The organism is Leptospira koniambonensis, assembly GCF_004769555.1.
In the GTDB taxonomy this organism is placed as follows: domain Bacteria; phylum Spirochaetota; class Leptospiria; order Leptospirales; family Leptospiraceae; genus Leptospira_B; species Leptospira_B koniambonensis.
Genome location: NZ_RQFY01000011.1, coordinates 114,976 through 156,702 on the forward strand (window position 1 = coordinate 114,976; position 41,727 = coordinate 156,702).

41 protein-coding genes (1 of these 41 only partly in view) are annotated in these 41,727 nt (G+C 38.4%); 19 read left to right on the forward strand and 22 right to left on the reverse strand.

Annotated elements, in window-relative coordinates; translation table 11 throughout:
• Positions 1–201: the 5' end (the start) of a lipoyl synthase gene (gene lipA, locus EHQ52_RS17680; protein WP_135616509.1), read on the reverse strand. 705 nt of this gene lie to the left of the window's left edge; only the first 201 of its 906 coding nucleotides appear in the window; its start codon is at positions 199–201; the stop codon falls past the left edge of the window.
• Between the two features lie 104 nt (positions 202–305).
• On the opposite strand from lipA, the gene EHQ52_RS17685 reads away from it, so the two are divergent.
• The 3 genes from EHQ52_RS17685 to EHQ52_RS17695 are packed head-to-tail and all read left to right on the forward strand — an operon-like array spanning position 306 to position 3,510.
• Positions 306–1,061: a pseudouridine synthase gene (locus EHQ52_RS17685; protein ID WP_135616601.1), complete on the forward strand. Its 756-nt coding sequence runs from the start codon at positions 306–308 to the stop codon at positions 1,059–1,061.
• Positions 1,058–2,467, forward strand: a complete 1,410-nt coding sequence (locus tag EHQ52_RS17690; protein WP_135616511.1) for an MBOAT family O-acyltransferase — start codon at positions 1,058–1,060, stop codon at positions 2,465–2,467. The genes EHQ52_RS17685 and EHQ52_RS17690 overlap by 4 nt, the downstream gene beginning before the upstream one ends.
• An 8-nt stretch (positions 2,468–2,475) precedes the next feature.
• Complete coding sequence (locus EHQ52_RS17695; protein ID WP_135616512.1) at positions 2,476–3,510, forward strand: DUF1574 domain-containing protein; 1,035 nt, start codon at positions 2,476–2,478, stop codon at positions 3,508–3,510.
• 112 nt (positions 3,511–3,622) lie between these two features.
• Here EHQ52_RS17695 and fsa read toward each other — a convergent pair whose 3' ends face one another.
• The 5 genes from fsa to purN all read right to left on the reverse strand — a co-directional run bounded on the left by fsa (position 3,623) and on the right by purN (position 7,883).
• Positions 3,623–4,267 carry a fructose-6-phosphate aldolase gene (fsa, locus tag EHQ52_RS17700; protein ID WP_100707267.1) on the reverse strand — a complete coding sequence of 215 codons (645 nt, stop codon included), beginning with the start codon at positions 4,265–4,267 and terminating at the stop codon, positions 3,623–3,625.
• Between the two features lie 69 nt (positions 4,268–4,336).
• Positions 4,337–5,047 (reverse strand): hypothetical protein, encoded by a 711-nt coding sequence (locus EHQ52_RS17705; RefSeq protein WP_135616514.1) that lies wholly within the window; start codon positions 5,045–5,047, stop codon positions 4,337–4,339.
• Between the two features lie 32 nt (positions 5,048–5,079).
• Positions 5,080–5,712: a hypothetical protein gene (locus tag EHQ52_RS17710; RefSeq protein WP_135616515.1), complete on the reverse strand. Its 633-nt coding sequence runs from the start codon at positions 5,710–5,712 to the stop codon at positions 5,080–5,082.
• 1 nt (position 5,713) lies between these two features.
• Complete coding sequence (gene purH, locus EHQ52_RS17715) at positions 5,714–7,255, reverse strand: bifunctional phosphoribosylaminoimidazolecarboxamide formyltransferase/IMP cyclohydrolase (RefSeq protein WP_135616517.1); 1,542 nt, start codon at positions 7,253–7,255, stop codon at positions 5,714–5,716.
• Position 7,256: 1 nt separating this feature from the next.
• Positions 7,257–7,883, reverse strand: a complete 627-nt coding sequence (gene purN / locus EHQ52_RS17720) for a phosphoribosylglycinamide formyltransferase (protein WP_135616519.1) — start codon at positions 7,881–7,883, stop codon at positions 7,257–7,259.
• Positions 7,884–7,969: 86 nt separating this feature from the next.
• Here purN and fliS point away from each other — a divergent pair, with 86 nt between their 5' ends.
• Genes fliS through EHQ52_RS17735 form a run of 3 tightly spaced genes read left to right on the forward strand, consistent with a single transcriptional unit; the run spans position 7,970 to position 9,325 of the window.
• Positions 7,970–8,422, forward strand: coding sequence for a flagellar export chaperone FliS (gene fliS, locus EHQ52_RS17725; RefSeq protein ID WP_135616521.1), 453 nt, complete (start codon positions 7,970–7,972; stop codon positions 8,420–8,422).
• 7 nt (positions 8,423–8,429) lie between these two features.
• Positions 8,430–8,864 (forward strand): hypothetical protein, encoded by a 435-nt coding sequence (locus EHQ52_RS17730; protein ID WP_135616523.1) that lies wholly within the window; start codon positions 8,430–8,432, stop codon positions 8,862–8,864.
• Positions 8,843–9,325, forward strand: a complete 483-nt coding sequence (locus EHQ52_RS17735; protein ID WP_135616526.1) for a molecular chaperone DnaJ — start codon at positions 8,843–8,845, stop codon at positions 9,323–9,325. Before EHQ52_RS17730 ends, EHQ52_RS17735 begins: the two co-directional genes overlap by 22 nt.
• On the opposite strand, the gene EHQ52_RS17740 is transcribed toward EHQ52_RS17735, so the two are convergent.
• Genes EHQ52_RS17740 through EHQ52_RS17750 form a run of 3 tightly spaced genes read right to left on the reverse strand, consistent with a single transcriptional unit; the run spans position 9,322 to position 11,066 of the window.
• Entirely contained in the window at positions 9,322–9,837 is a 516-nt protein-coding gene (locus EHQ52_RS17740) for an LIC11661 family lipoprotein (RefSeq protein ID WP_135616528.1), read from the reverse strand. The two genes, EHQ52_RS17735 and EHQ52_RS17740, sit on opposite strands and share 4 nt — an antisense overlap.
• On the reverse strand, positions 9,838–10,389 hold the full coding sequence (locus tag EHQ52_RS17745; RefSeq protein ID WP_135616530.1) for an HNH endonuclease: 552 nt from the start codon (positions 10,387–10,389) through the stop codon (positions 9,838–9,840).
• 47 nt (positions 10,390–10,436) lie between these two features.
• Positions 10,437–11,066: a DedA family protein gene (locus EHQ52_RS17750; protein ID WP_135616532.1), complete on the reverse strand. Its 630-nt coding sequence runs from the start codon at positions 11,064–11,066 to the stop codon at positions 10,437–10,439.
• Positions 11,067–11,186: 120 nt separating this feature from the next.
• Between EHQ52_RS17750 and EHQ52_RS17755 the strand changes: the two genes are divergently transcribed.
• Positions 11,187–12,335: a deoxyguanosinetriphosphate triphosphohydrolase gene (locus EHQ52_RS17755; protein WP_135616534.1), complete on the forward strand. Its 1,149-nt coding sequence runs from the start codon at positions 11,187–11,189 to the stop codon at positions 12,333–12,335.
• Between the two features lie 41 nt (positions 12,336–12,376).
• Here the strand turns inward: EHQ52_RS17755 and EHQ52_RS17760 are convergent, their stop codons facing one another.
• Together EHQ52_RS17760 and EHQ52_RS17765 are read right to left on the reverse strand one after the other, a co-directional pair.
• Positions 12,377–13,489 carry a cysteine desulfurase family protein gene (locus tag EHQ52_RS17760; RefSeq protein WP_135616537.1) on the reverse strand — a complete coding sequence of 371 codons (1,113 nt, stop codon included), beginning with the start codon at positions 13,487–13,489 and terminating at the stop codon, positions 12,377–12,379.
• A complete protein-coding gene (locus EHQ52_RS17765; protein ID WP_135616539.1) occupies positions 13,476–14,924 on the reverse strand; it encodes a hypothetical protein in 1,449 nt (482 codons plus the stop codon). The genes EHQ52_RS17760 and EHQ52_RS17765 overlap by 14 nt, the downstream gene beginning before the upstream one ends.
• Before the next feature lie 115 nt (positions 14,925–15,039).
• Here EHQ52_RS17765 and EHQ52_RS17770 point away from each other — a divergent pair, with 115 nt between their 5' ends.
• Genes EHQ52_RS17770 through EHQ52_RS17780 form a run of 3 tightly spaced genes read left to right on the forward strand, consistent with a single transcriptional unit; the run spans position 15,040 to position 18,664 of the window.
• The gene (locus EHQ52_RS17770) at positions 15,040–17,055 is read left to right on the forward strand and encodes a tetratricopeptide repeat protein (RefSeq protein WP_135616541.1); all 2,016 of its coding nucleotides are present in this window, start codon (positions 15,040–15,042) and stop codon (positions 17,053–17,055) included.
• Positions 17,055–17,882 carry a hypothetical protein gene (locus EHQ52_RS17775; protein ID WP_425269406.1) on the forward strand — a complete coding sequence of 276 codons (828 nt, stop codon included), beginning with the start codon at positions 17,055–17,057 and terminating at the stop codon, positions 17,880–17,882. The genes EHQ52_RS17770 and EHQ52_RS17775 overlap by 1 nt, the downstream gene beginning before the upstream one ends.
• 17 nt (positions 17,883–17,899) lie before the next feature.
• Positions 17,900–18,664, forward strand: a complete 765-nt coding sequence (locus tag EHQ52_RS17780) for an enoyl-CoA hydratase/isomerase family protein (RefSeq protein ID WP_135616545.1) — start codon at positions 17,900–17,902, stop codon at positions 18,662–18,664.
• A 70-nt stretch (positions 18,665–18,734) separates the two neighbouring features.
• Here EHQ52_RS17780 and EHQ52_RS17785 read toward each other — a convergent pair whose 3' ends face one another.
• Together EHQ52_RS17785 and EHQ52_RS17790 are read right to left on the reverse strand one after the other, a co-directional pair.
• A complete protein-coding gene (locus tag EHQ52_RS17785; protein WP_135616546.1) occupies positions 18,735–20,429 on the reverse strand; it encodes an FAD-binding oxidoreductase in 1,695 nt (564 codons plus the stop codon).
• Positions 20,430–20,558: 129 nt separating this feature from the next.
• Positions 20,559–22,568, reverse strand: coding sequence for a SpoIIE family protein phosphatase (locus EHQ52_RS17790; protein WP_135616548.1), 2,010 nt, complete (start codon positions 22,566–22,568; stop codon positions 20,559–20,561).
• Positions 22,569–22,724: 156 nt separating this feature from the next.
• Here EHQ52_RS17790 and EHQ52_RS17795 point away from each other — a divergent pair, with 156 nt between their 5' ends.
• From EHQ52_RS17795 to EHQ52_RS17805, 3 genes are all read left to right on the forward strand, one after another.
• On the forward strand, positions 22,725–24,359 hold the full coding sequence (locus tag EHQ52_RS17795; RefSeq protein ID WP_135616550.1) for a glycerol-3-phosphate dehydrogenase/oxidase: 1,635 nt from the start codon (positions 22,725–22,727) through the stop codon (positions 24,357–24,359).
• A 42-nt stretch (positions 24,360–24,401) separates the two neighbouring features.
• Positions 24,402–25,514 carry a helix-turn-helix domain-containing protein gene (locus EHQ52_RS17800; RefSeq protein WP_135616551.1) on the forward strand — a complete coding sequence of 371 codons (1,113 nt, stop codon included), beginning with the start codon at positions 24,402–24,404 and terminating at the stop codon, positions 25,512–25,514.
• An 80-nt stretch (positions 25,515–25,594) separates the two neighbouring features.
• Entirely contained in the window at positions 25,595–27,508 is a 1,914-nt protein-coding gene (locus EHQ52_RS17805; RefSeq protein ID WP_135616553.1) for an AMP-dependent synthetase/ligase, read from the forward strand.
• Between the two features lie 312 nt (positions 27,509–27,820).
• On the opposite strand, the gene EHQ52_RS17810 is transcribed toward EHQ52_RS17805, so the two are convergent.
• Both EHQ52_RS17810 and EHQ52_RS17815 read right to left on the reverse strand, forming a co-directional pair.
• The gene (locus EHQ52_RS17810) at positions 27,821–28,399 is read right to left on the reverse strand and encodes a TetR/AcrR family transcriptional regulator (protein ID WP_020771550.1); all 579 of its coding nucleotides are present in this window, start codon (positions 28,397–28,399) and stop codon (positions 27,821–27,823) included.
• A 104-nt stretch (positions 28,400–28,503) separates the two neighbouring features.
• Complete coding sequence (locus EHQ52_RS17815) at positions 28,504–29,511, reverse strand: patatin-like phospholipase family protein (RefSeq protein ID WP_135616554.1); 1,008 nt, start codon at positions 29,509–29,511, stop codon at positions 28,504–28,506.
• Between the two features lie 97 nt (positions 29,512–29,608).
• Between EHQ52_RS17815 and EHQ52_RS17820 the strand changes: the two genes are divergently transcribed.
• Positions 29,609–30,070 (forward strand): PaaI family thioesterase, encoded by a 462-nt coding sequence (locus EHQ52_RS17820; protein WP_100707290.1) that lies wholly within the window; start codon positions 29,609–29,611, stop codon positions 30,068–30,070.
• Between the two features lie 4 nt (positions 30,071–30,074).
• On the opposite strand, the gene EHQ52_RS17825 is transcribed toward EHQ52_RS17820, so the two are convergent.
• Positions 30,075–30,923 carry a hypothetical protein gene (locus EHQ52_RS17825; RefSeq protein WP_135616556.1) on the reverse strand — a complete coding sequence of 283 codons (849 nt, stop codon included), beginning with the start codon at positions 30,921–30,923 and terminating at the stop codon, positions 30,075–30,077.
• Between the two features lie 74 nt (positions 30,924–30,997).
• Here EHQ52_RS17825 and EHQ52_RS17830 point away from each other — a divergent pair, with 74 nt between their 5' ends.
• The 3 genes from EHQ52_RS17830 to EHQ52_RS17840 are packed head-to-tail and all read left to right on the forward strand — an operon-like array spanning position 30,998 to position 34,101.
• Positions 30,998–31,489, forward strand: a complete 492-nt coding sequence (locus EHQ52_RS17830) for an NYN domain-containing protein (RefSeq protein ID WP_208653535.1) — start codon at positions 30,998–31,000, stop codon at positions 31,487–31,489.
• A 4-nt stretch (positions 31,490–31,493) separates the two neighbouring features.
• Positions 31,494–32,993: an MBOAT family O-acyltransferase gene (locus EHQ52_RS17835; RefSeq protein ID WP_135616560.1), complete on the forward strand. Its 1,500-nt coding sequence runs from the start codon at positions 31,494–31,496 to the stop codon at positions 32,991–32,993.
• Between the two features lie 13 nt (positions 32,994–33,006).
• The gene (locus EHQ52_RS17840; RefSeq protein ID WP_135616562.1) at positions 33,007–34,101 is read left to right on the forward strand and encodes a DUF1574 domain-containing protein; all 1,095 of its coding nucleotides are present in this window, start codon (positions 33,007–33,009) and stop codon (positions 34,099–34,101) included.
• On the opposite strand, the gene EHQ52_RS17845 is transcribed toward EHQ52_RS17840, so the two are convergent.
• The 3 genes from EHQ52_RS17845 to EHQ52_RS17855 form a co-directional block, all read right to left on the reverse strand.
• Entirely contained in the window at positions 34,089–34,817 is a 729-nt protein-coding gene (locus tag EHQ52_RS17845) for an SIR2 family NAD-dependent protein deacylase (protein ID WP_135616564.1), read from the reverse strand. The genes EHQ52_RS17840 and EHQ52_RS17845 overlap by 13 nt on opposite strands.
• A gap of 1 nt (position 34,818) precedes the next feature.
• Positions 34,819–35,361, reverse strand: coding sequence for a DJ-1 family glyoxalase III (locus EHQ52_RS17850; protein ID WP_135616566.1), 543 nt, complete (start codon positions 35,359–35,361; stop codon positions 34,819–34,821).
• 115 nt (positions 35,362–35,476) lie between these two features.
• Complete coding sequence (locus EHQ52_RS17855) at positions 35,477–36,637, reverse strand: glycosyltransferase (protein ID WP_135616568.1); 1,161 nt, start codon at positions 36,635–36,637, stop codon at positions 35,477–35,479.
• A 358-nt stretch (positions 36,638–36,995) separates the two neighbouring features.
• Here EHQ52_RS17855 and EHQ52_RS17860 point away from each other — a divergent pair, with 358 nt between their 5' ends.
• Entirely contained in the window at positions 36,996–37,484 is a 489-nt protein-coding gene (locus EHQ52_RS17860) for a DoxX family protein (protein WP_135616570.1), read from the forward strand.
• Positions 37,485–37,540: 56 nt separating this feature from the next.
• Complete coding sequence (locus tag EHQ52_RS17865; RefSeq protein WP_135616572.1) at positions 37,541–38,389, forward strand: pectate lyase; 849 nt, start codon at positions 37,541–37,543, stop codon at positions 38,387–38,389.
• 216 nt (positions 38,390–38,605) lie between these two features.
• On the opposite strand, the gene EHQ52_RS17870 is transcribed toward EHQ52_RS17865, so the two are convergent.
• The 3 genes from EHQ52_RS17870 to EHQ52_RS17880 form a co-directional block, all read right to left on the reverse strand.
• Positions 38,606–38,887, reverse strand: coding sequence for a hypothetical protein (locus EHQ52_RS17870; protein ID WP_135616574.1), 282 nt, complete (start codon positions 38,885–38,887; stop codon positions 38,606–38,608).
• A gap of 123 nt (positions 38,888–39,010) precedes the next feature.
• The gene (locus EHQ52_RS17875) at positions 39,011–40,558 is read right to left on the reverse strand and encodes a methyl-accepting chemotaxis protein (protein WP_135616576.1); all 1,548 of its coding nucleotides are present in this window, start codon (positions 40,556–40,558) and stop codon (positions 39,011–39,013) included.
• A 108-nt stretch (positions 40,559–40,666) separates the two neighbouring features.
• Positions 40,667–41,263 (reverse strand): SCO family protein, encoded by a 597-nt coding sequence (locus tag EHQ52_RS17880; RefSeq protein ID WP_135616578.1) that lies wholly within the window; start codon positions 41,261–41,263, stop codon positions 40,667–40,669.
• Positions 41,264–41,727: the final 464 nt, after the last annotated feature.

A 41,727-nucleotide genomic window follows, 5' to 3' on the forward strand; every position in this document is an offset into this window, starting at 1 on the left:
TTTTCTGGACCAACAATGATTCAGATTAGGGCAAGAAGCACTTTCGCAGACTGTATTTAGTTTTCCTCCCTCGACGGAACTACGGACGAAATCGACCGGATTTTCCTTTTCACGGAAAGGAAGCCTAACCTTTAACCAGTCCGGTTTTTCGGGAGCGGGTTGGTAAGCATTGGATCTGGGCTTCTTTTTGAGAGGATTCACCCTTAAAGCCTCCGTCCAAGTCCTAAAAGAGTCAAGTGTTTTGGGTAGCCGGAAATAGGCGGGTGTCCGAATCTGGAGAGGACCTTTCCAAGTCTGAGGGCAAGTTGGGCGAAAAAATCGCAAAAGAAAAATCGGGGGAAGAATCCTCCAAAGAGATCCGAATCAACAGATTCCTGGCAGACTGCGGCCTAGGATCTCGCAGAAAGGTAGAAGAATTGATCCTTTCCGGCAAAGTGAAAGTTAACGGTGCCGTCGAAAAGAATCTAAGCACAAAGATCCGGGTCGGTTCTGATATAGTGCAGGTTGGAAATAAAAAATTAGTTCCTCCTACTGAATCTGTGTTTCTCGCACTAAACAAACCTAAAGGTTTTCTTTGCTCTCATAGCGATCGTTTTCATTCTAATACAGTTTTTGAATTACTCCCTAAAAAGTACGGAAAACTTTTTATCGCAGGAAGATTGGACCTGGATTCCAGGGGTCTTCTTCTTTTATCCGACCAAGGAAACTTAGTCCAAGAGATCACTCATCCATCCGAAGGTTCCGAAAAAGAATACGAAGTAATCTTAGAAGAAGAATTGGATGCCAAAGAAGTAAAGGACAGATTCACTAAGGGATTTATCGACGAGGGAGAATTTTTAAAAGCGGAGAAGGTTACATCCTTAGTAAAAGGGGAAGAATCTTCCAAGTTCAGAGTGATCTTAAAACAAGGAAGAAAACGCCAGATCCGTAGGATGTTCTCTATCCTTGGCGGAAGAGTGATCGATCTACAAAGAATTCGTATCGGAAAACTATCTTTGGAAAAATTGAAAATCGGAGAAGGTAAGTTCGTCTTACTGGATCCTAAAGTTTGGAGACCATGAATTTTACCAGTTTAGAATTTTTATTTTTTTTCTGCCTAGTCTTTCTGGTGTATTGGAATCTTCCAGATCGATGGAAGAAACATTTTTTAATCTTAAGCTCCGCGTTATTTTACGCATTCTCTTCTTGGAAGTTTTTATTCCATCTCATTCTTGTGGTGGCGATTAACTGGGCATTCATTCGGTTTTTCTTAGCTAAAAAATGGTTCTTATATGTTTCTATTGGATTTAATGTTCTTAATTTAGCTTTTTTTAAATATTTCTATTTTTTCGCAGATATAGTCGGAATATTTTTAGGAATTCCTGATTTCCAAAACAAAGTCAGCTTGGATGGAATACTTTCTAAGTCTTTGGACTGGGCCGGATTTGAAGTAGTTCTTCCTCTAACCATCAGTTATTATACATTCCAATTCATTTCACTTTTAGTAGATAAGAGAAAAGGGGTGATCACAGAAGAGATTGGATTTTTTAAATTAGCTTCTTATATTTTCCTTTTTCCTGTAATGATCGCAGGTCCTATCTTAAGATTTAACGATGTAACAACCCAATTCGATTCTCCTAAAATGGAAAAAGAAGATATGGTGGACGGACTATGGCTCGTGGTCATAGGTCTTTTTAAAAAGTCTGTGGTTTCCGTTTTAATGTCTGGATCCATCTTCCAAGTATTTGCAGAAACATCTGCTTTTTCTGGAGCAGCACTTTTAAGTACGATATATTTCTTTGCGATCTATCTATACTTAGATTTTTCAGGGTTAACAGACATCGCAAGAGGAATGGGAAAACTTTTAGGATTTACTCTTCCCCAAAACTTCAGGGCTCCATTCTTCTTTACTGGATTTGGGGATTTTTGGAGAAGATGGCATTTGACCTTCTCTTTTTGGATCCGAGATTACTTGTACATTCCACTTGGCGGTTCCAGAAGTGGGACAATACGTACTTGTTTTAATTATCTAGTCGCATTTGGTCTAGGTGGGCTTTGGCACGGAGCAAATTTAAATTATCTTCTTTGGGGAGTTTTGACAGGTTTATATCTTTCTATCGAAAGAGTATTAACCGATTGGAAGATCAAGATCCTACCTGAGATCCCTTATGTAAAAAGGATAATTACATATTTATTCGTTCTACATATCTACAGTATCTCTTGGATCTTATTCTTCACTCCTGATTTCGGTTCAGCCGTGGCGGCTGTAATGAGAATATTCGTTTGGTCGAATGGAATTGCCTTCCCGAATATGGAGCCTTGTATTTTTGCACTCTTAGTCGCTATCTTATTCCATTCTGCCGAAGAATGGCCTGAAAAATTTAAGGTCGAGTTTAAGTGGAAAGCGCTACTTCTTCCTATCGTATGGATCTTGGTCTTACTCGCCGTACCTAGTGGAAACGCTGATTTCTTTTACGGACAATTCTGAGAAATATAATGAAAAAGAAATATATCTATCTTCCTTTAATCTTTCTAATTGTTTTATTCTTTGCGGATAAAATTTTCCTTTTGGATTTTTTCCAAACTTCTTTTTACCAAGAAGGAAATCCTGTCTATTATACCCAAAGAAAACATCTATTTGAGAGACTCCAAAAAGACGGATCTCTTAAAGACAAAAATTTACTTTTGGCATTCGGAGATTCTAGAGCTTATCCATATTCTATCAAAACACTTCCTACTTCTTTAGCGAATGATTGGACAGTATATAATTTTTCGGGACCACAAGCTGTTCCTGCTTACGGTTTCTACTGGTTCCGTAAAATTATAGAAGCAGGGATTAAACCAAAAGTTGTCTTTTATGTGATTAGTCCCGAAGGTTTTGATGATTCTAAGGGTTTATTATACGAACCTTTTTTAAGACTAGGTGCCGACGAAGAATTTAAGAGCACATATTGGGAGAAGTTTTCTTTTTCAGATAAATTGGAAATCTGGAAGGAGAAAATTTTTAGCATCCGAAAGATCAAACCAGGTTTTAAACTTTTTTGGTCCAGGCTAACTGGCAGAAAACTCAAAGAGTACAGAGCAGATCAAAATCAAGAAAACATGATCCTGGAACTTGGAAATGGGGAACAACTTGCGTATGCAAGTGCGAGTAATAATCCTAAAAAACTAGAAAAGGATGCCCTTCGTTTAAAAAGTATCTATCTTTCCGGATTCACCCTAGGAGAGACTGAATTTTTCATCGTGGAAGAATTCTTAAAACTAGCGGAGAAGGAAGGAGTCAAAGTTTATTTGATCTGGCCTAAAGTGTATCCTGGGTATAGAGAAGGTTATTACGAACTAGGACTCGAAAAATCCTGGTGGCCTAGAGTCAGGGAACTTGCTTTCAAATACGGCGCGTCTGCGGCGGATATGAATACTCTGAGTTCTTGCGATCTATATTATGATGGCTCTCACCAAAGTGTTTTTTGTATATTAGAACAGTCTGAAATTTTAATGAACGACTATACAGGAAAGAAAAAACTTCCCTAAGGGAGGTTAGTTCACGCAAAGACGCCAAGAACGCTAAGGAAAGTTTCGGGACTTTGAAAACCAAGACCTTTTATTCTTAGCGACTTAGCGTGAGAAAGTGATCAGTGAAAGATTACCACTTAAGCTTCTTAGCGTCTTCTAAGAATTTTTCCAAACCGATATCGGTTAATGGATGTTTGAATAACTGCTGGTAAGCAGAGATTGGCATAGTAGCACAATCAGCTCCGCGTAGAGCAGATTCTTTCAAGTGGATTGGTCCTCTGATAGAAGCAGCTAAAATCTTAGTTTCATAACCGTAGTTATCATAGATCTCTCTGATCTCAGAGATCAGTTCCATTCCATCCCAAGAAGTATCGTCTACACGACCAATAAAAGGAGAAATATAAGTTGCTCCTGCTTTTGCTGCAAGAAGAGCCTGAGGAGCGGAAAAACAAAGAGTTACGTTTGTAGGAATTCCTTTCTCAGTAAGTTTTACTACAGTTTTTAATCCTTCTGGAATTAAAGGAACCTTGATGACTACGTTTGGAGCGATCTTTACAAGTTCGTCTGCTTCTTTTAACATGTCCTCATGTTTGGTTGCGAGAACTTCTGCGCTTACAGGGCCAGGTACGATTGCACAGATCTCTTTGATCACTTCTTTAAAACTACGACCTGATTTAGCGATCAAAGAAGGGTTTGTAGTAACTCCGTCCAAAAGACCGTAGGACGCGATCTCTTTGATCTCGTCCACATTGGCTGTATCTAAATATAATTCCACGTAATGCTCCGAAAGATTTTGAATCTCTCTGGATAGTGGCGGCCTTTAGGGCCCTCGGTCAAGGATTTCTTACGGGATCAGATCTCTTAAAGTTTTGATTTCTTCAGCGGAGAAGAACTCTTTGTATTCTTTTTCGATCTGGGCCTTAACCTTGGAGCTGAAATAATCCACTCTTCTGGTAAAAGGTTGTTTTTTATAAGCTTCCTTCCACTGGACAATAAACCCGCCTGCTGGAGGTGCCTGTCTTTCGTCGGTTAATTCCCAAATTACAGCTCCTCCGATTTTTTTATCATCGAAGGTCTCTTTTTTGGGTTTTCCGTATTTATTCTCGAGCTTGGACTGAACCTCTTTACCAGGAAGATAACGGAAAGAGACTCCAACTGAGAATAATTTACCTGGCTCCAAATGTTCGTCTTCATCAGGAGAAGTTTCTTTTTCAGGGCGAGGCTGATTCTTATCCTTAGGACGAGAATCAAGCACCAATTTAGGAGTGGAATAAAAACGGTATAGGTAGAAGATCCCATTTCTTCTTACAAGTAGGGACTTCTCTTTATCTTCATGAACTACTTCTATCTTTTCATCGCTCTGAGGATTAGCTGCTAAGGATAAAAATTTGTCTCTGACTTGCCCATAAGATGCTTCCCAGGAGACTTCTGCAAATCCGTCTAAGGTGGGTCTTGCGCCGTTATTTCTGGAATTATCTCCAGGAAATTGAGAAAATACGGAACTCCAAGGAAGGAGTAGTGAGAATAAGAACAGGAAAATGGATTGCACTTTCATTCTTTAACTATCGGCAGAAAACCAAACAAGAATTAGGAATCTTCCCCCAAATCCTCTCCATCTTCTTCCTCTCTGTCCACACGAATTCCCCCGAATTTCACCTTTCCGTTCCATCTTAAGATAAGAAGGATCATTAGGGCCAGAACATTCGGAAGAACAAATAAAAAGGAAATCTCATGGTAGAGGCCGTAAACCGCCAGATTCGAAGCGATCACTGAGATAAAGATCCCAGAAAGTAGTGGGATCTCTTGGTTTAGCAGTCTTGCTAAAAAGGATCCGCTGTTTCTTGAGATCCTGGCTGCTCTTAAAACTTCGGAAGAGATAAAAGAGTAAAATGCGAGCATAAGCACCGGCATCAAAAAGGATAGAAAGAAATAATTTCCAAAAGAATCCGTATAATGAGGAGAACCTATAAGCCCTCCGGTCAGAGTCCAGACATATGCAAAGAATGCAGAGAGTCCGAATGCGAGAAGTCCATATTGAAGACTTCCCGCAGATTCAAAAATGGAAACGATCTTAGAAGGAATAATTCTCGCCCAATCTGTCAGTTCCTGTTTTTCGAAAGTATCCTTTCCACTCAAATGCAGGAGTCCGAAATAATAGTCCCCTAAAGAAACGACTACTAACGTAATAACTAAATAGATCAGGTAGAGAAAGAATTCCATCTTAATGCCTAAAATGCCTCATGCCGGTGAACACCATGATCAATCCATGCTCATCAGCTGCCTTGATCACTTCTTCGTCCCGGATAGATCCTCCGGGTTGGATGATTGCTTTTGCTCCTACTTTTGCAATTGCATCTATTCCATCTCTGAATGGAAAGAATGCATCACTCGCTACATAAGAGCCTACAACTGAAAGTCCAACATTTAGAGCCTTGGTCGCACCTAATTGAACTGAATCCACTCTAGACATTTGTCCTGCGCCAATTCCTAGGGTTGCGTTCTCTTCTGTATAAACAATCGCGTTTGACTTGATAAATTTTACAGTGGACCAAGCAAACATCAGACCTCTGATATCTTCTTCAGTAGGTTGTTTTTTAGAAACGATCTTCAGATCTTTTTCTGTGATGGTTGCATAGTCTCTATCTTGTAGAAGAATTCCATGATGAATAGGTCTCAAATCCATTTCATCCAAAGCTTCTTGGAAATCTGCAATCTCAATCAGGCGAACATTCGGCTTCTTAGAGAAATATTCTAAAGCAGCAGGTTCGAATTTCTGAGCGATCACACCTTCTACGAAAGTTTCTCCGATTAGAACCGCGAGTTCTCCAGTGACAGTTCCCTTGATACCTATGATACCACCGAATGCAGAAATAGGATCAGTCCTCTTCGCCAAACGGAAAGCTTCTAATGTGTCATCCGCATATGCGATTCCGCAAGGATTCAAATGTTTGATGATACATACAGTATTGTTAGGAAGAAGTGCGGAAATATGGAATGCCGCATCAAAATCCAACATATTATTAAAAGATAATTCTTTTCCTTGGAGAGGAGAAAATTCGCTCTTTGTAAACAAAGGCTCATAGAATGCGGCACCTTGGTGAGGGTTTTCTCCGTATCTGAGTTTTTGTTTTTTGGTGAAGGAAAGATTTAGGATGTCTGGGAACTTCTCCCCGGCAAGTTTATTGAACCAAGAAGAGATCGCAGTATCGTACATTGCAGTATGAGAGAACGCTTTTCTCATTAGAAGGAAAGAAGTGTCCGCATCGACGGAACCGTCGTTTACCTTCATGGATTCTTCCACCGTTTTATAATCGTTCGGATCTGTAACTACTACTGTATGTCTGTAGTTCTTACTCGCAGAACGGATCATAGAAGGTCCGCCAATATCAATATTTTCTATTGCTTCGTCTAGATGAACACCAGGTTTGGAAACAGTCTGAACGAATGGGTATAAGTTCACAACTACCAGATCGATCTTTGGAATTTTTAATTCTTCCATCTTCTGTCTATGTTCTGGTTTGGAAGTCACACCTAAAAGTCCTCCGTGAACCTTAGGGTGGAGAGTTTTTACTCTTCCGTCCAAAATTTCTGGAAATCCGGTATAATCGTCTATTGCGATTGCTTTGATTCCGTTTTCGGTAAGTGTTTTGAGGGTTCCACCAGTGGAAATGATTTCCACTCCTTTGGATTCCAGGTACTTGGCGAATCCGATAAGTCCTGTTTTATCGCTAACTGAAATAAGGGCGCGAGTGATTTTGATCATGCTAGAGGATTGAGACCTTCCTGTCTTTAATGAGGAGCCGATCTTCGCAGAAATGTTTAACCGCGAGGGGCAGGATTTTATGTTCCTCTTTGAGAATGGCAAGAGTCAATTCTCTTTCGGTCATTCCTTCCTCGATTTTAACAATACCCTGCAAAATGATAGGACCAGAATCCACACCTTCGTCCACAAAATGAGCGGTGCAACCCGCAAACTTCACCCCATAATCGAATGCCTGCTTTTGAGCATGCAAACCAGTAAAGGAGGGAAGAAGAGAAGGGTGTATATTGATAATCCTATTTCGAAACGCTCGGATGATTTCTGGTTTTAGAATTCTCATGTACCCGCAGGCCACGATCAGGTCCGGAGAAATTTCTTCCAGGGTGCGGAGAAGGTCCAGATGATATTCTTCTTTTTTGGAGTAAGATTTGAAGTCTAAGACCTTGGCCGGGACATTAAAGCGGGCTGCGATCTGGATAGATAGGGCTTCCGGGTTGTCTGTGACTAGAAAAGCCGGATTTCCGGGGATTTTTCCCTTTTGGATCGCCTGAAGGACAGCTTCTAGGTTGCTCCCCCGCCCGGAGGCCAAAAAGACAAGCTTTTTTCTGGGTTTGGGAATCAGACTTGCCAAGAATTTTCGCATCCGATACGATAAGAATTACCAGTCCACGTTAAGGCGGTCCGGAATTTTGTCGAAAAGTATTTCAGGAGAGACACATGTCACTTGCTAGAAAATCGACGGCGTCCGTCGAACAGTATAAATCCAATGAAATTTCTACTGTGAGCCAGGGCCGGCTTATCGTGATGTTATATGAAGGGGCGATTCGCTTCCTGAACGTTGCCATCGAGAATAATACACCCCGCAAGTACGACGTGGTGAATAATAATATCCTAAAAGCCCAAGAGATTGTGACTGAACTGATGCTCGCTCTAAACATGGAGAACGGGGGAGAGGTTGCAAACAATCTTCTTGGTATTTATGTTTATATTAAAAAGCGCTTATTAGAAGCAAACATGAAGAAGGACAGCGAGATCATTTCCGAAATCATCAAATATTTGGAAGATCTAAAACTTGCTTGGGAAGAAATTGAGAAGAAAGAAAAAACTTCTTCCGTAGTCCCTATGCCTTCCGCTGGTTCTCCAAGAACCGGTCTCTCTCTCCAAGGTTAAGATCAGTATGGCGGGTAGGGGTATTAAAAGTCTAAACGTTAGGGAAGAAAAACTTTCCTCACTCTATGAGGAAAAAATTTCCTTTTTAGATAAATTGATCCAACTCCAAAAACGCCAATTGGAAATTCTTGGTTTTGGTGATGGAGAAGGTACTGCCAAACTGGAACTCCAAAATTCAGACCTAGTCGAAAAGATGAAACGACTAGATCGTAAGATCGAACAATTAGAAGAATCTTCTCCTCAAACCTTAGAAATTATTCGACTCTCTGATACAATCTTCCAAAAATTGGAGGAGTCCAGGGATTTGAATTCTCAAGTAGGGGAAAAAATGGAGATCATTCTGCAGGAATATCGCAAAGAGTTGAATATGGTTCAATCCAAGATCCAACTCAAAAAATTCCTAGCTCATAGGAAGTTAGGTTGGAAGACGGGGACCTGCTGAGCCGTGCCCTGGACTTTTACGGACTCCCCAAAAAATTCGACGCAAATCTAGTCCGGAGCAGATTCCGGGAACTCTCTCGTAAGTATCATCCAGATTCTGGAGAATACGAAACGGATATCATGTTTAAGGAATTAGTCCAGCTGAGAGATGTATTACTTTCTTCTCTCCAAGACGAATCTTTTGCAATTTTAGAAAATTCTAAAGAAGATCCGGAAGGATTCCAATTTTATAAACTGGCCAAACAGAAAGCTGCTCAGGCTATCGAAAGATATTTTCAGTTCACTGACGGAAATCCAGTATATCTCAAGAAGGAAGACAATCCTGCTCTTCTACGCTTAAGACAAGAATTAGAAACTGCTAAAAACGAGTTGGAAGAGTTTTTAGCAAAATTTCCTAAAAGTATCTGGAAAGAAGATACTGAAACTACTCTTAAAAAGATAAGTGTCTGGTTTAAAGATTAAGGAACTTGTAATGTATTCGAAGGCATGGAGAATACATAAATATCTTTAGTTCCACTATTCAAATCCAAAGAGATCACAGAAGATCTAAGAGTTACGTAATCTCCTGAATTTAAAGTAGCCACAATTTTACAGACCCTGTTTGTATTTTCTCCAGGACCTGGAACTGCAAGAGGCCCAGCAGTTGGATTTACTTCTATCGAATATTCTTTTGGTTGGTTCGGAAGAATACTTAAAGGAAGCTGGCATGCTTTTCCGGAAGAAAAATCAGCAGGGTTCCTAGATGCGTCCGCGGTATTTCCTGTATATAAAGTATAACCACTAAAAAATGCTTCTGGGTTTCCAGCTCTCAATCTAAGCTCGTAAACTCCTGTGCCGATCAGAGTGATCCCTACTAAAGTAGGCGGAGTAGTAACTACCCGATTCGTGGAATAATTATAACAAGAGAATAAGGAAAGGATTAGTGATAAGATAAAGAAGAATGTGTGGATTCTTCTGGTTAAAAAAAGATTCATTTAGCCGCGTATATAGTCCGCCCAGCCGAATTTTTCGACCAATTGGGTGGATACTGAAAATTGTGGAAAACGTCTCTTGTTTGTCGATCGATTTTCAGGAATCTCCCACTTGAGTTCCTGCAGAAGTTTGTTTCCTTTTCTGGAATTACAGTCTTTACAGGCAGTGACCAGATTTTCCCAGGTATGGTAATCCTTTGGTTTTTTTTCCCGGGGAATTTCTTCCCAGCGACTTTTAGGGATTACGTGATCCAAGGTGAGTTTGGAAGAAGGTAATTTACGTCTACAGTACACACACTCATGATCATCTCTCAAAAATATATTTTCTCTAGAGAGTTTATGCTTACGTTTAGGGACTTTATAATAGTCTGTGAGTAGGATAATCCTGGGGGTGGAAAGTTTGAGTTTTTCAGACCTGATAAAAAGACCTTTTTCGTCTTTAATGAGTTCTGCTTTTCTGAGAACGAGAAGGATAACGGCGTCTTTAACGGTTCGGATCGCAACCGGGACATAGGTCGCGTTCAGCACCAACACAGGTTGGGTTAGAACATCCATATCTAACCAAACTGTATAGATTCACAAAATTATGTCGAGTAAAAGTATTATTTCCCGGAACGTTTCTTTTTGATCGTGAAATATAGAACCAGCGCTAATACAAGAATTCCTAATAATGCAAAGACTGTAATTTGACCTTGGTGGACTAAGTTGCCTAGCTGATCTAAATTTTTTGCACCATAATGTCCAAGATAGACCCAGATCGGAACAGAAATCGCGGCGGCAAACATATCCAAAAACAAAAATCTAAAGAAAGAAATACGGTCCGAGGTACCAGCCGTTAGATAAATTGGCATTCTTAAGCCAGGCATAAACCTCGCCATGAATACTACCCAGTTTCCGTATTGGGAAAACTTCTCCTGTACTTTAGAAAATCTTTCTGGGGTTAAAAACTTGGCGATGAAAGGAATTTGTAATACTTTCTCCCCGAAAACTCTTCCGAGTAAAAATACAGAACCGTCTCCTACAAGAACTCCTGCCATTCCTACGCCGAACATTACATGTTCATTTGCGTATCCTAAACCAGCCAAAACTCCTCCGGAAACCAGAGAGATGTCCTCAGGAATAGGAAGACCGAAACCGCATAAGATCAGAGTGGAGAAAACTGCTAAGTAAGAAAACTCATTCCCAAAGCGGGAGAAAAAATTGACTAAATCCGGGATATTAACTAGATCCATGAATACTTCTATCTACTGAGTAGAATTGCACCAGTGAAACTTATCCAGAGCAAATTGGAATCGAAAAACTAGATTTGTTTGGCTTGCTTTCGATCTTTTTAGGTTCCAAATTGGTTTCAGGTGCAAAAAGACAGAAACCAAATCATCCATGCCGAAAATTCTCTACTAGCTGGTTATGCAGTTTTACAAGACGAAACTGGAGGAAGAGAATACAAAGAAGAAGAACACCCGTACCGTATCCCGTTCCAAAGGGATAGAGATAGGGTGGTTCACTCTAGCGCATTCAAGAGATTACAATATAAGACCCAAGTTTTTGTATATTCCGTTGGGGAAAATTATCGTAATCGTCTCACTCATACTCTAGAAGTTGCAGGAATTTCTAGAACAATTGCTTCTGCACTCGGACTCAACTCTTTACTCGCAGAAACGATCGCACTTGCTCATGATCTGGGCCATACACCTTTTGGACATGCAGGACAAGATATGCTTTCTGATCTAATGGGAGAATTTGGTGGATTCGAACATAATAAACAATCAGTTAGAATTGTTACGATACTTGAAACACGTTACCCGGAATTTCCAGGATTAAATCTTTCAAAAGAAACCTTAAAAGGAATGATGAAACATGGGGCAGAATACGGAGGCTCCAATTTAGGAAAGGAAAGAAAAGAAGAGGGTCCAAGCTTAGAAGCTCAATGTGCGGACGTAGCAGACGAGATCGCATACACAAGTCATGATATAGATGATGGTTTGGAAATGGGTTACCTAAAAGCAGAAGATCTGAACTCACTTTCTCTTTGGTCAGAAACTTCTGAAATGGTTAAGGGTAAGTTCCCAAAACTGGACGGAAAAGTTTTTGTTCGTACAATCATTAGAGAACTCACAAATAGTATGGTCTCTAATATGATTAGAACGATTGAATCTAGGATCTCCGACTGGAAAATTTCAGACAGAGATGATTTGAATACTGCCTACCAAGAAGGAAAAAGGATTGCAACCTATGAGCCATCTTATGGGGAAAAGGTCAGAGAATTAAAATCTTTTCTATACAAAACTCTATATAGACATCCTTCCGTAGTTGTCACAAGTGATAGAGGAAGAGATATTATAGAAACATTATTCTTTCATTTTAGAAAACAGCCTGATTCTATTCCTGAAACTTATAAAAGAAGAATTGAAAAAGAAGGTTTAGAAAGATGTGTGTGCGATTATGTGGCCGGTATGACCGATCGATATGCTGAAGAAATGTCATCTACGCTAGGAAAATAAACTCTGCAACTGCGGCGGCCTTTAATTTTTGAAACAGAGTATTATCGAATCGAAAGAATGGTTTCTTCCAAAGCAATCAGGAGGGAATCTACTTCTTCTTCCGTTGTATATAAGCCTGTGGAGATTCTGATCGCTCTGAGAGCCTCGTCATTAGAGTAGCCCATAGCGAGTAAGGAAGGAGCTGCTTCTCTGGATCTAGATTTGCAAGAGGATCCAGTAGAAACTGCAAATCCTTTCTCTTCCAATCCCATCATAAAGAAGTCCAAGTCGTCCAAAGGAAGTAATGCAAATGTTGTGGAGAATAGTCTTGGGGAATTCTCCGCAACTATTTCCGCATCTAAACTTTTGAGTTTAGATTCTATCTTATTTCTATAATATTCCAGACGTTCGTTTTTATTCTCCATTTCCGCAAATTGGATTTTTGCTGCTTCTGCCAAGGCTAGAATAGAAGGAGAATTTTCTGTTCCAGCTCTATGCCCGTTCTCTTGATTTCCGCCTTGGAACACTCCACCTTCTGGTAAATGTTTTGGATCGAACCATACTACAGAAGATCCTAATCCTCCTCCGATCTTATGGCCAGAAAATGTAAATCCGTTCAGAATAGAAAATGGCACAGGAATTTTGGAGAATGATTGAATAAGATCCGAATAAAATGGCATTCCATATTTAGCAGAAACTTCTGCCAGTTCCTGGATAGGTTGGATCACTCCAGTTTCATTGCCAGCATGTAATACAAACACAGGACCAGGTTCATTTTTCAGATAAGATTCTAATTCTGAAACAGAAACAAGTCCTGATTTATCTGCACTTAAAACTTTATAAGGAATTCCTAAACTTCTAAAAGAAGAATACATGGCAGCATGTTCAAAAGGAGATAGATAGGCTATGGTTTTAACAAATTGTTTTGCAAAGTATATAAGAGAATAATCCGCTTCTGTTCCAGACGATGTAAATATAAATCCTTTTGGATCTTTTCCTGTAAGTTTCGCTAATACTTTTCTAGATTCTTCAATTTTACCTTGTCTTGCTAAAGAAAAACGGGTAGGCCCTGAAGGATTAAAAAAATCTTCCTCATATTCTTCTAAGATTTTAGTTAATAAACCTGGAATAGGAGGATGGGTCGCATTATAATCGAAGTATTTAATTCTTTTCATCGAAAATATCGTCTGCTTCTTCGTATCTTCCTTTTCGACGAAGTGTGTACTGCAATAGTTTCTTTTTATCTTCGATCAGGTCTTCGTAGCCGGATTTGTCATTTCTATAATCCGGATCTATTGTATAAACTTCAGTATCCAAGGCATCCAGTTCTTTGAGAGCCTGGTCAAAATTAGATTCGTGCAATAGACATCTGACTCTCATCAGTTTCGCTTCGAATCTCGTGCCTAAATCTGTTGCGGAAGATTGATAAACCGCTTCAAACATATCCTTTGCTTTTTTTCTATAATTGGAATCTCTATCTCCCAATTTATAGAAGAGTTGAGCATTTCGGTTCAGGTTAGAATAAAATACCTTACCACCTTCTGTATCAGAAGCCTCACAAGGTATGGCAGCGATCGCACTTGCTCCCCAATATTTTGCTTCCGCAGGGATTGCTCTTTTAGAGCAGGAAAAATACAGAACTCTTGTAAATAAGGAAACTGATTCCTCCGGGGAAAGAGAAGGATGGGATTCATCGGTTCTAAGTCTGAGTAACTCTAAGGTTTTTAACAGAAGTGTCTTATACTTATTCGCGGTTAATGTAGTTGTATCAGGATAATCTTCTGAGAATACAATAGGAGAAGATTGAGACTCTGTGATCTTTTTCCAGATTCGGATCTCTTTTGGAAGATCCTCGGTTACATTCTCTTCTTCTTCCTTATTGCAGCTAAAACTAAAAAAATTCAGAATTCGTTTCCACCAAGGAATGGATGGAGGTTTTGCCTCTTTCAATTTTTCGAATACTAGTTCTTCTATTCTTTGGATTGCTTGGAAATGTGCAAGTATTGCCTCTTCTGGACGGCAAGTAGCAAAAGAAGAAATTCTGATCTTCTCCAAAAGACCTTTGCCTGAGATCTCAGGTTTGTCTTTTCCAAGAGTTGCTTGGCTTGGTGGAGAATTATATCCATCAAATGGATTATAGTTTAAGGCCCTTTTATAATAATCTAAAGCTTCTAGAGGGATTTTATTAAATGTTTTCCAGTAATCAAATGGATCCACAGGTTTTTCTCCCGTGGAAAATTTGGTCTCGCTTGGATTGGATAATCTTTCTATGGTCCAGCCTTGGTGTTTCGCTTCCATCCAGCTTGGGACCCTGAAAATATCTCCGCTACCTTCTTTCCCTATTTTATAAGCTCGGACGCAGGCCCTAGACATTTGGTCCGTTCTGAGATAATGTTCGATCTGTCTGTATTCTACCTTTTCAGATAATAGATCGTCTCCCTTGGACTGTAATTTTGCGGAAAGGGAAGGATTTAAGACGGGAGGTTCCAACCATAATGCGAAGGAACGTAAAATCTGGAATCTCCTGGGATAGATATAGATCGCTGCCAGGGTCCAAATCAACAAAAGTGTTAAGAATAACTTTTTCTTTTCTTTTAGAATGCTGAACAATTTCTTTCCTTAAGTTCCGGAAAATTCGTTAGACGAATAGAGTCCCTCGCTTGAGAGTAGAGAGAGTGAAGATTTCGCTTTTTTCGATTCCAAACCCTATACAAGTCCGGGGATTATGAAACACGCAAGCATTATTCCGATCCTTCTGGTATCCGTCCTGGATGCTGGCATATTATTTGCTTCTCCCCGAAATACCGACTCTGTTTTTGTATGTAGGGACACTGATTCTTCCGGGAGGGCGAGAGCCGTTTGGCCGGCCTATTATTATTCTCTTGGCTTAGAGAGTTTGAATAAGGCCAGAAATTCTGAAGGAAGAGAAAGAACTGAAGAGATCATAGAAGCAGTCCGAAATTTCCAAGATTATATTCGCTGTTCTGAATCTGTAGGATCTCCTGTATCTGCAGTGTTTCGTTGGAACAAGGCATTAGCTCATTATTATTTGGGACAATGGAAGGACGCAGTTTCAGAACTGGATCTAGCCGAAAAGTCAGATCCTAATTTTAGAGAATCCTATATTCTAAAAGGAACCATTCTTTTAAATAGTGGAGAATATGAAAAGGCTGCTACTTATTTGGAATCTCATCTGAGTAAATTTTCAGAAGATCCAGATTTCTATTATTTATTAAGTTCTGCTGAGCTCGCTTTAAAGAATGATGCAAAATCTGTTCTGTATTTGAGTTCTCTTAGAGATCTTATCAAACAAAAAGATGCCAATCCTAAATATCCTGAATTCGTATATTTATCTTTAGGAAAAACTTACTTTGCATTAGGTCAAAATACAAAAGCGCTCTTTTATATTTCGGGTTATCTGGAGATGAGACCTGAAAACTGGGAGATCCGATTTCTTCTCGCAAAAATTTTAGACCAACTAGGTAAATTCTCCCAGGCAAAAAAACAATTACAAAGAATCCTACAAGAGATCCAAGGAAATTCCTCTGTGGAATTGATGCTTGGAGAGATGTACTTTATAGAAAGTAGATCTATGGCAGCAGGTTATTTTGAGGATCTGAAGAAAAAAGGAAAATTGAATAAGGACGGAGTTCTATTTGGGCTTTATTCTGTTCTAAATTCAAAATATTCAGATGCGAGGCGTATTCTTTTCCCTTTAAAGGAAAAATTTCCTAAGAGACTTTCCATTCGCCTTGGGGTTTTAGAGATCCAAAAAAGAGATGCTAATATTGATAAAAAAGAATATATCAAAGAATTGATTGAAGTAGCTTCTATTGCACTCCAATCCCAACTGACCACACTTGCAGAAACATTATTACTCGAATCTATAAAGATCACTGAACAAGAAAAATTAGATCCAAGAATTCTCGCAGAACAATATGATTTTTTAGCGGGAGTATACGAACAATCAGGTTCAGTATTTAGATCCATCATTTCTGTTCGTAAGGCAATCCAATACACTTCTTCTCCAGAAGATTCTAAAAAATATGAATTACATTTGGCATTTTTGCTTCGGGGAAATCCTCCAGGAAAAGTCCAAGAGTCAGAAGAGATCATACAGAACATTCTCAAAAATGATCCGAATAATCATTATGCGTATTATCTTTTAGGAATTGTTCTCTTCCAATCTGAAAAACTAGAGGCAAGCAGGGGAGCATTCGAACAAGCAATTCGATTGGAGCCAAAATCTTCCGTGTATTATTTTTACAGGGCTTCTACTTTAGAAAAACTAGGAAGGCTTCCTGAGATGGAAGCGGATCTTCGTAAGTCTATGGAATTAGATCCTGAAAATCCAATCGCATATAATTATTTAGGTTATCATTATTCCGAAAAAGGAATTCGTTTGGATGAGGCTTTAGATCTAATCCGAAAAGCAGTGGAACTTGCTCCCGATAATGAAGCATACCAAGATAGTTTGGGTTGGATCTATTATAAAAAGGGAAGAGTAGACGAGGCTTTATTACATTTGAATCTTGCCTTCCAAATTTTACAGGATAAAAACGAATTTGATCCTACTATCTGTGAACATTTAGGTGATGTTCATCACGAAAGAAGAGAATTTGCAGATGCCAGAAGATTCTGGGAAAAATCGGAAACTCTTTTTCAAAAGAAGGAAGACAAAGTTCGAATTCGAGAAAAATTGGAGAGGTTAAGAACGAATCCGGTCTCAAATAAATCTTAATGACCGGGAGGGCTGTTTTGAGAACAAACTATTTCACTCGAATCTTTGCATTCGGATCATTATTTTGTTTTATTCTATTCTTCCAATCCTGTGTAACCACGGATATTGAAGAGGTTAATTTCCGCCAAAAGGGAAAGATCAAATTTTGGAGCGCCAAATCAAAGGAAGGCTCCAAATATTTAGAAGGTCTTCGTAAATTAGAAGAATCGAATACTTCTTATTCAGGAGAATTCGATATACGTATCCAAAATTTTTTCCCTAAAAAGGATGTATTCTCTTTAGCTGGAAAGATCTTCTATGATAAGCCGACCGGCAAAATGCAAATTGAGTTAACAGATAAACTCTTTGGGATCAGCGTTTCTAAGGTATTCAGCGATGGGCAAACAATTAGGATCAAAACTGTTTCCGTAGATAAGATCCATGAACAAACGATGGATGATATCGTATTATCTGATCCGAGCACTGGAAAACAAACGGTAGTTCCGTTTCCAGTCATCTACTATCTTCTTTCCAATAGAAACGCAGAATTATTCAAGCCACAATGGACGCTCGTTCAGCCGAACGATGGAATTGTTCTCGTCAGAAAACCGGGCGAAGAATGGACTTACTACACCGCGGAAAATGGGATCCGTTCAGTGGAATGGGATTCCAGCGGTAAAAATGTAAAGGCAGTAACGAGTGTTCAGGGAGAAGTAGAATTTCCTCCTAAAACCACGATCACACGTATTGTTTCCAGAACGGATGGTGCTGACCAGAATCGTATCGAGATTAAAATGAAAAAAGTATCCCGCACTGATAAATTGAATCAAATAGTGTTCGGATTCTAATATTAAGGAAAGTGAATATGTTAGACGTAGAAAAAAACGGTCATATTTTAGAACTTTATATCAAAACAAACGAGACCAATTCTTTAGGAAGAGAGTTTTTCCGCAAATTTAGAGATGTGCTTGAGCAGGCGGAAAACGATAGATCCGTAAAATCTATCCTTCTTTCAGGCAGAAACGATAAGTTTTTTTCAAATGGATTTGATCCTGATATCTTCGTAGGTAAAAACCTGGAAGAAATTAAAGAAGTTTTAAGAGAGGCACTCGGTGCCTGCGGAAGAGTTTTGTTCTCTCCTAAACCAGTAGTTTGTGCAATGAATGGTCACTCTATGGGAGTGGGGGCAGTCATCGCTATATTCTCCGATTACAGAATTCTCGTAGAGAAAAAAGGAAGATTGGGTTTTCCTGAGTCGCTAATCGGTATCAATTTCCCATCCACTGCAGGAACAGTTCTGAAAGATCTAGTCGGAATGAAAACAGCAAGAGATCTTTTGTATAGTGGAAGAGGTTTAAAAGCAGACGAGGCTGTTCAAGTAGGACTAGTCGAAGAATCTGCTACTCCTGAAGAAGTTATCACTAAAGCCAGAAAATGGTGCTCTCAATTCCAAGATATGGCAATGGAATCAGTAGTAGGAGTTAAAATTGCTCTTAGAGATTCTCAACGTTTGCTTGCTGACACATTAGAGAAAAGAGATGTGGATCTTCTTGCGCAAGCAATCGCTTCCTCCAATGGACAGGAAGGAATGAAGTCCATCCAGGAAAGAAGACGCCCAGTCTTTACCTGATATTAAAGCCTGGGATTTTATCCCAGGCTATATTACTTACGCCAGCCCCGGCGCTTGCCTTAACGAATTTTTAAGAATGGAATAATTTTCCTGGATTCAAAATTTCTTTTTGATCCAATACTTTCTTAAGTCCGTTTAGAGCTTCTACTCCAGGTTTACCTAAACTAGATTCATACCATTTTTTATGATCGAAACCGACTCCATGGTGATGGCTGATCGGAGCTTTAAAAGAAGTGAATGTATCCGAAACGGATCTTTTCATCTTAAACCATTGTTCTTCTGGTTTTTTAGCATCCATAGGGAATAAGATCGTATAATACAAACAAGCTCCCTCATGATAACTATGAGATAAATGGCACATAGCAATGGAACCAGGGATAGAATTTTGTAAGGACTCAATTCCAGCTTTATGAAGATCTTCTAGCTTATCATACGTGCTAGAAGTTTCCATAGTATCCACTCCCATTCCATACTGCATTACATGGTTTCGCAAGAAAGGCATATTATACCTGCTATGGATCCAATTTTGTCCTAACTTTTCGCCAGCGAAGATCGCTCCGCCTTTTTTCCAAAGTTTTTTAAGACCTTCGAAGGAACGATCTACTTCTTGTCTAGATCCGTCTAATCCCACTAAGACTACACATTTATTTTCTCCGATACCTACTGATTTTAGAAAAGAATTCTGCAGGAATTTTTTGAATTTCCGACCTAATGTATTCTTCTTTCCTAATTCACCTAAATACTCATAGAGTCTTGTTTCATTTGCATCAGACAGCCTAAGCATAGAAGTTTTGATCTCTTCCTGATTTGCTTTTCTGATAAAATTGATAGAAGAAAGTAGATTTGGAAATACTAGTCCGAAATATTTTCTAGTTTCTGGGATTTTGTGTATCTTAATAGTAACTTCTGAAATAATTCCTAAAAGACCTTCGCTACCTGCGATGATCTGATTCCAATCTGGTCCTATAGAAGCAGCTGGCGCTCTTAAAGTTTCTACTGTTCCTTTCGGGCTGATCAATTTTACTGAACTTAATATTTCTTCTATCTTTCCGTAACGATTGGATTGTTGTCCCGCGCTTCTTGCAGCGACCCATCCGCCTAAGGTGGAATATTCGAAAGATTGAGGAAAATGTCCTAAGGTGTAGCCCTTTAAATTGAGGCCATATTCTAATTTAGGCCCATAAATCCCTGCTTGGAAAGTTGCAGTCATACTGATCGGATCAAAGGATACGAGCTCAGTCATCTCTGTCATATCCAAAGAAAGAACTGCTTTTTGTCCTTTACCTTTGATTACTTCTACACCACCCACTACGGAAGATCCTCCTCCGAAAGGAATGACAGTAATCTTGTTTTTAGAACAATATTCTAAAATTTTAATGATCTCTGAATCTTTTTTCGGATAAACAACTCCATCTACAAATGCTTTTAAACTATTGAAATGAAGTCTTAGAACGTCGTAGTAACTTCTGCCTGCGGAATGGAAAATTCTCTCGTATCTATCGTTTTTGAAATTATTTTTACCAACGATAGAGCTTAGATTTTTAATATCATTAGGGCTTAGTTTTGCATTTGGTAGTTTGATCTCGTCAAGAGCAACTGCGGGAGTTTCGCGGATTGAATCTAATTTGAATTCTCTTTGGAGAAGTTTGAGTATCTCAGGCATCTGGGCCTTTCTACCAAAGTCCTGGTCATTTGCACCCCAGGCATTCCATCTAAGATTGGATCTGGAATAGTCGATTTTGGAATTGAGTTCGTGGTAGAACATTTTAGTCTTATCTCCGATTAATTAAAACGTTTCCAATAAATATGAATCTTTCCAGAGGGCAAGGTAAAAAGGATTTTTGATACAAGTCAAATCTCAGCTATAGGAGTTCCTATATGCGAACGCTTATCTCTATAGACGTTTTCTTAACTCTGCGATCTTTGGATCATCGGGTGAAAGAACGGAAGCTTCATCGATTAGCTTTTTGGCTCTGAAAGAATTGCCAAGTAACCTATAAATATCCGACAGGTTGATCAAGTTTTTCAAATGATTTGGAGAACGTACTCTTAATTTCTCTCCAAGCTCAGCCGCCGATTTTAAATATTCAGAGTCTTTTTTTTGAGTATAAGCCTTCTTCCAAAGGATAGAAGAATAAAATAAAATTTCAGTTTCAGAAGGATCCCAGGCCAAAGACTTTTCGGCCCATTCTGCCGCTTTTTTGAATTCGGATATTTTATCGTACCATCTGGATAGAAGTTTGGCTACTTGAGGGAAATAACGTTCTCCAACTGTACCTGATTTTTTTAAACCTTCTTCCAATATCCTTATTGCGTCCTTTGTGTTTCCTTTTTGGAAAGCAGACTCAGCTTCCGTAATGGATTTTTTGTCTTCCATATATGGATTTCTGGAAGGATTATAAGAAATAGATAATATACTCAAATCATCCGAAAGTTTTCCTCTGCTAATGAGGGACCTGCGGATCGTTTTTAATACTCCGCCACTTTCTTCCACTGAGGCGAGGAAGATTGTTTCGTCCTCGTTCATAACTCGTTTGCCTGAAAAATCCTCTTCTAATACAAGGTCGTCTCTTCCATCAGATCCGCAAAAGATCGTATCTCCGGGAAGCATACGAAATGTTTGGACTTGGATCTTGGTACCGAACATCTCAGAAATCCCTAATTTACGAATATTAGATTCTGCTCCCAGGAACATCGCCTTTCCATCTCTATACAGAACCGGCCAAGGATGTTCTGCATTGATATAATACATTGCTCCGGTTGAATGTTCTACTATTCCCAAAACTGCAGAGATCAACATGAATCCATCGAATGTCTCGAATACATTTTGAAGATCTATAAATGCTTCTTTCAACCAACGTTCTGGAGACTTGGATTGTATCTCTGGAGAAAGTCTAGTGCGGCTAATGATAGAATTGAATACAGAACCTAAAACCAAGGCGCCACCTGCACCCTGGATGGATTTTCCCATCGCATCTCCGTTGATGAATGCAGTATAATCTCTGTCTTGGATTTTTACTATATAAGCGCTTAAGAAGTCTCCACCAAGTTCGTAATCTTTTTCTTTGAAAGAGAATTTTTTGTACTGATCCAGTAAGAATTCCACTTTTACTGCTGAATTTTCGGAATTGTCCAATTTGATTAGCGGTGAAAGAAGAAGTGCAGTTAAGAAATAATCTCCATCCTGCTTTTCTTTCAAAGCTTGGATCTGTTGCATCTTTTCAGAAATTTCTCTATTACTTTCCTGGATCTTAAATCTACTAACAAAACTTACGAATCTATATCTTTCTAAAATTATAGAAAAAACTAAAGTGAGAAGGAACGCGATTCCCAGATTTTGCAAAGAGTAGGCAGCTTGAGGAGTGCTTAAATTCGGAGAATAGATCAGAGCGGATGTGATAAATGAAATCGCTGACAGAATTAAAAATACGAAATATGAATTTTTAGGAAGAGGAACAAATACAATTGTGATAAGAGCGATTTGAAGACCTGATACGTAATTTGGATCGTCAGCAATTCTACCTGTAAAAAAAGAAGTGCAAAGAAGTAAATATGCGATGAACGCATACGCCATTTCCAAACTATATCTGCGAGTAGGGATCTTGAATAATGTATCCATTAAAAGAAAGATTAAACTAAGAACACCAACTAAGGAGAATCCGATCCGGAAATAAAAAAGTTCAGGAAATTCAGGATGTAATTTTTGGTCTGTTCCAAAAGCGAAACCAAGCCACACAAACATAGCAAGCACGGCGCCCGGATATTGGATTGAGCGAGTCTGTCTTTTCAGATCCTCGATGTATTCTTTTTCATATACATCTCTATCTGGGTCCTTCTTAAAAAAACCTAGAATAGAATTCCATTTGTTTTGAAAACTACCTGCCCGGGAGGAAGTGTATGACATCTATTGAATCGAACTCCGTTCGGTTCAAGTCCCTTAAATAAGTGGGAAATAAGAACCGGGTCTAAACAAAAATTATCATCTACTGATTTGGAGTAAAGAACTTGTATAATTTCTAATGTCTTGACCGACCGAGTTCTCAAATCCAAGCTGTGAATCATGGCCAAAACGAAAGACGCTAAAACTTCTTCTTTTCCGATTTCTTCCCAAGTTTTCGATACCTTAGTGATAGGGGGAGGGATCACTGGCGCTACTACTTTGTGGGATGCCACCTTACGCGGGTTAAAGGCGGTGTTAGTAGAGAAGAATGATTTTGCTTCTGGAACAACTCAGGCCACCTCTAAATTAATCCATGGAGGTTTGAGATATTTAAAAAATGCAGAATTTGGACTCGTTCGAGAATCATTAAGAGAAAGAAGAATTCTCGCAAAGATCAGTCCTCATGCTCTCAAAACTCTAGGCTTTATTATTCCAGTATATTCTAATTCTGAAAAGTGGATCACAAACATCGGTCTTGGAATGTATGATTATTTTTCATACGATAGAAATAAAAATATCAGTTCTGATTCCTGGATCCCTAAATATAGATTTTTATCACCCGAAGAAGTAGTGATGGAAGCTCCAAGTCTTCCTAGAAATGGGCTCAAAGGTGGATTTTTATATTACGACTACCAGAACATGAACCCTGAAAGACATACATGTGAGTTCATCTTCTCCGCCGAAAAAAAAGGAGGAACAGCTCTCAATTATACTGAGCTAGTTGCTATTTCTCAGCAAGGAGAAGTTTACCAAGCGATCGTAAAAGATAAAAGAAGTGGCAAAACGTATCCAATATTTGCAAGAACTGTAGTGAATGCTGCAGGTCCTTGGGCGGATTTTGTAGAATCTTTGGCTGGAGTCGGAATGGACAAAGTTTTAGTCCGATCCAAAGGAATTCATATTGTAACTAGAGCATTGACTGTTTCTAAAGCAGTGGTCTTAAAGAAAAGAGACAAGACCCATATGTTTGTTCTTCCTTGGAGAGGTAAAACAATCATAGGAACAACAGATACTGTATTTTCAGATTCTCCAGACAAATTTAAGGTTACAAAATCAGACATCCAAGGTCTATTAGAAGAAATTAATGTTGCATTTGGATATTCAGACCTAACTGAATCGGATGTGGATTTTTATTATGGAGGAATGAGACCTCTTGTAGAAGATCCGGGTGAAAAATCAGATACATACAATGCTTCTCGTAAAACCGAAATTTTAGATCATAGAGAAAAAGGACTTCCCGGATTTTATACTGCTCTAGGTGGAAAATACACAACCAGCAGGCATTTAGCGGAGAAGATCACAGACAAACTCTGCGAGTATCTACCTGGAAAATTTTTACCTTGTGAAACAGATCAGATCCCGCTTTCTTCCGGAGAATTTTCGGATCATTCTTCTTTAGTTAAAGGGCTTACTAAAAAATATCCAAAACTTTCTGGAGAATATCTGGAATCCTTAGGTTCTCGATATGGAAGTTTAGCTTATGAAGTTCTTAAATACCAAAAAGCAAACGACGAATCTATAACCTTAAATAATGGAGAAAAGTTTAATACTGCTGAGATCCGTTATATCGCTTCCGAAGAAAAGGTAGAAAAGGGAACAGATTTCTTCTTCCGTAGATCCGGTGTAGGGGTGCCTGGCTCTCCTTCTACTGAATCCTTACATAGAATTGTAGAAGAATTAGGGAAAACACTGGGTTGGAACCCTGCTCGTAAAAAGGCAGAAACTTCGGAGATACTTTCTCGTTACCATTTTTGACTTTTAATCTAGTTTCAATCTGGTATTTCTTTAGTAAGTTACATGGATTTAGAAACTGCTTATTTAGTTTTCGGAATCGCCTTCGGCTGGATCTGGTCTTTAGGAATTTTACTTTCTCCTGCTTCTTTGGGAGAAAGGACCAGAGCCTCCCTGATCATGTTTTGTTCTTCTTTTTGGCTTGTAGGAGCTGCAACATTCCTTTCTGGACTCGTCAAAACCTATCCTATCTTGTATGCGATCCATATTCCTTTTGCACTGGGAATTGCTCCTATTCTTTATATACACTTTCAGATCACTCTGTTAGGCCTAGAACTTTCTAAAAAAGAGACCCTTCTTCACTTTTTGCCAATTCTACTTTCCGTAATTTTACTCTTACCATTTTGGTTAGGCGGAGAAGAATTTAGGATCCACACATTACAAGAGATCACTCAAGGGAAAATTTATTCTAGCATACTAGTGTTCTTGCAGATCACTCCTAAAATTTCGATCCTTTCTTATTTTCTACCATTGCTTTGGATGTACAGAAGTTACTTATTCCGTTCGGAACAAGACGAGAATGAAGAAAGAGCTAGAAGAATGTTCCTGATCTTCATAAGTTTAGTTTGTTTTGTGATCTTCTGGGGACTCACCGGTTCTATTTTAAGAAGAATTGAATTCGTAAAAGAGAGTATATTCAGTCTTCCAATTTTGTTAGTGATCGGATTTTTACTTTCTCAAAGAGAACCAAATTGGCTTGGCATTGTTGGAAAAAGTTTAAGAGAAGTCCGATATAAAAAATCCAGATTGAAAGGAATGGATGAATCCAAGATCAAAGACCGATTAGAAACATTGATGAAAAGAGAGAAGGTTTATGCAGATGAGGATCTTACACTTTCTCAACTCGCAGAAGAATTGGGACTAACCAATCACCAACTTTCTGAATTTTTAAACCAACGTCTATCTATGAAATTTTCAGATTATATCAATTCATGGAGAGTAGAAGAAGCAAAGGTTTTACTTTTAGAAGATGTGGATCGTTCTATTTTAGCAATCTCAGAATCAGTTGGGTTCAATTCTAAATCCGCATTTAATGAAGCATTTAAGAAATTTGCGGATTCTACACCCAGCGAATTCAGAAAAACTGCAGTCTTATACAAGGCTTCGTTAAAATTTTAAAATTCGCACGTCCTGAGTTATACGCCAGGACGACAAACTTTCAAGTCGGCCCTATACTTTCCTCCATCCTAGGAGGTGGCATGAAAACTCTTGCCGATTTATATCAATCGTCCAAAAATAAATATGGGGAAAGACCTGCGTTTCTAACCAAAAATTCTTCGGGAGAATTTGATTCAGTGAGCTATTCTGAATTGTATGAGTTAGGATTACAACTCGGGACTGCACTTATAGAATTGGAATTTCCGTATAAGGGACATGCTGCCGTTCTTGCAGATAACCGATTGGAATGGATAATTACCGATTATGCAATCGTGATGGCGGGTGGGGCAGATGTTCCGAGAGGTACAGATGTGACCGATGGCGATCTAAACCATATTCTTCCCCATAGTGGTGCAACGATCGTATTCGCGGAAAACGATTCAGTATTAAAGAAACTCTACCAAAACCAAAGTGCTATTCAGAATGTACATACAATTATTCTAATAGATAAGAATGCTAAGGGAACCGGAAAGGAACTTAGATTCTGGGATCTGGTACAAAGAGGAAAAGAACTTAGAGATAAAGGCAACCGTGAGATGGAGAAGAGGATATCCCAAATCCAGGAAAAAGATCTTTTTACACTCATCTATACTGCCGGAACAACCGGTCGTCCTAAGGGAGTTCCTTTGACCCATAAGAATATCATGTCCCAGATCAATCGAATTCCGATCAAACTGGAAGCAGGAGAACGGATACTTTCTATCCTTCCTGTTTGGCATAGTTTTGAAAGAATGTTTGAGATGGTATGTATCCATTTCGGAGCAGGAACTTATTATTCTTCTGTAAGAACTCTGAAGGAAGATCTCAAAAAAGTTAAACCAACATTCATGGCTTCTGCACCTAGACTTTGGGAAAGTGTGTACCAAGGAATTTATGCTACAGTGGCAAAATCTTCTAGTGTAAAACAAAGCCTGTTTCATGCGGCTCTATTTTTCTCTTCGAATATTCAGTCTGCAAAACGTTGGCTTGGTTTTAGAGAATTGGATCTGACTGGAAGAAGTGCAATCGTTTCTTCATTCGTTGGGATAATCAAAGTTCTACAATATATTTTGAATATTCTTCCTGCGACACTACTAGATCTGATCGTTCTGAAAAAGATCCGCCAGGCTACTGGTGGAAAATTGAAAGGAACCGTTTCTGGTGGAGGAGCTCTTCCTATCCATGTGGATAAATTTTTTAATGCGATAGGTATCCAAGTTTTGGAAGGATACGGTCTTACTGAAACTTCTCCAGTGATCTCTGTTCGTATTTTGGATGAAGCAGTGATGGGAACTGTAGGTCCATTATATAAGGAAACTTCTCTCAGAGTTGTGGACCCAAATACTTCTAAAATTCTTTGGACTACAGAAGAAGGTGGACCTAAAGGATATGCAGTTAAGGGAGAGATCCATGTAAAAGGGGATCAGGTAATGTCAGGATATTATCACGACGAAGAGAATACTCGCAAAGTGATGCAGGGAGATTGGTTCAACACTGGAGACCTTGGAATGATGACTTATAATGATTGTTTAAAAATTGTAGGTAGAACAAAAGAAACAATCGTTCTATTAGGTGGAGAGAATGTGGAGCCTGTCCCTATAGAAAATATTCTAAGCCAGTCAGAATTCATACTACAATGTATGGTGATCGGTCAGGACCAAAAATATCTTTCTGCTTTGATTGTTCCGAATCCAGAATTCTTTCCGAATTACAAACCAGGAGTTGGTTTTAGTACAGCGGAAGAAGAAGCAAAATGTGCAGTCAAGATCCAAGCAGTGATTAAAAATGCAATTTCTGCAACGAATGGATTCAAATCATTCGAAAGGGTAGTGGACTTTAGATTATTGCCTAAACCATTCGAAACTGGAGACGAACTTACTGCAAAACTTTCAGTGAAACGCCATGTTGTGACTGATAAATATTCAGGACTGATCAGAGATATATATTCAGGTAAAAAAGAGGAAGTTCTGAGGTAAGTTTGTTGGAGTTCCGACAAAGTTTGAGGCGCTGCCCCCACCCAATCCCGCGACCCATCGGAAGCGGGATTCCCGAAGGGTAGCCTGAGCGAAGCGAAGCTAAAGTTTGAACTAAACGAGCTGTGTCAAATCGGAGAAAAATTGTTAGGGTGGAGGGGAGTGGCCCGTGGGAGAGCGCTTTCCCTATATCACAAAATCCTAAACTCTACAACTAAATTTTTTAGCCCGAACGAATGTTGGAATTCCAACAAACTGCCTTTTACTTTCGGTGTAGGAACTCTCGCAAATTTTAATATTATCCTTCCGAAAATCTCAGAAAGTAAAAGTATTAGCTAGAACCACTCCCATAAAATCTTTCACAACTTCAGCCACCTCATCCAGTTTTATGGATTCTTGGTCTACTATCCTTTGGCCAACAGTTCCTAAAATAATACTGATCAAAAGCCTATTTAAGTTCGGGTTAGTAATTCCTAAATGTTTTGTGATGATAGTTACATATTCTTTCATAGCTTCTGCAATGAGTTGTTTCTCTTCTTCATGATTTTTTAATCTAGAAACATCGCAGATGATATAGAGTAGATTTTGGAAATAAGTCTCTCTGTCCTTTACCATGGTGAAAAGTGCCTCTACTCTTTTCTCGATGGTTTGATTATCTTCTCCCTTTGAATAAACTTGTAACTCTTCGATATCTTTATTGAGTACGAACTTTACAAGTTCTTTAAATATATCTTCTTTAGTGGAGAAGTAGTGGTAAAGAGTTCCGGTGGAAACATCCAATTCGGTGGCGATTTCTCTCATAGAAACAGCCGAATACCCTCGCCTTGCCAAAATATCTACACACTTGGAGAGAATCTCGGCTTTGTATTTTTCGTGATTTACGATTTTGGGCATTTCTTGGGTCCTGAAGAGTTTTTTCTATTTACCGTTTTCGCTAGTTCTAAGGCTCCTTTGAGAAGGAAGGGGAATAAGCCCTGTCATTTTGAGGAGCAAGTTAATTATTTTATTTGTTCGAAAAAAGAATGCAAGTGTTTTTTCCAGTTTGGGTCCAGATGACTTAAGATCCTTTCCTTTTGTTCTTCAGCATCCTTACGTCCTGTCTCGAACGCATGCCTTACAAGGTTTGGTTTCGTATAGTCAAACCCCTGCTCTATAAATGGTTCCCCAGGAGAAACAAGCAATGTATCGGATAAGACGGAGGCAGATTTTCCCACTAAGGTAGTAGGTTCATAAAAAACTCCTATTTTAGGCAGGTCAGAGGAGAAGTTTTCGAGCAGTAAGTTATTAGTTAAACCCCCATCCAGATAATAATTACCATTAAAACTTTGGAGAGGTAAAACTGGGAAGGCAGAGCAAGAGTTCATCACGATCTGGGTTATAGTTTCAGGATCTGTTAGGTCCTTCTCCGTAAAAACTTTTTCTCTCCATCCCCAATCTTTCATTTTTTGTAATACCTCAAAAGGTTGTTCTCCCTTTCTTCTTAAAGTCTCATCTTTAAAATATGCTCGGATGATAGAAGCTGCCTTTGTAAGAAGTATTCTTTGTATAGGCTGGCCTTTTTTGTTCTTATCTAAACTTTCCTTTGGGATTTCTACTGTGTGGATCCTGATTTTTGCGGACTTGGAGATGAGCTTAGAAAACCGGAGACAATATTCAACAGTTCTTCTTGCGATACCATGATGAGGGAAGGGGGCGCTAATCCTAAGGAGCCTATTCCAATAAAAGTTTTTAGGATTTCGTTTTGTTAATTCTTGGAAATAATTCGAACTGTCTTCTTCTGTTTCGGATAAGGTGCTGATTGCCATCGCGGCTCCCGCACTCACTCCAGAAACTTCTTTAATTTTTAAACCCCAGGTTCTTAGTGTATATGCAAAACCCAGTCCGTAAAATGCTTTGATCCCCCCGCCAGCGATTGCAAGAGCGATTTCTTTTTTGGTCCCTAGTTCTTGCCATGCGGTCCGGATACCGTTTTTTAATTTGGTTTCTAAGGAAAAGAGCGGGTTCATTTTCCTACATAATGGTTGTGTCACCAAATCATGGCAATTTTAATTTGCCCGAATCTAATTTCTTTACAAGATCGGAATATAGACTAGGAGATCCACCTTGGCGAATCAAAAAGATTTAGAAGATATGCAGAAAGAATGGGAGAAGTTTTCTAAGGCCGCACCTGGCTTGAAGGTTCCTCCTCCTGCTTTCAAGGAACTGTCCGGTGAGTTTGTTTCTTATGTTAGGAAGAAGGAGATGGTCTGCAGTTTTTATGTAGAGCCTAGATTCTCCAACCCAATGGGGGTTTTCCAGGGCGGATTTTTAGCAGCAGCATTCGATAATACTTTCGGTCCATTATGTTATTTGGCGGCGGGAAAACCTACTACTACTTTAGAATTAAGCGTTAGTTATATTCGGATGGTAAAGGAAAACCAAAGAATTACCGTACAAGCAAAGGTAGTTGCTCGAGGTAACCAACATATTTACCTAGAAGGAGAAGCTTTCGATGAAGAAGGTAAACTTCTTGCAAAATCAACAACTCAAGTTTTGATCTTAAGACTCCCTGGCGGAGCCGCTTGAAATATTAAGTTTCTGGGATGGAAGGAGGAGATGAAATTTCTTCCTTCGGTTCCGTGATCCTCTCTAGAGGAAGTTTTTTCACGTGTTCTGCCATCTCCTTTAAGATGTTTGCGGTGATATCCTTCATAATATCTCCGATCACTTCTGTTTCTAAAACTTCTGCGATCATTCTTCCTATATCTTCTCCCAATTTATGAGAGATCTGGGACATGAAAGGTATTTTGGATAATTCTTCTAATAAAAACTTGGATTGTAAGGATTCATTTACCTGGGTATTGAGTTGGTCATTATGTTTGGAGATAGCTTCTTTTGCAAGCTGGCTATAATCTAGTCTAAGCATTACTTCTTCCACTCTTTCCAATGAATGTAAAAATACTGCATCTGCAATTGTATCTACGATTACATCTCTGAATCTGAAAGTAATTTCTCTAGTTAATACTTCGCTTACATTTTGTCCAGAAGTCCCGAATCTATAAAATGCAATTGCAAGTTTGACCCCTCTTAAAAGTAAGAATGGCCTGAGGAAATAAAGTGGAATGATCCCAATGAGTTCGTACCAATTTGTTCTCAGATATTTTTTGATGTCTTTTTTTTGTCGAACCTTGATCCAAACTTCTATTCCCCATAAAAATATAACGAATAGATCGAATGCGAGAACATAGGCTGGAATATCTTTGTGGATGAATTCCTTATATGAGTTTACGAATAATAAGAAGAATACGTCGATTGCTGCTAAGCTTAAGAGGAAATAATCCCTTGCCGTACCAGGTAAAACACTTCTCCAATATTTTACAGTTCGTATGAAGTTTCGGATTTTAGAGGTTTTTGCCGGTTGGGAATTTGCTTCCGCCATGTGCCATTGTCCGATTCGGTTCGGTGTTTACAAGTTTTTCCAAAACATACATTCTGGTCACTAGTTTTAAAGGGATGCATTTAGTCGTAGACGGTTTCAACCTGATTTACAAAATTCCTGAATTGGAAGAGTATATGTATTCCAATCGTTTGAGGGATGCCAGAGTTGGCCTCTTGAGAATTTTGGAATCTTATTCTGCTAAGCTGAAAAGTTCTAAGGTCCATGTTTTCTTCGATGGTAAAAAAGAAAAAGGGAACGAAACCAAAGAAGATTTGTACGGAAAAATACAAGTTTATTTCAGTTTGGACAGAAAGGCGGACGATTTGATCAAAGAATATATCAAATTTGCGCCTAGACCTGCAGATCTATATGTAGTGACTTCCGATCAGGAAATTTTGGCTTTTGCAAAAAGACTGGGAACAAAACCTATACTATCCGAAGAGTTCGTAAAAAAAATAGAAAGCGCCTTAGCGGAAAAACCGACTCGGGAAGAAAAGAACTCAGGCGCAAAACTTTCTCCGGGAGAGATTCTCTACTGGAAGGAACTATTCAAGAAGGGAAAGTAAAAGAGTGCTCTACAATTCGATCTTATTTTTCGTTTTTTTCTCCATCGTTTATTCTATCTATTGGCTTCTTCCAGAAAGAAAAAGATCCGATTTTTTACTCATTTCCAGCGGGATCTTTTATATTGTAGCTTCTTCTACGATCTTAAGCGGGGTTTATTTCTTTCTCCATTTCTTAATTATCGTTTTATTCAATTATTTCGCTTACTTTAAGATCAAAACTTCTGCGAAGCCTAAGGCTTGGATGATATTCGCTGTTCTATTGAATGCAATCAATCTAGGATTCTTTAAGTATTTCTATTTTATGAATAGGATACTTTTTGATATTACACAATATCCTTTCTTTGGCGAAGTTCCTAGAATATTGCAGATTACTCTTCCTTTAGCAGTTAGTTTTTACAGCTTTCAGATGATCGCTGCAGCAGTAGACGCTTATAGAAAACCGGAAGGAGAGTTGATAGGCCTTAAACAATATCTTGGTTTTGTAATATTCTTTCCTGTGTTGATCGTAGGACCAATCTTAAGAACCAAGGATTATTTTGTAAATATAGGGCATTTGAGCCCGGACAAGGATAAGATCATAAGAGCTTCTTATCTGATGATCTCTGGTCTGATCAAAAAAATACTGATTGCGGATCCAGTAGCTGGAGTGATCGCTCCTGTTTTTGGAAATCCTGGTCAGTATGATAATATTTCTCTTGTTTTAGCTGCATTTGGATATGCGATCCAAGTATATTGCGATTTTTCGGGGCTCACTGATATGGCGAGAGCTGTCGGTCTATATTTCGGATTTGAACTTCCTGAAAATTTTAACGCACCTTTATTTTCTCCATCCGGAAGAGAGTTATGGCAGAGATGGCATATGAGTCTTTCTTTCTGGCTAAGAGATTATATTTATTTTCCTTTGGGCGGAAGTAAAAAAGGGGAATGGCGTACTTACCTAAATCTGATCATCACTATGACTGTGGGCGGGGTTTGGCATGGAGCCGATTATACATTTATTGCTTGGGGATTTTATTGGGGAGTCATACTTGCGTTCGAAAGATTTTTAGTAGGTAAGTTTGGCTGGAATGATGAAGATTCCAAAAGTAAAATTATTAATTTTTTAAGGATACAATTCGTATTCTGTTTATTCTCCTTCAGCGCGATTATGTTCAGAGCAAACTCTGCGACTAAAATGCTCCAGCATGTTGTGGGGCTTGTGACAAATACGCAAAATTATCTTTCTACATCTTTACAATCCCTAGGTTTTGGTTGGATAGAAAATTCAATTTCCTTGGTGACCGGACCTTCTCCATTTATTTTAGAATCTATGAAGAATATTGAAAAGATAGGATATTCTTATTTAGGATTTATTGTATTTCATTGGATACAATCCAGAAAGGATCTATTATTACAGTGGGGAAGAGGTAAAGATTGGTTACTTATTACCTGCGGTGTAGTTACGATATTCGCAATTTCTTTATTTTCGGAGGATTCCGGAGCTTGTATCTACTGCCAGTTCTAGGCCGGAAATCATTATGAAAAAGAATACATTTTTATTTCTTCCTCTATTTATTCTTTTGATCTCTCTGGGATTGGATCGTTTATTCACCTTAGAGTTTTTTCAGTATTATTATTCAAATACATTATCTCATCTGAATTTTGTCAGCAAAGAGGATCTGTATTCCGATCTGAAAGAATATTTGAAGAAGGATCCAGCTACTCGTAAGAAAACATTAGTTTTCTTTGGAAATTCCAGGGCACTTTTACTTCCGACTAGAGAATTAGAAAAAAGACATCCGGATTGGATGCTTTATAATTTTTCAGTTCCAGGCGGTTCTCCAGATTATTTCTTATATTGGATAGAAAGATTCAAATCAGACGGCACAAGACCTGATTTTGTACTTTTGGACCAATCATTAGAGATTTATAATAAAACTCCTGTTCTCGCTTTGGACGAGGTCTTAATTTACGGACTTTCTCCGGAATTTTTTATTAGACATTGGTCAAGATATTCGAGAGAAGAATTATCTGTATTTATTTCTAAACATCTATTCCATACATATAGAGACAGGCCTAAACTTTGGAGAATTTCAGAAAGGATGGAAAAATCTTCTGCTTTAGCCAAGATTTATCAGGCAGCAGTGCAAAAGGTATTAACAATCCTAAAGGAAGAAAGAGGAAGTACACCTAAAGACCTAGTTAAGCAGAAGCATACAGATGAGCAGCTTGTTCAGGCTTCGGAAACTGATTTTTCTTCTTATTTGAAACCTTATACATTCCACGCGAATATGTTCGAAATGCAAAAGGACTCAATTTATATATTAAAAGAATATAATGTTCCTTACGCTACCATTTGGGTGAAAGTTGCTCGTCCGTATTTTAACTTATATCGAAATAGAAAGGTAGAAACTTCAGAAGGCCTTAAAACTCCAATAGAAGTTTGGAAACCTATCGTAGAGAAGTTTAATCAAGAAACTGGGACTGCTTTTTGGAATATGAATGAAGATCCAAGCTATAATTGTGAAGAATTTGCAGATCCAGGCCATATGTCCCCGAATTGTTTTCCTGTATTCGGAGATTATATCTTTAGAAAATTAGAAGAGACCTTTCCTAAAACTCAAACAAAGTAAGTAATAAGTTCCGGGAGAATTTCTCCCGCTTTTCCTTGTAAGAACAGGTCTGCGTATCTGCTGTAACCACTCGGATCAATATTGATCTCAATTACGAATGCTCCGTTTTCTTTTGCGATCCTTGCAAGTTCCACTGGAATTCCCACGGCTCCGGAAGAACCGATCACAAAAACAATTTCTGACTTTTCAGCAAATGATACTGCGCGATTTAAAAGATCTGTATCATAAGATTCTCCAAACCATAAAACATCAGGTCTTACTAAATTTTTGCAGTCAGAACATTCAGTAGAATTTTTAAGTTTAGAAGGATCCGAATTATATGTTATATCGCAGCTGATACATTTGTTCCTAAAAATATTTCCATGTAGTTCTATAATTTTTTCAGAACCTGATCGTTTATGAAGACCGTCCACATTTTGGGTGATCAAATTAAAATCGGATCTTTTCTTTTCTAATTCCGCTAAAGCAAAATGTGCAGGATTCGGAGACTTGGTAGATATCAATTCCATTCTCCAAATATACCATTCCCATACAAGTTTTGGGTCTCGCTGGAATGCTTGAGGAGTTGCAAGCTCTTCTGCTCTATATTGTTTCCAAAGGCCTTCTTTTCCTCTAAATGTAGGAACTCCACTTTCTGCAGAAATTCCTGCGCCTGTAAGAGCTAAGATATTTTTAGAATTTTTGAATTTCTCAATGATTGTAGCGGAGAGTTGCATTTTAAGATGGAAGGTATAAGTTTTTTTCTACTTCTTTTCTTTTTTCTATTCCGGAAAGAAGTTCTACAATCTTTAAAGAGAATTCGAATGCAGAACCGGGGCCAATACTAGTTAGGATTTTATCAGAAAGTTCTAATCTATTTCCAGTGTATTTTTCGTTCGAAGGTATACTTCCAGGAAATGCAGTGAATTTTTGATTTTGAAGAATATTATGAGTTAGCAGAACATTTGGCGCCGCGCAGATCGCGCCAATCCACCGATCATCCTTTTTAAAGTTTTTTAATATTTCCGCTACCAAGGGGCTAACATTTAGGTTTTTGGTGCCTTGGTTTCCTCCAGGCAAAACGATCATATCGAAAGAAGAAGGATCAATTTCTGATAAAAGAGAATCGGAGACTAATTTAACTCCTCTGGAAGCTACGACTGTGTTTGAAGAAATTCCTGCAGAAACTACTTCTATCCCGGCTCTGCGAAGCACATCTATAATGATGACTGCTTCCATTTCTTCCATTCCATCTGCAAAAGGTACGAGCACCCTGGGCATATTCTTCTCCGAAGACTTTAAATTCTAGAGGCTGTAAACCTTCTTCTTAATTATTTAAGAAGAAGGGAGAAGAAATCAATTAAAACTTAGGCGAGAAAATTTTCCCTTCTTGTTTTTAGCTCTTTAATTCAGGTTTTTTGGACCAGGTCAGATTTGAATTCAGGAAATAGTTTGAGACCATTGCCGTCAGAATAGAAAGAATATCCGCGCCAAATTTTAGAGTAAGTTCAGAAGTGCCGTTCCATTGTTTGAAAATAGAATAATAGATAAAATGGAATGCGGACATTTGCACCAAAATCCCTACCATACTTACTAGATGGAATAGAAGGAAGCCGAAGGTTAAATTTTTTCCAGAATACCTTCTTTCATAAAACGTAAAGTAGTTATTTAGGAAGAAATTAGATAGGATCGAAAGTTCTATTCCAAAAAACACGGAGAGTGAAAAAGGATCCAAAAAAGAGATCCCAGTTTGGACTTCTGGAAACTTGCATAATTCAGCGACCAAAAATCCAATTAAATTTACAATTACCCCGCTTGCTCCTACAATTGAATAGAGTAGGAATGTTGGGGAGATCCATTTGCCAAAACGAATGTCTAAGATTGCCAAGAAAAAACTTTTGATCACAGAATTATTCAGTTTGGTTTCCCCATACATTCTGGTTTGGAAAGTATAAGGGATTTCTTCTATTTTAAGATTTTCTTTACTTCTTCCCAAAAATTCCAAAAGGATCTTAAAACCTCTCGGGTTGATTGAATTTTTAGTTTCTGAATACACAGAACGTTTAATGCCGAAATAACCGCTCATCGGATCTGAAACAGGAAGCCCTAAAAGACCTTTTGCTAAAAAAGTTGCAAATCTGCTGATCCCAATTCTTGCTAAAGACCATTTTCCAGTAGATCCTCCTTTTGCGTATCTGGTGCCGAGGCAAAGATCTACATCTCTTTCATAAAAAGAACGGATCATCTCCGGCAGGATTTTTTCATCATGCTGAAGGTCGGAATCCATTACTACGAAAACTTCTCCTTCTGCGGCGCCCATACCTGTTAAGACTGCTGAGGATAAACCTTTACCGCTCAATCTACGGATAACTTTAAGTTGCGGGATCTTTTCCTGAAGGTGTTCTGCAATTTCCCAAGTATGATCTGGGCTATCATCATCCACCACAATTATCTCATGGCGGTAATCGGATAAAGATCTGGTGATCCTATCTGCTGCAATAGGTAGGTTTTTGCTTTCATTGTATGTAGGAAGTATAATAGAAACCGATGGTCGCATAGGACCAAATTCTTATTTTGAAGTTTTGAATTCAATATATTAAGTAATTAATTGATTACATACTAGTTAAAATAAGTTTCCAGACCGAAGTATTGTTAAAATGATAGAAATAGAAACCGGTCTATTCAAATTTTGTAATACGGTCTAAGAATATACTACGGTTTGTAGTTTTGTAGATGGAGACTTCGAATTTGTACAGTTAGTCAGCACGATGAAGTTTAGACTCTTAATTTTACCGTTGGTTCTGGCGTTATCGTATTCTTTCTATTTTTCGTGCAGTTTCGGCTTCTAACTGTAAAACAGTTTATGGGGCAATGGTATCTATAGTTAGACCGTTGCACAAACAAAAGGAGAAGTTATGCTTTTAAGCAACTTAGTGAATCATTTCTTTCGTGTTGAGGAGGGTGCTAGGTTTAATATTATTATTCGGATTCTTGCAGGAGGAGTTTTTATTTGGGAAGGAATTATTAAATTTCTCTATGTAAATCAAGGAATCGGTAGGTTTACAAAGTTGGGATTTTCCCATCCAGAAATGACAGCGTCTTTTATTGGAGGTTTGGAAATTATAGGGGGAATCATGCTGATCCTCGGAATTTTGACAAAACCATTAAGCTTCGTATTTATTATACAAATGCTCGTTGCAATGTATCTAACGAAACTTCCTCTATTATTCGGAACATCTCCCTTAATGCCTCCTCAATCCCCGCCAATTTTTGGAATTTGGGCCGTTTTGCATGAAATTAGATCAGAGTATTCCCAGTTACTTGGATGTTTGTTTTTATATTTATCTGGACCAGGTCATTTTTCTTTAGATTTCATTTTAAGGAAGAAAATGTTAATAGCTTGACTTTCAAGGGCAGAAGTGATTTGATCTCGGGTCGAAAATAATTGGATAGGTTACAAATGGCTTCCACCTTTAGAATGTTAGTCTTTGCAAGTTTTCTGTTCTTAGGCATTTTTGATTTTGGAACAAATATTATTTTGGAACAGGTTTTAGATCCTTCTGCCAAAACTATAAATCAACTGGAAGCCAGTTCTTGTAATCCTACTGGGACTTACGAATTTTTTCCAGGAACAGGTTATTATCCGAGCGGATCTAGTGAAGTCTACCCATGGCAAACTCCTGCAGGAGTTTCCTTCGAAGGTTTTGAAACATATACGGATGGAACCGTTATAGAAACTAGTTCCAATAAATCTCTGCAGTCTCATTTAGAAGTTACTTCCGGGACCTTAGTATCCAAACATCTTTCCAATGGTATTTATAAAAGGGCAAAAACAGAAGATTATAATTTCAGAATGCTGATCCAAGGATTGTATACTGGATCTCGGGTAAAGTGGACAGACCAGGCATTGGAGGCTCGATTCTATATAGATTCTTGGCAGGAATCTTCCAATAGTTGGCAGGGAATCCATCTATTTACAAGATATAGGACCGAAAACGATCTATATGTTGCGTCGCTCAGAAGTGATGGAACAGTTTATTTTAAGAAAAAACTTTGTGGTGTTTATACACCTTTGGCTAACGGAATTCTAAAGGACCAGGCAGGAAATCCCAAGTCTTTCAATACGAAACAATGGTATAAGCTGACTTTGGTAGCCATTGGAAACCATATCGATTTTTATGTGGATAATGTTCTACAGCTGTCTATTACAGATGGAACTTTTAGTTGGGGAACTTCTGGGGTTCGGACGGATTATGCGAACGTATATCTAGACGATTTGATCCTTCATGATGATCTAAGTGAGTTTTGAGGTATAAGAAGAAGGTTTTTCGAGGTTCTGGATTTTGTAGTAACTTCGACAGATTGGTATTTTTGACAGAATTCTCCCTATTTCCTATATATTCCCAACTTCCGATAATAGGTATTATGTCGCATTAGATTTTGGAATAGGGCTACTCGCTTTAGATAAAACCCGGTTTTCATGGATCGATAAATTGAACTCTGAAAGCCGGGATCTAAGAAAGGATCAATATCCTTGCCAAAGAGAAATGCTAACGATTGTCTTTCCGTTATCAGATTTGTTCTCACATTGGCATTTGATTTGAGCGGATTGGCTGTAATAACCTTGTCCGAGTGAGAATCCTGGAGCTGGTTTGCAACTTTTGTATAGTCCACCTTCAACTAAACGGTTGCAAGCGGCTTGGATGGCGGCCTCGATATCACCACTTTGAGAGCTAATTGTGCCTGGAATTGCTAAAAAGACCACAACGGCTAATGCGGAAGCAGATATAAATAGAAACTTTTTCATAGTAAGGTCCGAAAACAAATAGGAACCTTCCATTTGGAAAGAAAATATTTCAAACGAAAAATTTTGCAGATTAAGAAATTCTTTCTAAGTTTGGAAAAAAATTTCCAGTTTCGATCTTGGTGTTTAAGCTTTGAATTCTTGGACCTGTTTTTGCAAAGAATCGCTTAATTTTTCACATTTTCTGGCCTGGTCCGCAGCTTCAACTGCCTGAGTCGCGATGATTGCATTTGAATTTTGGATCCGATCTAAAAAGTTTCTGATCTCTTCTAAACTTTTCTTTTCTGCTTCCGTTGCTTGGTGAACATTTTGGGAAATTTCTCCCGCCTTAAACAGAGCGCCTGCAACAGTGACTCGAATGTCAGTTTGTTTTTCTAATAGAGAAAAGAAAGAATCCAAACTTTCTTTGATAGAGTCCACATCTCCCAAGATTAATGAGATAGTTTTTGTTCCGGATTGAACGATGTCAGTGTTCTTAGTCATTTCTTCTTTTCCATCTCTGATCAATCTGGAAATCTCTTTGATTGTGTTTGCAGTTTGATCTGCTAATTTTGAGATCTCGTCTGCGACTACAGCGAATCCTCTTCCATGTTCTCCGGCTCTGGCTGCTTCTATAGATGCGTTTAATGCGAGAAGATTTACTTTATCTGCGATATCGGTGATTGTTCCCAATTTTGCAGTGGTACTGGAAGAACTGGATTCGATCCTTTTAATAGATTTTTCGATCGCGATTAAACTTTCTTCTGATTCTCGAGCATGTTTCCATGCAGTTTCGAATAAAACTTTAGTCGAAACAAGTCCAGCTTCCATATCCTGAAAACTGATCTCCAATTTTTGAAATGAGTTTTCTAAAGTTCCTGTTGCTTCTAATTGTTTTTTCGTAGAATCAGATACATCTGAGATTGCGTTAGCGATCTGGTTCATGCTTACGTTAATTTCTTCTAGACTATTTGCTTGGTCAGTTGTTTTGTCGGCTACAGTTGTTGAACTTTGGACCAGGCCTTCTAAAATCCCGTTTACGGATTCTGATTTTTCTTTAACTTCTCCCTGAATGGAGACATTATATTTTCGGACTTCTTCCAATTCAGCAAGATTGATTGCCTGATTCATAAACTCTCGTTTGAATGTTGTAGAAAAATAGATTAATATTCCTGTCTCGAAAATTACGAAAATTGCATGTAATAGAACGATGTCCCAGCCGTTTCCGTAGTTGAATATGATGATTGGAGTTTCGAAAATATTATATCCGATACTTTGGCAGAAGGAGAACAATCCGTGGTGGACCGCTATATACAATGCGCCAGGAATAAGCGTTTTCCAATCTCTATAATAAAGAAGGAATGCCAATGCTACGAAAACATGGAAATGCATCTCTATTCTTCCGAACTGAGATTGGATCAGTATTCCGGACCAGGCCATGATGAGGACTGCATTTAAGATCCTCAGAATATATTGGCCTCGTCCAAACAAAAAGCCTATGCTTGAAAGTACTCCGATGATTATCGAAGAATTTAAGACAAATTTCCAAGTGCCGTATTCTAAGGATAATAGAAGTGCGAAAGGAATATGAGCTAAAAGAAGAATGTAGAAGAAACGATCTACCTTCTTGGTTTCCTCGTTAAATTTGAGTTTAGCTGTATCTTGGATACTCTGTTTATGCTGAGGCGGATTCATATTTTTTCCCCGGAAGGGTTTTTATTTTTAAGCCCGATTTCGGACTCTATTTCTTTTAGGTCCGATCTTTCGAAAGTCCCGTTTTTCTTTTCGTTTATTATGAATCGCTTAAATGTTTAGAAACTTTGGTTCTTTTTTATCGCTTATGAATTTTATAAGTTCTGTCGGATTTTGATCCCAATGTTTATCAAATTCGAAAATTAATCCTTTGATCCTTCCCGCAGAATTTACCCAAAGGACCGAATCTGGATGATCTATCTCTCCATTTTTATTGGAAGAAAATGCCATAACTCCAAAAAGTCTTGCAAGCTCGAAAGCCCTACCCCTCGACTCTAGTCGGATAAATTTAGTCTCCGATTTTATATCAGAGAAATATTTTTCAAAACGTTCTTCTGTATCTTTTTCAGGATCTAAAGTTACAAATACTAGTCTTAGATCTTTTTGTTTCGAAATTAGGTTTTTCAATTTTTGCAAACTGCCATGGCATATTGTTTTGCAGTTAAGATATCCGAAATAGACCAGATTCTCTTTTCCGATCAAAGCTTCGCGTATATCTGTAGTTTTACTACCTTCTTCACTTATATGGAATTCAGGTAGACTTCTGTCTGCTTCCATCATTCCGGAAGAAGAGCTAGGTAAAAAATAGAATAACGGAAATATTACTATTAATCCACCTACTGCAAGTTTCCAGATATCAGTTTGCATTTTGTTAAAGAGGTATTTAAAAAACCTCTAATATTACCAAAGACGAATAACTTGCTTTTTATTCAAAAAATTTCCTAAAAGAATGCCTGGAGAATTAAAGGAAATTTATTTATGAATATGTTAAGTTTAAGTTATTTCTTGGGAAAAAGTTATTTAGACTTTGGGCTGTTTTGTAGGAATTCCAACACGAATTTCGTGTAGAAAATTGTATTGCTGAATTTGGAATTTTAGTGTACATGGGAAAAGGCTTCTCCCACAAGCCCACCTCCTCCACCCGAACCAGGGCGGGGGCGATCTCCATTCCATGTTGGAATTCCAACATGCGGATGTGAATTCTAAATCTCAGTGTTGATATAAATTTATTTAGATTATTGAAATGAAGAGGAAGACTCTTCGAAAACATATAGAGTAGCGTGACTCACCGAATTGTTACACCCCCAGCCCTTGCAAGCAAGGACTGGGTT

What these genes read in the sequence shown, in the direction of transcription:
- EHQ52_RS17690 (WP_135616511.1), top strand. Translation starts at nt 1,058, where the DNA reads ATGAATTTTACCAGTTTAGAATTTTTATTTTTTTTCTGCCTAGTCTTT.
- EHQ52_RS17695 (WP_135616512.1), top strand. Translation starts at nt 2,476, where the DNA reads ATGAAAAAGAAATATATCTATCTTCCTTTAATCTTTCTAATTGTTTTA.
- EHQ52_RS17705 (WP_135616514.1), bottom strand. Translation starts at nt 5,047, where the DNA reads ATGAAAGTGCAATCCATTTTCCTGTTCTTATTCTCACTACTCCTTCCT.
- EHQ52_RS17710 (WP_135616515.1), bottom strand. Translation starts at nt 5,712, where the DNA reads ATGGAATTCTTTCTCTACCTGATCTATTTAGTTATTACGTTAGTAGTC.
- purH (WP_135616517.1), bottom strand. Translation starts at nt 7,255, where the DNA reads ATGATCAAAATCACTCGCGCCCTTATTTCAGTTAGCGATAAAACAGGA.
- fliS (WP_135616521.1), top strand. Translation starts at nt 7,970, where the DNA reads ATGTCACTTGCTAGAAAATCGACGGCGTCCGTCGAACAGTATAAATCC.
- EHQ52_RS17730 (WP_135616523.1), top strand. Translation starts at nt 8,430, where the DNA reads ATGGCGGGTAGGGGTATTAAAAGTCTAAACGTTAGGGAAGAAAAACTT.
- EHQ52_RS17740 (WP_135616528.1), bottom strand. Translation starts at nt 9,837, where the DNA reads ATGAATCTTTTTTTAACCAGAAGAATCCACACATTCTTCTTTATCTTA.
- EHQ52_RS17745 (WP_135616530.1), bottom strand. Translation starts at nt 10,389, where the DNA reads ATGGATGTTCTAACCCAACCTGTGTTGGTGCTGAACGCGACCTATGTC.
- EHQ52_RS17750 (WP_135616532.1), bottom strand. Translation starts at nt 11,066, where the DNA reads ATGGATCTAGTTAATATCCCGGATTTAGTCAATTTTTTCTCCCGCTTT.
- EHQ52_RS17760 (WP_135616537.1), bottom strand. Translation starts at nt 13,489, where the DNA reads ATGAAAAGAATTAAATACTTCGATTATAATGCGACCCATCCTCCTATT.
- EHQ52_RS17770 (WP_135616541.1), top strand. Translation starts at nt 15,040, where the DNA reads ATGAAACACGCAAGCATTATTCCGATCCTTCTGGTATCCGTCCTGGAT.
- EHQ52_RS17775 (WP_425269406.1), top strand. Translation starts at nt 17,055, where the DNA reads ATGACCGGGAGGGCTGTTTTGAGAACAAACTATTTCACTCGAATCTTT.
- EHQ52_RS17780 (WP_135616545.1), top strand. Translation starts at nt 17,900, where the DNA reads ATGTTAGACGTAGAAAAAAACGGTCATATTTTAGAACTTTATATCAAA.
- EHQ52_RS17785 (WP_135616546.1), bottom strand. Translation starts at nt 20,429, where the DNA reads ATGTTCTACCACGAACTCAATTCCAAAATCGACTATTCCAGATCCAAT.
- EHQ52_RS17790 (WP_135616548.1), bottom strand. Translation starts at nt 22,568, where the DNA reads ATGTCATACACTTCCTCCCGGGCAGGTAGTTTTCAAAACAAATGGAAT.
- EHQ52_RS17795 (WP_135616550.1), top strand. Translation starts at nt 22,725, where the DNA reads ATGGCCAAAACGAAAGACGCTAAAACTTCTTCTTTTCCGATTTCTTCC.
- EHQ52_RS17800 (WP_135616551.1), top strand. Translation starts at nt 24,402, where the DNA reads ATGGATTTAGAAACTGCTTATTTAGTTTTCGGAATCGCCTTCGGCTGG.
- EHQ52_RS17805 (WP_135616553.1), top strand. Translation starts at nt 25,595, where the DNA reads ATGAAAACTCTTGCCGATTTATATCAATCGTCCAAAAATAAATATGGG.
- EHQ52_RS17810 (WP_020771550.1), bottom strand. Translation starts at nt 28,399, where the DNA reads ATGCCCAAAATCGTAAATCACGAAAAATACAAAGCCGAGATTCTCTCC.
- EHQ52_RS17815 (WP_135616554.1), bottom strand. Translation starts at nt 29,511, where the DNA reads ATGAACCCGCTCTTTTCCTTAGAAACCAAATTAAAAAACGGTATCCGG.
- EHQ52_RS17825 (WP_135616556.1), bottom strand. Translation starts at nt 30,923, where the DNA reads ATGGCGGAAGCAAATTCCCAACCGGCAAAAACCTCTAAAATCCGAAAC.
- EHQ52_RS17830 (WP_208653535.1), top strand. Translation starts at nt 30,998, where the DNA reads ATGCATTTAGTCGTAGACGGTTTCAACCTGATTTACAAAATTCCTGAA.
- EHQ52_RS17840 (WP_135616562.1), top strand. Translation starts at nt 33,007, where the DNA reads ATGAAAAAGAATACATTTTTATTTCTTCCTCTATTTATTCTTTTGATC.
- EHQ52_RS17845 (WP_135616564.1), bottom strand. Translation starts at nt 34,817, where the DNA reads ATGCAACTCTCCGCTACAATCATTGAGAAATTCAAAAATTCTAAAAAT.
- EHQ52_RS17850 (WP_135616566.1), bottom strand. Translation starts at nt 35,361, where the DNA reads ATGCCCAGGGTGCTCGTACCTTTTGCAGATGGAATGGAAGAAATGGAA.
- EHQ52_RS17855 (WP_135616568.1), bottom strand. Translation starts at nt 36,637, where the DNA reads ATGCGACCATCGGTTTCTATTATACTTCCTACATACAATGAAAGCAAA.
- EHQ52_RS17860 (WP_135616570.1), top strand. Translation starts at nt 36,996, where the DNA reads ATGCTTTTAAGCAACTTAGTGAATCATTTCTTTCGTGTTGAGGAGGGT.
- EHQ52_RS17865 (WP_135616572.1), top strand. Translation starts at nt 37,541, where the DNA reads ATGGCTTCCACCTTTAGAATGTTAGTCTTTGCAAGTTTTCTGTTCTTA.
- EHQ52_RS17870 (WP_135616574.1), bottom strand. Translation starts at nt 38,887, where the DNA reads ATGAAAAAGTTTCTATTTATATCTGCTTCCGCATTAGCCGTTGTGGTC.
- EHQ52_RS17875 (WP_135616576.1), bottom strand. Translation starts at nt 40,558, where the DNA reads ATGAATCCGCCTCAGCATAAACAGAGTATCCAAGATACAGCTAAACTC.
- EHQ52_RS17880 (WP_135616578.1), bottom strand. Translation starts at nt 41,263, where the DNA reads ATGCAAACTGATATCTGGAAACTTGCAGTAGGTGGATTAATAGTAATA.